Annotated in this window: 51 protein-coding genes and 1 pseudogene (2 of these 52 only partly in view); 30 read left to right on the top strand and 22 right to left on the bottom strand. The window is 69.5% G+C overall.

The window, feature by feature from the left end; translation table 11 throughout:
- Window positions 1-80, bottom strand: partial view of a LysR family transcriptional regulator gene (locus FHS42_RS08770; protein WP_184570535.1) — the 5' end (the start) only. Its footprint begins 829 nt before the window's first position; the window shows 80 of its 909 coding nt (coding positions 1-80); it begins with the start codon at window positions 78-80; its stop codon lies off the left edge, out of view.
- Between the two features lie 70 nt (window positions 81-150).
- On the opposite strand from FHS42_RS08770, the gene FHS42_RS08775 reads away from it, so the two are divergent.
- The gene (locus FHS42_RS08775) at window positions 151-1,092 is read left to right on the top strand and encodes an NAD-dependent epimerase/dehydratase family protein (protein WP_184570537.1); all 942 of its coding nucleotides are present in this window, start codon (window positions 151-153) and stop codon (window positions 1,090-1,092) included.
- A gap of 79 nt (window positions 1,093-1,171) precedes the next feature.
- Entirely contained in the window at window positions 1,172-2,113 is a 942-nt protein-coding gene (locus FHS42_RS08780; RefSeq protein ID WP_184570539.1) for an aldo/keto reductase, read from the top strand.
- A 116-nt stretch (window positions 2,114-2,229) separates the two neighbouring features.
- Here FHS42_RS08780 and FHS42_RS08785 read toward each other — a convergent pair whose 3' ends face one another.
- Window positions 2,230-3,015, bottom strand: coding sequence for an alpha/beta fold hydrolase (locus FHS42_RS08785; protein ID WP_376772550.1), 786 nt, complete (start codon window positions 3,013-3,015; stop codon window positions 2,230-2,232).
- Window positions 3,016-3,218: 203 nt separating this feature from the next.
- On the opposite strand from FHS42_RS08785, the gene FHS42_RS08790 reads away from it, so the two are divergent.
- On the top strand, window positions 3,219-3,662 hold the full coding sequence (locus FHS42_RS08790; RefSeq protein ID WP_184570541.1) for a MerR family transcriptional regulator: 444 nt from the start codon (window positions 3,219-3,221) through the stop codon (window positions 3,660-3,662).
- Between the two features lie 53 nt (window positions 3,663-3,715).
- Entirely contained in the window at window positions 3,716-3,913 is a 198-nt protein-coding gene (locus FHS42_RS08795) for a hypothetical protein (RefSeq protein WP_184570543.1), read from the top strand.
- A 125-nt stretch (window positions 3,914-4,038) separates the two neighbouring features.
- On the opposite strand, the gene FHS42_RS08800 is transcribed toward FHS42_RS08795, so the two are convergent.
- The 5 genes from FHS42_RS08800 to FHS42_RS36765 form a co-directional block, all read right to left on the bottom strand.
- Entirely contained in the window at window positions 4,039-4,812 is a 774-nt protein-coding gene (locus FHS42_RS08800; RefSeq protein ID WP_184570544.1) for a succinate dehydrogenase iron-sulfur subunit, read from the bottom strand.
- The gene (gene sdhA / locus FHS42_RS08805) at window positions 4,812-6,566 is read right to left on the bottom strand and encodes a succinate dehydrogenase flavoprotein subunit (protein ID WP_184570546.1); all 1,755 of its coding nucleotides are present in this window, start codon (window positions 6,564-6,566) and stop codon (window positions 4,812-4,814) included. The genes FHS42_RS08800 and sdhA overlap by 1 nt, the downstream gene beginning before the upstream one ends.
- 22 nt (window positions 6,567-6,588) lie before the next feature.
- On the bottom strand, window positions 6,589-7,059 hold the full coding sequence (locus tag FHS42_RS08810) for a succinate dehydrogenase hydrophobic membrane anchor subunit (protein WP_184570548.1): 471 nt from the start codon (window positions 7,057-7,059) through the stop codon (window positions 6,589-6,591).
- A gap of 2 nt (window positions 7,060-7,061) precedes the next feature.
- Window positions 7,062-7,442: a succinate dehydrogenase, cytochrome b556 subunit gene (gene sdhC, locus FHS42_RS08815; RefSeq protein WP_184570550.1), complete on the bottom strand. Its 381-nt coding sequence runs from the start codon at window positions 7,440-7,442 to the stop codon at window positions 7,062-7,064.
- A gap of 204 nt (window positions 7,443-7,646) precedes the next feature.
- Window positions 7,647-8,126, bottom strand: coding sequence for a 2-oxo-4-hydroxy-4-carboxy-5-ureidoimidazoline decarboxylase (locus tag FHS42_RS36765; RefSeq protein WP_246494428.1), 480 nt, complete (start codon window positions 8,124-8,126; stop codon window positions 7,647-7,649).
- Between the two features lie 603 nt (window positions 8,127-8,729).
- On the opposite strand from FHS42_RS36765, the gene FHS42_RS08825 reads away from it, so the two are divergent.
- From FHS42_RS08825 to FHS42_RS08840, 4 genes are all read left to right on the top strand, one after another.
- Window positions 8,730-10,535: a family 20 glycosylhydrolase gene (locus FHS42_RS08825; protein ID WP_246494381.1), complete on the top strand. Its 1,806-nt coding sequence runs from the start codon at window positions 8,730-8,732 to the stop codon at window positions 10,533-10,535.
- A gap of 955 nt (window positions 10,536-11,490) precedes the next feature.
- Window positions 11,491-12,426, top strand: a complete 936-nt coding sequence (locus tag FHS42_RS08830; protein WP_246494382.1) for a DUF4328 domain-containing protein — start codon at window positions 11,491-11,493, stop codon at window positions 12,424-12,426.
- A gap of 78 nt (window positions 12,427-12,504) precedes the next feature.
- The gene (locus tag FHS42_RS08835) at window positions 12,505-13,350 is read left to right on the top strand and encodes an RNA polymerase sigma factor (protein WP_184570788.1); all 846 of its coding nucleotides are present in this window, start codon (window positions 12,505-12,507) and stop codon (window positions 13,348-13,350) included.
- Between the two features lie 476 nt (window positions 13,351-13,826).
- Complete coding sequence (locus FHS42_RS08840; protein ID WP_184570556.1) at window positions 13,827-15,374, top strand: hypothetical protein; 1,548 nt, start codon at window positions 13,827-13,829, stop codon at window positions 15,372-15,374.
- Between the two features lie 475 nt (window positions 15,375-15,849).
- On the opposite strand, the gene FHS42_RS08845 is transcribed toward FHS42_RS08840, so the two are convergent.
- Window positions 15,850-16,770 (bottom strand): L,D-transpeptidase family protein, encoded by a 921-nt coding sequence (locus FHS42_RS08845; protein WP_184570558.1) that lies wholly within the window; start codon window positions 16,768-16,770, stop codon window positions 15,850-15,852.
- 222 nt (window positions 16,771-16,992) lie between these two features.
- On the opposite strand from FHS42_RS08845, the gene FHS42_RS08850 reads away from it, so the two are divergent.
- The 3 genes from FHS42_RS08850 (at window position 16,993) to FHS42_RS08860 (ending at window position 19,798) form a co-directional block, all read left to right on the top strand.
- Window positions 16,993-17,214, top strand: coding sequence for a hypothetical protein (locus FHS42_RS08850; protein ID WP_184570560.1), 222 nt, complete (start codon window positions 16,993-16,995; stop codon window positions 17,212-17,214).
- Between the two features lie 219 nt (window positions 17,215-17,433).
- Window positions 17,434-18,084, top strand: a complete 651-nt coding sequence (locus FHS42_RS08855; protein ID WP_184570563.1) for a GNAT family N-acetyltransferase — start codon at window positions 17,434-17,436, stop codon at window positions 18,082-18,084.
- A gap of 262 nt (window positions 18,085-18,346) precedes the next feature.
- Window positions 18,347-19,798: an erythromycin esterase family protein gene (locus FHS42_RS08860; protein ID WP_184570564.1), complete on the top strand. Its 1,452-nt coding sequence runs from the start codon at window positions 18,347-18,349 to the stop codon at window positions 19,796-19,798.
- A 57-nt stretch (window positions 19,799-19,855) separates the two neighbouring features.
- Here FHS42_RS08860 and FHS42_RS08865 read toward each other — a convergent pair whose 3' ends face one another.
- From FHS42_RS08865 to FHS42_RS08875, 3 genes and pseudogenes are all read right to left on the bottom strand, one after another.
- Window positions 19,856-20,740: an SAM-dependent methyltransferase gene (locus FHS42_RS08865; protein WP_184570566.1), complete on the bottom strand. Its 885-nt coding sequence runs from the start codon at window positions 20,738-20,740 to the stop codon at window positions 19,856-19,858.
- Between the two features lie 94 nt (window positions 20,741-20,834).
- Window positions 20,835-20,996 (bottom strand): annotated as a pseudogene (locus tag FHS42_RS08870) (DUF397 domain-containing protein); the annotation flags it as partial.
- A gap of 253 nt (window positions 20,997-21,249) precedes the next feature.
- On the bottom strand, window positions 21,250-21,951 hold the full coding sequence (locus FHS42_RS08875) for a FadR/GntR family transcriptional regulator (protein WP_184570569.1): 702 nt from the start codon (window positions 21,949-21,951) through the stop codon (window positions 21,250-21,252).
- A gap of 131 nt (window positions 21,952-22,082) precedes the next feature.
- Here FHS42_RS08875 and FHS42_RS08880 point away from each other — a divergent pair, with 131 nt between their 5' ends.
- The 3 genes from FHS42_RS08880 to FHS42_RS08890 all read left to right on the top strand — a co-directional run bounded on the left by FHS42_RS08880 (window position 22,083) and on the right by FHS42_RS08890 (window position 25,787).
- Window positions 22,083-22,604, top strand: a complete 522-nt coding sequence (locus FHS42_RS08880) for a gluconokinase (RefSeq protein ID WP_184570571.1) — start codon at window positions 22,083-22,085, stop codon at window positions 22,602-22,604.
- 448 nt (window positions 22,605-23,052) lie between these two features.
- Window positions 23,053-24,450 carry a GntT/GntP/DsdX family permease gene (locus FHS42_RS08885; RefSeq protein ID WP_184570572.1) on the top strand — a complete coding sequence of 466 codons (1,398 nt, stop codon included), beginning with the start codon at window positions 23,053-23,055 and terminating at the stop codon, window positions 24,448-24,450.
- Between the two features lie 215 nt (window positions 24,451-24,665).
- Window positions 24,666-25,787, top strand: coding sequence for a GNAT family N-acetyltransferase (locus FHS42_RS08890; RefSeq protein ID WP_184570574.1), 1,122 nt, complete (start codon window positions 24,666-24,668; stop codon window positions 25,785-25,787).
- A gap of 85 nt (window positions 25,788-25,872) precedes the next feature.
- On the opposite strand, the gene FHS42_RS08895 is transcribed toward FHS42_RS08890, so the two are convergent.
- Complete coding sequence (locus tag FHS42_RS08895; protein ID WP_446696874.1) at window positions 25,873-27,951, bottom strand: FAD-dependent monooxygenase; 2,079 nt, start codon at window positions 27,949-27,951, stop codon at window positions 25,873-25,875.
- 276 nt (window positions 27,952-28,227) lie between these two features.
- Between FHS42_RS08895 and FHS42_RS08900 the strand changes: the two genes are divergently transcribed.
- Window positions 28,228-28,923: a TetR/AcrR family transcriptional regulator C-terminal domain-containing protein gene (locus FHS42_RS08900; protein WP_184570576.1), complete on the top strand. Its 696-nt coding sequence runs from the start codon at window positions 28,228-28,230 to the stop codon at window positions 28,921-28,923.
- A gap of 285 nt (window positions 28,924-29,208) precedes the next feature.
- On the opposite strand, the gene FHS42_RS08905 is transcribed toward FHS42_RS08900, so the two are convergent.
- The 3 genes from FHS42_RS08905 to FHS42_RS08915 are packed head-to-tail and all read right to left on the bottom strand — an operon-like array spanning window position 29,209 to window position 32,755.
- Window positions 29,209-30,393, bottom strand: coding sequence for an acyltransferase family protein (locus FHS42_RS08905; protein ID WP_184570578.1), 1,185 nt, complete (start codon window positions 30,391-30,393; stop codon window positions 29,209-29,211).
- Window positions 30,390-31,778, bottom strand: coding sequence for an alpha-2,8-polysialyltransferase family protein (locus FHS42_RS08910; RefSeq protein ID WP_184570580.1), 1,389 nt, complete (start codon window positions 31,776-31,778; stop codon window positions 30,390-30,392). Before FHS42_RS08910 ends, FHS42_RS08905 begins: the two co-directional genes overlap by 4 nt.
- On the bottom strand, window positions 31,778-32,755 hold the full coding sequence (locus tag FHS42_RS08915) for a glycosyltransferase family 2 protein (protein ID WP_184570582.1): 978 nt from the start codon (window positions 32,753-32,755) through the stop codon (window positions 31,778-31,780). Before FHS42_RS08915 ends, FHS42_RS08910 begins: the two co-directional genes overlap by 1 nt.
- Before the next feature lie 187 nt (window positions 32,756-32,942).
- On the opposite strand from FHS42_RS08915, the gene FHS42_RS08920 reads away from it, so the two are divergent.
- The 12 genes from FHS42_RS08920 to FHS42_RS08975 all read left to right on the top strand — a co-directional run bounded on the left by FHS42_RS08920 (window position 32,943) and on the right by FHS42_RS08975 (window position 47,752).
- On the top strand, window positions 32,943-34,289 hold the full coding sequence (locus FHS42_RS08920) for a DUF6716 putative glycosyltransferase (RefSeq protein ID WP_376772551.1): 1,347 nt from the start codon (window positions 32,943-32,945) through the stop codon (window positions 34,287-34,289).
- Between the two features lie 209 nt (window positions 34,290-34,498).
- Window positions 34,499-35,878, top strand: a complete 1,380-nt coding sequence (locus FHS42_RS08925; protein WP_184570583.1) for an acylneuraminate cytidylyltransferase — start codon at window positions 34,499-34,501, stop codon at window positions 35,876-35,878.
- Window positions 35,875-36,798, top strand: coding sequence for an N-acetylneuraminate synthase family protein (locus FHS42_RS08930; RefSeq protein WP_184570585.1), 924 nt, complete (start codon window positions 35,875-35,877; stop codon window positions 36,796-36,798). Before FHS42_RS08925 ends, FHS42_RS08930 begins: the two co-directional genes overlap by 4 nt.
- Before the next feature lie 207 nt (window positions 36,799-37,005).
- Complete coding sequence (locus tag FHS42_RS08935; RefSeq protein ID WP_221476292.1) at window positions 37,006-38,361, top strand: hypothetical protein; 1,356 nt, start codon at window positions 37,006-37,008, stop codon at window positions 38,359-38,361.
- A gap of 179 nt (window positions 38,362-38,540) precedes the next feature.
- Complete coding sequence (locus FHS42_RS08940; RefSeq protein ID WP_376772552.1) at window positions 38,541-39,911, top strand: amidohydrolase; 1,371 nt, start codon at window positions 38,541-38,543, stop codon at window positions 39,909-39,911.
- A gap of 130 nt (window positions 39,912-40,041) precedes the next feature.
- Entirely contained in the window at window positions 40,042-41,076 is a 1,035-nt protein-coding gene (locus tag FHS42_RS08945) for a BMP family lipoprotein (RefSeq protein WP_184570587.1), read from the top strand.
- Between the two features lie 141 nt (window positions 41,077-41,217).
- Window positions 41,218-42,819 carry an ABC transporter ATP-binding protein gene (locus tag FHS42_RS08950; RefSeq protein WP_184570796.1) on the top strand — a complete coding sequence of 534 codons (1,602 nt, stop codon included), beginning with the start codon at window positions 41,218-41,220 and terminating at the stop codon, window positions 42,817-42,819.
- Entirely contained in the window at window positions 42,816-43,934 is a 1,119-nt protein-coding gene (locus tag FHS42_RS08955) for an ABC transporter permease (RefSeq protein WP_184570589.1), read from the top strand. The genes FHS42_RS08950 and FHS42_RS08955 overlap by 4 nt, the downstream gene beginning before the upstream one ends.
- Window positions 43,931-45,238 (top strand): ABC transporter permease, encoded by a 1,308-nt coding sequence (locus FHS42_RS08960; RefSeq protein WP_184570591.1) that lies wholly within the window; start codon window positions 43,931-43,933, stop codon window positions 45,236-45,238. The genes FHS42_RS08955 and FHS42_RS08960 overlap by 4 nt, the downstream gene beginning before the upstream one ends.
- Window positions 45,235-45,657 carry a cytidine deaminase gene (locus FHS42_RS08965; RefSeq protein ID WP_184570593.1) on the top strand — a complete coding sequence of 141 codons (423 nt, stop codon included), beginning with the start codon at window positions 45,235-45,237 and terminating at the stop codon, window positions 45,655-45,657. The genes FHS42_RS08960 and FHS42_RS08965 overlap by 4 nt, the downstream gene beginning before the upstream one ends.
- A gap of 116 nt (window positions 45,658-45,773) precedes the next feature.
- Window positions 45,774-47,051, top strand: a complete 1,278-nt coding sequence (locus FHS42_RS08970) for a thymidine phosphorylase (protein ID WP_184570595.1) — start codon at window positions 45,774-45,776, stop codon at window positions 47,049-47,051.
- 110 nt (window positions 47,052-47,161) lie between these two features.
- The gene (locus FHS42_RS08975) at window positions 47,162-47,752 is read left to right on the top strand and encodes a Uma2 family endonuclease (RefSeq protein ID WP_184570597.1); all 591 of its coding nucleotides are present in this window, start codon (window positions 47,162-47,164) and stop codon (window positions 47,750-47,752) included.
- A 52-nt stretch (window positions 47,753-47,804) separates the two neighbouring features.
- On the opposite strand, the gene FHS42_RS08980 is transcribed toward FHS42_RS08975, so the two are convergent.
- On the bottom strand, window positions 47,805-48,977 hold the full coding sequence (locus FHS42_RS08980) for an MFS transporter (protein ID WP_184570798.1): 1,173 nt from the start codon (window positions 48,975-48,977) through the stop codon (window positions 47,805-47,807).
- Between the two features lie 567 nt (window positions 48,978-49,544).
- Between FHS42_RS08980 and FHS42_RS08985 the strand changes: the two genes are divergently transcribed.
- Window positions 49,545-50,477: a LysR family transcriptional regulator gene (locus FHS42_RS08985; RefSeq protein WP_312866781.1), complete on the top strand. Its 933-nt coding sequence runs from the start codon at window positions 49,545-49,547 to the stop codon at window positions 50,475-50,477.
- Between the two features lie 45 nt (window positions 50,478-50,522).
- Here FHS42_RS08985 and FHS42_RS08990 read toward each other — a convergent pair whose 3' ends face one another.
- Together FHS42_RS08990 and FHS42_RS08995 are read right to left on the bottom strand one after the other, a co-directional pair.
- The gene (locus FHS42_RS08990; protein WP_184570599.1) at window positions 50,523-51,149 is read right to left on the bottom strand and encodes a TlpA family protein disulfide reductase; all 627 of its coding nucleotides are present in this window, start codon (window positions 51,147-51,149) and stop codon (window positions 50,523-50,525) included.
- A gap of 55 nt (window positions 51,150-51,204) precedes the next feature.
- Window positions 51,205-51,978 (bottom strand): alpha/beta hydrolase, encoded by a 774-nt coding sequence (locus tag FHS42_RS08995; protein WP_184570601.1) that lies wholly within the window; start codon window positions 51,976-51,978, stop codon window positions 51,205-51,207.
- A 115-nt stretch (window positions 51,979-52,093) separates the two neighbouring features.
- Here FHS42_RS08995 and FHS42_RS09000 point away from each other — a divergent pair, with 115 nt between their 5' ends.
- Entirely contained in the window at window positions 52,094-53,260 is a 1,167-nt protein-coding gene (locus FHS42_RS09000; RefSeq protein ID WP_184570603.1) for an adenosine deaminase, read from the top strand.
- Window positions 53,261-53,398: 138 nt separating this feature from the next.
- Window positions 53,399-53,635: a hypothetical protein gene (locus FHS42_RS09005; protein ID WP_184570816.1), complete on the top strand. Its 237-nt coding sequence runs from the start codon at window positions 53,399-53,401 to the stop codon at window positions 53,633-53,635.
- A 152-nt stretch (window positions 53,636-53,787) separates the two neighbouring features.
- On the opposite strand, the gene FHS42_RS09010 is transcribed toward FHS42_RS09005, so the two are convergent.
- From FHS42_RS09010 to FHS42_RS09025, 4 genes are all read right to left on the bottom strand, one after another.
- On the bottom strand, window positions 53,788-53,994 hold the full coding sequence (locus FHS42_RS09010; RefSeq protein ID WP_184570605.1) for a PspC domain-containing protein: 207 nt from the start codon (window positions 53,992-53,994) through the stop codon (window positions 53,788-53,790).
- A 125-nt stretch (window positions 53,995-54,119) separates the two neighbouring features.
- Window positions 54,120-54,668, bottom strand: a complete 549-nt coding sequence (locus tag FHS42_RS09015) for a VanZ family protein (protein ID WP_312866782.1) — start codon at window positions 54,666-54,668, stop codon at window positions 54,120-54,122.
- Window positions 54,669-54,914: 246 nt separating this feature from the next.
- Window positions 54,915-55,664: a hypothetical protein gene (locus tag FHS42_RS09020; protein WP_246494383.1), complete on the bottom strand. Its 750-nt coding sequence runs from the start codon at window positions 55,662-55,664 to the stop codon at window positions 54,915-54,917.
- Window positions 55,661-56,819: the 3' portion of an ATP-binding protein gene (locus tag FHS42_RS09025; protein ID WP_184570610.1), read on the bottom strand. The gene runs 341 nt beyond the window's last position; the window shows 1,159 of its 1,500 coding nt (coding positions 342-1,500); its start codon lies beyond the right edge, outside the window — the gene reads right to left on this strand; it ends in the stop codon at window positions 55,661-55,663. Before FHS42_RS09025 ends, FHS42_RS09020 begins: the two co-directional genes overlap by 4 nt.

Genomic DNA, 56,819 nt, shown 5'->3' on the forward strand with positions numbered 1-56,819 from the left:
CGCAGGGCGGTCGCCGCCTGAGTGAAACTGCCGTGCTCCGCCACCGCACGCAGGACGCGAAGCCGCTGCACATCAATCAACAGTTTTCCTTAAGGCGTCTCCAGCAAGCAAGCACTTCTGCTGGCGACTGTAGATGTCCAGGATGGGGGCATGCAAAGCATCTGCGTCATCGGCGGCAACCGGTACTTCGGCAAGACCCTGGTCCAGCGCCTACAGGCCGCGGGACACCACGTCACTGTGCTCAACCGCGGCTCGACCTCGCCGCCTGACGGTGTTGAGCACCTTGTCGTCGATCGCGACGACGAGGCGGCCCTCACCGCCGCCCTCGTGCCCTGCACCTTCGATGTGGTCATCGACCAGGTTTGTTACACCCCGGTACAGGCCGCGATCGCCGCCCGCGCTTTCCAGGGCCGCACCCGCCGGTACGTCATGACGTCCACCATCGAGGTCTACGACCCATCGACCGCCGTGTTGCGTTCCCTCCCGCAGGGCACACCGGTGCCAGAAGAGGCCGTGGACCCCGCTACGTGGCAGGTGCGTACGGATCTGCCCTGGCACGATGACGCCTACCTGGAAGCGCACTACGCCGAGGGCAAGCGTCAGGCGGAGGCCGTCTTCACTCAGCAGGGCGGGTTCGCGTTCGCCGCTGTGCGCAGCGCCCACGTACTTGGCGGCGGCGCGCAGGAGTTCACCGGCCGGCTGGCGCACTACGTCGAGCACATCACCCAGGGCAGGCCGCTTACCGTGCATCCCGCGGAGCTGCCCACCGTCTTCATTCACCATGAGGAGCTGGCCGACCTGCTGCGGTGGGCAGCCACGGACACCTCCTTCACTGGTCCGGTGAACGCCTGCTCGGACGGCCAGTTCGATGTACGCGAGCTCTGCTCCGTGATCGCTACCCGAATCGGCCGCGAGCCGGTGTACCGCACCGCAGCCCCGGGCGAGCCGGCTTCGCCGTTCTCCTTCGACCGCCACTACGCCATGAGCAACGCCCGCGCGAAGCAACTGGGCTTCACCTTCTCCCACACCGCCGACTGGCTGCCCGACGCCGTGTCCGAAGCCATCACCGCAGCCGCCACCCCGGCACCCTGAACACCCCGGCACTTTGCGCACCCCCGGCACCTGAGCACCCGGCACCCTGAGCACCACGAACACGGGAGAACAGACGCATATGAAGTACCGCACCTTGGGGAGCACCACGGTCAGCGCGATCGGTTTGGGCGCCATGCCCCTGTCCATCGAGCACCGCCCGGACGAGGAACGAGCGGTGGCGACCATTCACGCTGCCCTCGATGCCGGCGTCACGCTCATCGACACCGCCGACAGCTACCACTGGCACGCCGACGAGCGCGGCCACAACGAACTCCTCATCGCCCGCGCCCTGGCCCGTTACGGCGGCGACACCTCCCATGTCCTCGTCGCCACCAAGGGAGGCCGGGGCCGCCCCGGCGACGGTAGCTGGACCGTCACCGGCACCCCCGCCCATCTCAAGGACGCCGCTGAAGCTTCCCGCAAGCGCCTGGGAGTGGAGGCCATCGGCCTGTACCAGGTGCACAAGCCCGACCCTGACGTGCCGTGGGCGGAATCGGTTGGGGCGCTGCGCGATCTGCTCGACGCCGGCACCATCCGCGCCGCCGGGGTCTCCAATGTGACCACCGGCCAGATCAGCGAGGCCCACGCCATCCTCGGCGTTTCGCTCGTGTCCGTGCAGAACGAGTTCTCCCCCGCCACTCGCGACGCCGAGCCCGCGCTGGAGCTGAGCACCCGACTCGGCCTGGCCTTCTTGCCCTGGAGCCCGCTGGGCGGCATCTCGCGCAGTTCCCTGGACGGCCCGTCCGGCACCACCTCCGCGGGCACCACCTCCGCGGGCACCGCCTCCGCGGGCACCGCCTTTCACCACATCGCGGCCGAACACGGCGTCAGCCCGCAACAGATCGCCCTGGCATGGCTGCTGGCCCGCTCCCCGGCGGTCATCCCGATACCGGGGTCCAGTCGCCCGGCCTCGATCCAGGACTCGGCCGGGGCCACGGAGATCGAGCTCAAGGCGGCGGAACTGGCACAACTGGATGCCGCATTGCCGAAGTGCCACATTGACGCGCCGTCACCGCGGTGACCTGTGCCAATGCTGCGGTGACGCGCGCCGACGCGCCGGCGCCGGGGGCGAGGGTGGGGGAAATCGGGTCCGGGGCCGGGCTCGGAATCGGGGTGCGACAGGAACCACGGCCGAACTCATAGCTCGTGCTTGGCCAGGAACTCCGTGATCAGCTCCGTCCACTCCGCCGGCCGCTCCGCCATCGGCAGATGCCCGGTTGCCAACTCCGCGTAGGCGGCGCCCGGGATGGCGTCGGCCAGCACGCGCGAGTTGGCGGGGGAGACCAGCAGGTCCTCGGTGGTGGCGATGACGAGCGTGGGAACGGTGATGCGGGGAAGGTCGGCCGTGGTGTCCACCGTCAGCGCCAGGGCCGCCTGCTCGGGGGCGCCGGGCGGGACCGAGGCGGCGATGTCTTCGAGCAGCGGATCGAGTTCGGTGGCGGTGAAGCTCTCGTACATCGCGGGCGCGAACGCCGTCAGTGCCACGAACTCGGCGAACGCCCGCCGATCGTCCTGGGCCAGCAGCCGCAGCCAGAGGTGGAGCGAGGTCCGCAACCGGTTGTCGGCCCTGGCGAGGCCGGCCGTCAGGACCAGGCCGCGTACGCGTTCCGGGTGTCGGGCGGCGGCCCGTACGGCGACGGCCGTGCCCAGCGAATAGCCGATCAGAGTGAAGGTCTCCACGCCGGCCGTGACCGCCTCCGCGACCAACGCGTCGCGAGCCCGTCCAGCATCAGCGGCCCGGTGGCGCGCGGCGTGGCACCGGAGCCCGGGTAGTCGGGCGCGACGACGGTGTGGCCGGCGGCGAGTGCCGGGATGAGCGGAACGAAGTTGCCCTCGATGCTGCCGCTGGCCCCATGCGCGAGCAGCAGCCCCGGGCCCGAACCGGTGACCTGCGTCGAGAGCGGCCCGACCGGCGCGGGCCACGGCAGTCCAGAACCGGCCCCCGAACCCGAACCGGAATGCGAACCGGAAGCAGCGTCGGAACGCGAGACGGAGGCGGCATCGGTGGGGGAGCCGGGGCGTACAACGGAGGCGGTGGAGGCCGCGGGAATCTGTGTCATGGCCGAAAGGTTGGCAATTGACATCAGTGTGAAGGTCAAGTCGGTACGGAAGGACGGCCGGGTGTGATGCGGATCGGCGAACTGGCGCGTCGTACGGGGGTCAGCACCAGGCTCCTGCGCTACTACGAGGAGCAGGGCCTGCTGGCGGCCGAGCGGGACAGCAACGACTACCGCCGCTACGCGCCGGACGTCGTGCACACCGTCCAGCGAGTGCGCGAACTGCTGGCCACCGGGCTGAACACGCAGGCCATCCGCGAGGTACTGCCCTGCACCCAGAGCGCTGGCCCTGGCGTACGGGAGTGCGCGCACTTCACGGAGATCGTGGACGGCCAGCTGTCCAAGCTGGACGGCGAGATCGCCGAACTCCAGCGCCGCCGCGCCGCACTGACCGACTACGCGGCCCTCTCAGACGCCCCTGCCAGCCCTGTCACCGCTCCCGCCCCTGCCCCCGCCTCAGCATCAGGGCCGGTCTCCGTCGCGGGCCCGGCCTTGACTTTTGGCCAGCCTTGAAGGCTGGCCGTATGGGATCGCGCGTAAAAAGGCGTGTTCGGCACAATGAGCCTGTGACGAACAACGAGGACGCCGAAGCACCGTCCATCAGCACAGGATTCGTTGCAGGCATGCTGATCGGCATCGCAGTCGGGCTCGTGCTCGGGCTGACGGTCTTCAACAACACGGCGATCGGTTTGGTGCTCGGCAGCGGCGCGGGCGGAGTCCTCGGTATCACATTCGCCGCAGTACGGCGCGGCCAGTCCCCATGAGCACGTCCAAGGCTGCTCAGCTTGTTCATGCGAAAGGGCCCCGCCCGGCCGAAGCCGGAGTGGGGCCCTGTACACGCCATGGCGTCGGTGCGTAAGACGCCCGTACGAACAGCCAAGCCGTTAGCTCAGAAGCGGCGGGTGATCAGCGCTCGCTTCACTTCCTGGATCGCCTTGGTGATCTCGATGCCACGCGGGCACGCCTCCGTGCAGTTGAACGTCGTGCGGCAGCGCCACACGCCGTCCCGGTCGTTGAGGATCTCCAGTCGCTGCTCGCCGCCCTCGTCACGCGAGTCGAAGATGAAGCGGTGGGCGCCCACGATCGCCGCCGGGCCGAAGTATTGCCCGTCATTCCAGAACACCGGGCACGAGGAGGTGCACGCGGCACACAGGATGCACTTGGTCGTGTCATCGAAGCGCTTGCGGTCCTCGGCGGACTGCTGGCGCTCGCGTGTCGGCTCGTTGCCCGTGGTGATCAGGAAGGGCATCACGTCGCGGTACGCCTGGAAGAACGGCTCCATGTCCACCACGAGGTCCTTGAGGACCGTCAGGCCCTTGATGGGCTCGACCGTGATCGGCTTGTGCGGGTTGATGTCCTTGATCAGCGTCTTGCACGCCAGCCGGTTGCGGCCGTTGATCCGCATCGCATCCGAGCCGCAGATGCCGTGCGCGCACGAACGCCGGAAGGTCAGGGTGCCGTCGAGGTCCCACTTGATCTTGTGGAGGGCGTCCAGGACGCGCTCCTTGGGATCGATCTGGAACTGGAAGTCTTCCCAGATCGCCTGGTCCGAGATCTCCGGGTTGAACCGGCGAATGCGGAAGGTGACCGTGACCAGGTGCGCGGCGGATGACTCGGCGTCCGCCAGCGCCGATGAGTTCTTCTCAAGGGTCGCGCTGCTCATCAGTATTTACGCTCCATCGGCTCGTAGCGGGTCTGCACGACCGGCTTGTAGTCGAGCCGGATCGACTCGACGCCGTCTGCACCCACCTCGCGGTACGCCATGGTGTGCCGCATGAAATTGACGTCGTCGCGGCTCGGGTAGTCCTCGCGGTAGTGACCGCCGCGCGACTCCTTGCGGGCCAGCGCGGAGACGGCCATCACCTCGGCCAGATCGAGCAGGTTGCCCAGCTCGATGGCCTCCAGGAGGTCGGTGTTGAACCGCTTGCCCTTGTCCTGCACGGACACGTTGAGGTAGCGCTCGCGCAGCGCGCCGATCGCCTCGACCGCCGTCTTGATGGTCTGCTCGGTGCGGAACACCATCACGTTGGCGTCCATCGTCTCCTGGAGCGCCTTGCGGATCTCGGTGACCCGCTCGGTGCCGGTCGAGTCCCGCAGCCGCTCGACCTGCTCGACCACGAGCGACGCCGGGTCGTCGGGCAGCTCGACGTACTCGGCCTTGGTGGCGTACTCGGCGGCGGCGATGCCCGCGCGACGGCCGAAGACATTGATGTCGAGCAGCGAGTTGGTGCCGAGTCGGTTCGCTCCGTGCACCGAGACGCAGGCGACCTCGCCGGCGGCGTACAGGCCGGGTACGACGGTGTCGTTGTCGGCCAGCACCTCGCCTTGGACGTTGGTCGGGATGCCACCCATCGCGTAGTGCGCGGTGGGCTGGATCGGAATCGGGTCGGTGTACGGCTCGATGCCCAGGTAGGTCCGCGCGAACTCGGTGATGTCCGGCAGCTTGGCGTCGAGCTGCTCCGGCGGCAGGTGCGTCAGGTCCAGGAAGACGTGGTCGCCCTCGGGTCCGCAGCCGCGGCCCTCGCGGATCTCGGTGTAGATCGAGCGGGAGACGACGTCACGCGAGGCGAGGTCCTTCATGACGGGTGCGTACTTCTCCATGAAGCGCTCACCGTCCTTGTTCCGCAGGATGCCGCCCTCACCACGGGCGCCCTCGGTGAGCAGGATGCCCATGCGCCAGATGCCCGTCGGGTGGAACTGGAAGAACTCCATGTCCTCTAGCGGCAGCCCGCGCCGGTACACGGCCGCCTGGCCGTCGCCGGTGAGGGTGTGCGCGTTGGAGGTCACCTTGAAGAACTTGCCGCAGCCGCCGGACGCGTAGATGACGGCCTTCGCCTGGAAGACGTGGATCTCGCCGGTGGCCAGCTCGTACGCGACCACACCGGCCGACCTCTTGACGCCGTCCACCTCGGTGATGAGCTGGTCAAGGACGTAGAACTCGTTGAAGAACTCCACGCCCTCCTTGATGCAGTTCTGGTACAGCGTTTGGAGGATCATGTGGCCGGTACGGTCCGCGGCGTAGCAGGACCGGCGGACCGGGGCCTCACCGTGGTTGCGTGAGTGGCCACCGAACCGGCGCTGATCGATGGTGCCATCTGGGGTGCGGTTGAACGGCAGGCCCATCTTCTCCAGGTCGAGGACCGAGTCGATGGCCTCCTTCGCCAAAATCTCGGCGGCGTCCTGGTCAACCAGGTAGTCGCCGCCCTTGATCGTGTCGAAGGTGTGCCACTCCCAGTTGTCTTCCTCGACGTTGGCCAGGGCGGCGGCCATGCCGCCCTGCGCCGCGCCGGTGTGGGAGCGGGTGGGGTAGAGCTTCGTCAGGACGGCGGTCCGGCTGCGCTTGGTCGACTCGATGGCCGCGCGCATCCCGGCGCCACCGGCGCCGACGATGACGGTGTCGTACTTGTGGATCTTCATCGGTATGCGTCAGCCCCGGGCTCTAGCGGATGTTCGGGTCGAAGGTGAAGATCACCAGCGTGCCCAGCAGGATGGTCCACACGGTGGCGCAGTAGAGCACCGTCTTCAGCCAGAAGCGGGTCTGGTCGCGCTCCGCGTAGTCGTTGATGATGGTGCGCAGCCCGTTGGCGCCGTGCAGCATCGCCAACCACAGCATCACCAGGTCCCACGCCTGCCAAAACGGCGAGGCCCAGCGACCGGCGACGAAGGCGAAGCCGAGCCGGGAGACACCGCCGTCGATCACCAGCTGGATCAGCAGGTGGCCAAGGACCAGGACCGTGAGCACGATGCCGGACAGCCGCATGAACAGCCAGCCGTACAGCTCGAAGTTGGTCCGGCTGCCCTTCGGCGTCTTTGAGGTGCGCGCCCGGGGCGGCTCGATGAGCGGGGCGGGGTGCTCGACGTCGTACGCCGGGACCGCGTCGTTGATCGCAGGGGTCGTGTCAGTCGCCATCATCAGCTCCCGAAGAGGTCGCGCAGGGAGTGCTCCATGATCGGGTAGAAGGCGCCGGCCATCAGGACGACCCAAAGACCCACCGAGACCCAGAGCATCTGCTTTTGGTACCGCGGACCCTTCGACCAGAAGTCCACGGCGATGACCCGCAGGCCATTGAGCGCGTGGAAGAGAACGGCCGCGGCGAGGCCGTACTCCATCAGGTTCACTACGGGATTCTTGTAAATCGCGATCGTTTCGTCGTACGCCTCGGGTGAGACACGGACGAGTGCGGTGTCCAGAACATGGACGAGCAGGAAGAAGAAAATGGTCACGCCGGTGACTCGATGAGCCACCCAGGACCACATGCCTTCCCGGCCGCGGTACAGCGTTCCAGCCGGCACGGAAAACCCTCCGGGAGCGGGGATTGGGGCCACCGGCTTCACTGTCGGTCGGGCCCGGCCGGGTATGGTCCACCGGCCCTGGCCATCGTAGCGACGTGTTGTCGGTTCCCCGCGCCGGGGTCCGGTGGTGTGATCAATCAGCCACGTACGGCGTAGGCCAGGGCTGGTCAGGTGCACCGCGTGCGGCCTGGCGACCGCGGAGCGTCAGCTTCCACGGGGGGTAGTCGCCGCGAGGTGGGCGAGCCGTCCTTGTGCCACGCGGCGCAACTCGTCCGCGGCCACCTCCCGCTCCTTCTCGTCCTGGTGACCTAGCCGGGTACGGATCGAGGCCAGTACCTGGCCGAGTACCTCCTCTTGCGGGACGCCGTCCAGGCACAGCACGAAGACGTGTCCGAACTTGCTCTCGTACGCGGCATGCGCCGCCCGCAGCGCGGTATGCGCGGCGAGCGTGCCCGGTCCCTGCGAGCCGGAGGGCGGGTGTTGGACGACGGATTCGTCGGCCAGCGCCTCCGTGAGGTCGGTCGAGGTGAGGTCGTAGCTCGCCTCGGCGGCGGCGGCGAGCAGCGCAGCCAGATCGGGATAGGGGCGGTGCCCGGCGATCCGGCGCGCCCAGCGGCGGCTGCCGCAACAGGCCAGCAGCGCGGCCTCGGCGGCCCCGTCCGGGGCAGCGTTGAACCGATCCAGCGCGCAGGCGGCGGGCGCGAGAGCCGGCGACGGGGCCGAGTCCGGCTGTACGTCGGATACCTCGGATACCTCGGATACGTCGGTCGGGGTGGGCGTGTCGGCCGGGGCGGGTGAGGCCCGTAGGGCGGACGCAGCGGACGGGGCGTGGGTGTGCAGGGTATGGGCGTGCGGTTCGTGTTGCGCCGGGGCGGTCGGCGGGCCGGGCAGCACGTCCGGGGCGTCGCTGGACAGCGTGGCCTCCTCGGGATTGGCAGGCCAAAAGGAAAAAGCAGCGAACAGGAAGGGAACGGAAGTACGGGCAGAGCGACGGGCCATGAGAGCAGGGTGGGGCAGTAGGTGACGGATAGGTGACAGAAGAGAGGCGATGAGGGAAAGGGAATGGGAAGAAGAGGTGTCGGGGTGCGGAGGCGAAGAAGGCCGAGAGGAGAGGGTGGGGAGAGGGGTGCAAGGGGAGGGGGAGGCGGAGGTCACCGTAGCGACACCCCCGCGGTGTGGACCTAGTGCGGCGTGTTTTTCACTCGAACGAGAGAGTTTTCGTGCGAGTGATGGACGCTACGCCTTGGCTGTTCGCCCTATTTAACGCCTTAGTGGGAGATTTGCGCCATGAGGATGCCTCGCTCAGTGCCCAAGGCCGCCGTCATCGCCGGTGCCCTCGTGATCGTGGCCGCCTTGGCGATCACGCTGGCCGTACTGGGATGGCCAGGCGACGACGATTCGGGGCCCGCGCACCGGTCAGGTTCCGATTCGGCCTCGCCGACCGGCCCGGATGGCCAGCCGCCCCTCGACGGCCGGTCGCCGCGCCCCCTCGGCTCGGCGAAGGCGCCGCCCGCGCCGCGGGTGGTGCCGGCAGTACGTTCGTATGCTCCCGAGGGCGGCCCAGGTTGGCGGCCGGGCCCGGACTCCCGCATCGTTGCCGACCCCAAGGGCCCGCTCGCCGACGAGGCCAAGCGGCTCGCCCACGAACTCAAGCTCTCCTCCTCCGCTGGCCCACCCCGCCGAGGCGACCTCGCTCTCGCCCTGCGCAACGAAAAGACAGGAAATACAAAGAAGGATGACGAAAAGGGGCGCGAGGTAGCGGCGGAAACCAGGAGCAGGCAGCAGATCAGGAGTGAGCGGGGGAAGGGGAAGGCGCCGGACGCGCGGAGCGCCGCGGCCCGGGAGGTGGCGGCGCGGCTGGCCCGTGAGGCGTACGTCCTGACGGTGCGGGACGGGCAGGCGTTGATCACCGGTTCCGATGACGCGGGCGTCTTCTACGGCACCCGCACCGTCCGACAGGCACTGCGCTCCGGCGACGGGCGGTTGCCCGCCGGTGTCGTACGGGATCGCCCGGACCGCCCACAGCGCGGGCTCATGATCGACACGTCGCGCAAGCACTTCCCGGCGAGTTGGCTCGAAGCCCGGGTGCGGGAGGCGGCCGACCTCAAGCTCAACCAGATCGGGCTGCACTTCTCGGACGACCAGGGCTTCCGGATCGAGAGCAGCTCACATCCGGAGATCGTCTCCGATCCGCATCTGACCAAGGCGCAGGTGCGGCGAATCGTGCGGTTGGCCGACCAACTGCACATCGCGGTGATTCCGGAGATCGACTCGCCCGGCCATCTCGGCACGGTGATCCGCGCCCACCCGTCTCTGCAACTGCGCGGCACGGACGGTCACGCGCCGCGCGGCACGATCGACATCTCCGCACCGGGCGCGGCCCGCATCCTGGACGATCTGCTCCGCGAGTTCGCCCCGCTGTTCGCGACCAAGAGCGGCGGCGGCCCGTACTGGCATCTCGGCGGGGACGAGTACCAGGCCCTGACCGTGCGCGACCCGGAAGGCACCTTCCCGGAGTTGGCTGAGCGGGCCGAGAAGAAGTATGGGTCCGGAGCGCGGGTGCAGGACCTGGCCACCGGCTGGCTCAACGACCGCGCAAAGGTCGCCCGGCGGGCCGGGGCCAGGGTCAAGGCGTGGAACGACGGCTTCTTCCGGGGCGGTGTGGTGCACGCCGACAACGATCGGGAGGTGGAGTATTGGACGGGCAAGGAGATCGGCGCCCGACAGCCCGAGGAGTATCTGCGGCAGGGCCGTCCAGTGATCAACGCGAACGACGAGTACCTCTACTACGTACTCGGTGAGCCGAACGACTTCCCGTACCCGACGGGCCGGCGGATCTACGAGCAGTGGTCGCCTCGGGTCCTGCGGGGCAGCCAGCCGGTACCGGCCGAACTCGCCGGTCCGGAGAGGGTGTTGGGTGGACGGTTTGCGATCTGGTGCGATATCTCCGGCGCGCAAACAACAGAACAGGTAGCGCGCGGCATCCGCGCGCCCCTGCGCGCCCTGGCGCAACGCGTATGGGACCCGCGTCAACCGTCGCTGCCGTGGGCGCAATTCGCGGCGCTGGGGGATGAGGTGGCGGCGCCGCGGTGAGTGGTGGCCGACACCCCAGGGCCTTTCCTGATGACCCGCCCTCGCCGTGAAGAGAGCGGGCCGCCGCGCGTGCGTGGGCTGGGCCTGGACATAGATCCTGGGCCCCAGGTCGGCTAGATCGGCATCACCCATGGTGCTGCCTGATGCTCAGAAGGTGCGTAGCCGGTAGGCACGACTCGCGGCCCTCCTCCATCCCTTGGAAGAGGGCCGCAAGCGCAGCGGATCGCCGCCAGAAGGCAGGGGCGTACGCGGAGGCAGCAGAGACGAGGCTGCGCTTCCCCGAAGCGCTGCGCCTGCACGACTGGCGCCACAGCAAGGTCACTGAAGGGTGTGGAGGCCGGAAGAAACCCCGTGGAAGTCTCCGCGAACGCCCGGCACCACTCCCCGAGACACATCGTGACTCGTACGGTCAGCGGCGGGCCGAAGGGGCCCGCAAGCTGGCGGCTGGGACGGCGCGGCGCATCGGTCTGAGTGAGCCTGAGTGAATCGGCAAACGCGTTGGTCACGCCGTTGGTCACGCGGGGGTCTGGCCGCCACATCGCCGCAGGTCAGAGCCCTAAAAAGCCTCAAGACGGTCGGGGCCGCCACCCCCCACAGGAGAGGCCCCGACCGCCGTACGAGACGGGCCCGTTTACGAGCCCGTATCACCTACAGCGCCACGCACCCCGAATGCGTCACACCGGGCCCTCGATGCCGGTCTGGACGCGGCCTAGCGGATGCCCGTAACGTGCTGGTCCGCGCCGCTGGGCGCGGCGATTGCTTATCTCTTCGCGGCCTGGACGATCGGCCGTGTGCCAGGGGGACTGAAATGTATCCGTGCGGGAATTGCCGCGCTGTCGCCGTCGGCGCTGATGGGCGCTGCGCTGCGTGCGGCTCCTACCAGCAGCAACAGCAGCAGCCACTGCCAAGCGCCCCTCCCCTTGGCTATCCGGCCCCCGGCCCGTACGGCATGGGCATGACCGCCCCAGCCGATCTGCGGCGCGGGCTGTCCACGGCGCTCATGGTGTTGTTCGGGGTGGCGATCGCGGCGCTGGTGCTCGCTTTGATCGCACGTGGCGGCCAGTACAGCCAACTCGGCGACCAACTCGACGGAAAGCACGTCACCCGGGACGAGATCGAGGATGCCGACGCCTTCTACCTCGGCATGTTTGTCCTGAGCAGCCTGGTCATGGTGGCCATCGCTGTCGTGTGGGCCATCTGGTTCCGGCGGCTGCGGTTGAACGCCGAGACATTTGCGCCGGGGCAGCACCGGTTCACCTCCGGTTGGGCGGCGGGCGCCTGGTTCACGCCGGTGGTGAACCTCTGGTTCCCCAAGCAGATCGCCAACGACATCTGGCGGGCCAGCTCCCCGCAGGGCCCACACAGCGTGCCGCGGGGCCTGCTCAATGCCTGGTGGGTGACGTGGATCTCGGGCGGCGTGATCTTCGGGTTGGCAGCGACCAGGTACAGCAACGCGAAGAACGAGGCGGAAGAGAGCTTCCACTTCATCACCAGGAACGCCGCGGAGGACGCCCATTCGGCCCTCGCCCTCCATATGTTCGGGTACGTGGTGACCATCGCCTCCGCGATCCTCGCCATCCTCGTCGTCCGGCAGATCACCGGCATGCAGCAGCAGCGCGCCCTGCTGCCGCCGCAGAGCGGCGCCGGCTCGGACCCGTTCGGTGGCATGGGCGGCGCCCAGCCGTACGGGGTCCAGGGTGCCCAGCCGTACGGAGTGCAGGGCGGGCAGCCCTACGGGACGACCCAGCCCTACGGGGGTGCCGCGCCCTACGGCGGCCAGCAGTACGGTGGACAGCAGTTCGGCGGTGACCCTGGCACGCCGCCGGGGTCCGGGCAGCAGCAGGCGCCGGGGCAGCAGAACCCGTATGGCTCCGGTCCCGCCGGATACTGACACTGACGGGCGGCCCGGACGACGACCACGTACGGCGCCGCTGAGCAGCGGATACTCCAAGTGGAGCAGGTTGAGGGCGTGCAGGGGGACGACGGGGAACTGACCGCCGCGGTGTGCGCGGCGCAGGACGGGGACGAGGCCGCATTCCGGACCGTCTATCGGTCCGTGCATCCGCGGCTGCTCGGGTACGTCCGGACGCTGGTTGGTGAGTCGGATGCGGAAGACGTCACCTCGGAGTCCTGGCTGCAAATAGCGCGAGACCTCGGCAGGTTCGACGGGGACGCGGATCGATTTCGGGGTTGGGCGGCGCGTATCGCCCGCAACCGGGCGCTCGATCACATCCGCATGCGCGGGCGGCGCCCGGCCATTGGCGGGGATGAGACCGAACTCGCGGACCGGGCAGCCGACGCCGACACCGCACGCGAGGCCCTGGAGTCGCTTGGCACCGGGCGCACCCTTGCGCTCATCGCCCAGTTGCCCAGGGACCAGGCCGAGGCTGTGGTGCTACGGGTCGTCGTCGGCCTTGACGCGAAGAGCGCGGCCGGGGTGCTCGGCAAGCGGCCCGGTGCCGTACGCACCTCGGCACACCGCGGATTGCGGCGGCTCGCCGATCTCATCGAGGGGCCTGTGGATGAGCCGGTGGCCAGCGCTGTTATGGGTGGCGCCGCCGCCGGGTCGCCGCCGGGAGCGGGTCGTGTGGAGGGCACGGTGGCGACGGAATCCGGCCCGCTGCCGCGCCGCGGAACGGGATCTTCCGTACGGCCGGGAGCAGCGGCGTTCGCTGGCCGAGACGGCACACCAACCGAGGTGGTGGGAGCGGATGCCACGGGGGAGGCGCTCTCGGCGCAGCGCCTGGGGCGCAGTGGCGCGGCGGCGTCCGCGAGTGTGACGGATTCGTGCCCGCGGACGCAGAGGGACATGTGATGGCCGACAAGCACCAGTACGGCTGGCTGGATGATGATGCCGTGGAGCGTTTGCTACGCGGCGCTCCGGTGGATGGCCCGGGCGGGTTCGGCGCGACGGACAGCGAAGACCCTGCGGATGCCGCGGATGCCGCGGATGCCGCGGATGCCACGGACGTTGCGGACGTTGCGGATGTTGCGGTACGGACTGGGCGGGGGCCGTCCGAGGCCGTACGAATCGCCAGAGTGCGGACCGCGTCCAATGGCGGCCGGGACACGGGGCGTCCGTCGACGTTCGCTGGCCGTGCCTCCGATGGGTGTGCCTCCACTGGACGTGCCACAGCCGGCGGTCCGGCGGAAGGTGTTCCAACTGGGGACGCTCTGACGGGAGATGTCCCGGCCGGATCGGGTGCCGCGACGAGAACGGGTGCTCCAGTTGGGGCCGGTGACCGGGCGGGCAAAGCGGCGTCGGCCTCGGCCGACGCCGAAACACCCGCTGTGGGGGCGGTTGCGGGCCGGTCCACGCCGGTTCAGGACGGGGCGGACCACCTCGCGGCGAAGCGCCTCGCGGGCGTGCTCGCGGCGGTGGCCGACGAGGCGATGGGCCCGTTGGCCCACGCGGTGCGCCTGGACCGCCCGATGCCCGGCGAGGAGGCCGCGGTCGCGGCGTTCCGCGCGGCGCGGGCCGCCGCCGCGCTGTCAGGGCCCGGCGCGCTACCAGCCGAGGCGCCCGGGGCCGGGCCGCGCGGAGCGGGCGCGACATCGCAGATCACCGAACGCCGCGCGCCCGGCGAACCGGGTCGGCCGGCACCACAGATCACCGGCCCGGTGCTGGGCGGGCCCGCAACGGGCGGGGTCCCAGGCGTTCGCGGGGCCGGCACCGGTGGCCCAACGGCGCACGGGCCCGCCCGGGGGGCTAGCGCTCGCGGAACTGGCGTTCCTGGCCCCGATGTTCCAGGCACCGATGCCCCAGGCGCCGACGTCCGGGGCCTCGATACCCAAGGCGCCGATACCCAAGGCGCCGATGCTCAGGGCTACGGTGCTCGCGGCGCGTCCCCGCAGGGGCGCGGCACGTTGGTCGGTGCGCGCGCCAGGCGCAACGCCTTCGGACCGGCGGCAACCGGCGTCGTCGGCCGGGCGGACACCGGCCCGGGCCGCAGGGGAAAGACCACCCCGGGGAGGCCATCATCAGTGGGTCGCCCGCTGCGCGCTGGCTTCGCCGCAGCCCTGGTGGGTTGCGCCCTCGGCGGTGTTGCCGTCGCGACCGGTACGGGAATGCTGCCGACGCCGTTTCGCAGCGGCCCGCAGCCCGCACCGGCCTCCAGCGTGACCGCGGCCGAAAGCCCTCATGGCCAGTTGCCGCAACCGAAGATCAGCGAAGCGAGCGAGGCGTCGTCTGTCGGGCCGAGCGGGTCCGCGCCGGCGTACGAGGACGGCGTCGGCTCCACCGGTCCCGCATCCGCGCCCCCGGGCGATGGCAGCCCGGACCCCGGCATGCATCCCAGCCCCGGTGTCGGCGATACGGACGACCCCGGCGGCGACCACGGCCAGGAAGGCGCCGACACTGGGAGCGATGGTCGTCCCAGTCAGCAGCCCCCGCGGTGGACGCCCGACCCGAACAAGAAGCGTTGGGTCGTGGCGATGTGTCGGGAGTACGTCGCGACGAAGAACGGCGAGGACACCGCCCTCGACTCGCACACGCTACTCAAGCTGGAACGCGCGGCGGGTGGCGCTGACGCGGTACGCACATTCTGCAAGGGCGTTCTGAGCGGTGGGAGCGGCGAAGGCGGCTCACGCCCCGGCGGTGGTGGCGGTGGTGGTCATCAAGATGGTGGTCCCGCCGGTGACCACGGTGGCGATCACGATGGGGAGCACGGCGGGGGCCCGGGTGATGGTGACCATGACGGCGGCCACAGCGACGGTGGCGGCGATGCTGGAAAGCCTCCGGGAAACGGTGGCAGCCCCTCACCCACACCCACGCCGTCACACACGTCATCGTCCAGCCCCACGGTGACCGAAACGGTAATTCCCGCCACCAACCACTGAATGCCCCCGTCCGCACGCGCGGCGAACGGGTCATGTCGGCCGATCTTCCGCTCGGATAAAGGGGACTAACAGGTAAGAAATGCCCGCTGTGGGGCAACGTGTGCCGGTCAGAACCGATTAGGTGTGACGTTTTCTTCGGCGACGGCGCAGAATGGAACGGGCCGACTGGTCATCGGCCGCGCGCAAGCCGGGGTTCCCCCCGTACCTACGGCTGCGCGCAACTGGCGCGGGTGGGGCACGTTCCCCCGGCCCTGCCCGCGCCCCCTCACCGCACCGCTGCCCTTGGGCGCGGCAGCACAGGCAACCACAGTCAGCCCGTACCGCTTAGCCGCGCCTCCCGGTGCGTACGCACCGGCTTCGAGTCACCTGCTTCGAATCACCGGCTTCGGGCAAAAGCTCCGGCCCGGTGCGTTCCGCGTCCACGGAGCACCACGCACACCTCAACTCGCCTCTGCGCGTAACCACCCGTGGTCATCTACCGGTAGACGACCACCTTGTCACCCGCCTTCACCTGGGCGAAGACTGCGGCGATCTTCTTCTCGTCGCGGACGTTGACGCAGCCGTGGGAGGCACCGCTGTAGCCACGGGCGGCGAAGTCCGACGAGTAGTGGATCGCCTGACCGCCGCTGAAGAACAGGGCGTACGGCATCGGGGAGTCATAGATCGTCGAAACGTGGTCACGGCTCTTGAAGTCCACCTTGAAGGTGCCCTCGCGCGTCGGCGTGTACTGCGAGCCGAACCGAACGTCCATCGCGGCGACGACCTTGCCGTTCACCATCCACGCCAGCGTCCTGCTGGACTTGCTGATGCACAGTGTCCGCCCCGTCAGACAGCGTGCGTCCGGCTTGGCCATCGGATGAGACGTCGGCGGATACATCGCATCGCGATTCGGCCGCTCCGTCAGGTCGCGCAACTTGGACCAGGTCTTGGCGTCGAGGCTGCCGGAGACCGGGCGGCCGTGGCCGCGCTGGAAGGCGGAGACGGCCGCGCTGGTGACCGAGCCGTAGTAACCGGTCGGCTGGCGGGTGAAGAGGCCGAGTTGGTGCAGCCGGGCCTGGAGTTCCCGTACCGTCTCGCTCCGCGCCCCGGCCGCGAGCACCGGCGGCGGCAGTGGCTTCGCGGTACGTGTCGGCCAGGTGCGCTTGGGCGGCGCGGGCCGGTGTGTGGAGGGCTTCGGCTTCGGGCGGTGCGTACGCGGGGTGGTGCGCGCGGGCTCGGGGGCCTCACGCGTGCGCTGTTGCGGCGTACTGCGCTTGTGCTGTTCGGTGGCGGACGCGCTCCGCGACGCACTGCCTTGCACGGTGTCGGGCTCGCACCCCGTGGCGGCCGTCGTCACGGCCGCCGCTGCTACCGCGGCGAGCGTGGCGCGTACGACGGACACGGATATCTGGCGCATCTACTGCCCCCCACATCACGGATGTTTCCCCCTCCACGTATTCCCGGGGCCGCCGCGTGTCGAACCTCGGGCCGTGCCGAAGCGAGGCGAGCGGCGTGAACAGGACGCGAGGCGGAAGGAAACCGTATCTGGTGACGAGTCGGTCCGACAGCGCGAGCCAGCCGAAGAGGAGGGGAGTGGTGGTGGCGGAAGCGACAGCCGCGCCGTGAGCGACACTGAGGTATGTCCTCTCCACGCCGCACCTGTCCGGTCTGTACGCGCGAGATCGCGGTGGTCGGCGGGCGCTTCGCACGGCACGACCCGCCCGGTCGGCGCGCCACGTACGAGCTGACGTCCTGCCCCGGCTCGCGCCGTATCGCGCCCCTGCTCACCACGGAACCGCCGGCGAAGCTGTTCGGCGGCGCGGACGGCCCGGCGTTGCCGGGGCAGCAGGCGCTGTTTTGAGCAGCTGCTGGGGCGGGCCGTTGGACGGGCGCCTTGTTGGCGCCCGTCTTGTCGATGCCCCGGCAGCCGGGTGCTCTGGCGCCTCGGCGAACCGGGGCTGGCGGCCGGGTGGGCTGATGATCCGGTGGCTTGGTGGCTTGGTGGCTCGGGGGCTCGGGGGCCCGGGGGCCCGGGGGAAAACCGTATGACGGTCGGTGTGCGTCCCGCCGACAATGAGTCATGCTGACCGACCATTGGCCGCTGGCCGGGCTGCGCGTCGCCACGCCACGCCTGGAACTGCGGCTTCCCGATGACGATGAACTCGCCGCCCTGGCCGACGTCGCCGCCGAAGGCGTGCACCAACCTGGCCAGATGCCGTTCTCCGTTCCCTGGACCGACGCTCCAGGGCCCGAGCGGGCGCGCTCGGTGGTCCAATACCACTGGCTGCTGCGTGGCAACTGGACTCCGGCCGACTGGTCGCTGAACCTGGTCGTCTTCCAGAACGGCGACCCCCTCGGCGTACAGGAGCTGGCGGCCCGGGACTTCGCCGTGTTGCACGCGGTGAGCACCGGTTCTTGGCTGGGTCTGAAACACCAGGGCCGGGGCATCGGCACCGAGATGCGTACCGCCATCCTGCACCTCGCCTTCGCCGGGCTCGGCGCCCGGGAGGCGGTCACGTCCGCGTTCGAGGACAACGCGCGCTCGTACGGGGTGTCGCGCAAGCTCGGCTACGCACCGGACGGCGTGCAGCGCGTCGTGTCCCAGGGCCGGCCAGCGACGCTGCGCAGGCTGCGGCTACTGCGTGCGCACTGGCGGCCGAGCGACGGCGTTCCGGTGACCATCACCGGCCTCGACCCATGCCGGCCGCTGTTCGGCCTGGACGCGGCGTAGCCGCCTGGGGGAGGTGGGCATGTGACGTGCGTGATGTGTGGTGCGAGTGGGGCCGGATGTGGCGCATCGCGCCGCAGCCCTTGACCTGAACAGAGGTTGAGGACAGAGGGTGGGAGTTGTCCGCACAACCGTCTTCCCTCCATACCCCCAGCAGCATCCACTAGGCAGTCCACGGAGCATAGGCAGTCCATGGAACAGCCCGTCCCGATATCTGCCCCACCGTCCTGGCCCCGGCCCGGGCGCCACGACCGAGGAGCACGCCATGCACGCGCCCACCAGCCCGCCATCCGAACCCGTCCCCGAACCCGGCCCAGGCCCCGAACCCGAACCTGACCCCGCGACCACGCCCCCGGCCAAGCCTCCCACCGCGTCGGTGCTCGGCTCCGAGCGGAGCGGGGGCGAGGACGGCGGGGCGGCAGCGGCAACCGTGCGGCACTGGATCGCGGCCCACGCGCACCCGCTCCCGGACCTCGGCGCCCGCGCCCCCCTCAACCAACTCGCGCCGCTACGCACCATGATCGGCGAGGCGCGCATCGTCGGCCTCGGCGAGGCGACCCGGGGCGCGGCCGAACTGACCACCCTCAAGCACCAGTTATTCCGCTACCTCGTGGAGGAGTTGGGATTTCGCTCGCTGGCCCTGGACGAGGACTGGTCGAAGGGGCTCCAGTACGACGCGTACGTGCGCGGCGCCGTGGTGCCCGGCTACGGCGGCGACGGACCGGTGGGCCCGCGTGAACTGCTCGCCGACGCGTGGAAGCCACACCGCAGCGCGGAGTTCCTGGCCGTACTGCACTGGATACGCGCCTTCAACCAGCGCCACCCCGATGACCAGGTACGCATCGTCGGCCTCGACTACGGCGCGGTGCAGGCGCACTCCTACGACGCGGTAACCGACCACGTCCGCACTTCGGCCCCGAAACGGCTGCCCGAACTCACAGACCTGTACGCGGAGCTGCGCCCGTCCCAGTCGATGGCAGAGCACGGCCGCTGGTACGTCGAACTGCCCGACCAGCGCCCCATCCGCGACCGCGCGCGACAGGCCCGCGCACTCGTGGCGAGCCTGCCACCGAGCGACGCCCAGGCGCTCGCGCTGCGCCATACGCGGGTGATCGAGGGCTACTACGCGCATCACGCCAGCGGCGCCCCGGGCGGAGCGCTGGCCAGCAGCGACGAAGGTGCCGCTGGCGGCATCGACGGCGCTTTCTCGGGTATCGACGACACCCCCTCGCTGATGGCCGAGAACGCGATCTGGTGGCACGAGCACACCGGCCACAAGATCGCCTTCTGGAGCGGGCTGGGCCACACCGCGAACGGCGCCCCACTCACCGTCTCCTTCCCGCCCGCACCCGCGTCCCCCGCCACGCGGTGGAATGAGGGCGGGGCGCTACGGCGACACTTCGGCGCCGGCTATGTCTCGGCGGCCCTGATGTTCGGCACCGGCGAGGCGATCCACTCCATTGCGCCACCGTCCCCCGAACTCGCCGACGCCGTCCTCAGCGCCGCACGCCCCGACCCCTACCTCCTCGACCTACGCGCCCCCCAACCAGTCGCCGCCCACGCCTGGTTCGCCGCCCCGGCCAAGGTACGGGTGATCGGTCCGCTCTACGAGGCGGAGCGAGACGCGGACCACCACATCGCGGGCGGCCGACTCACCGAGTGGTTCGACGTGGTGGCGTGGGTGCCGAGGGTGAGCCCGCTGGACTGGCTTCCCTGACGGGGAGGGGGAGGGAGGCGGCGGTGGGCCGGGAGGACTGGGCGCAGGTGGGGTGGTTTATCGCGTGGGCGCGTCGTCGTGGGCGTTCCCGGCTGACTGCTCGACTGCCTTCCCGGCTACGTGCTCGGTTATCTTCGCGGCTGCGTGCTCGGTTGTCTTCGCGGCTGCCTTTTCGCCTGTCTTCTTGCGAGCGGTCACCAGCGCGAAGCCGAGGTATTCGCCGCCGTCAGCGGTCAGCATGTCAATGACCTGCTGATTCAACCGACGCATTTCCGGCGACTGTTCGACCCCTGCTCGCGCCCACAACAACCAGTCTCGCCAGCCATCCTCTTGGAGCCGAGCGGAGGTGACCTCGACCAGTTCGGTGATCTCCCACTGGAAGCGCCACCACTCGGGTGAGTGCCAAGTGATGGCCTCCCAGCCGACGACGGCCTTGATGTGAGCGGGGACCGTTCCGATCTCACGCACCTCGCGCGTCATCCCGGGTGTCGCGATGCCCAGTTGGCCACCGGGCCGCAGAAAGCGTGCGAGATACGGGAGGTAGCTGTCGGCCGTTCCGAAATACTCGAACGCGTCGATGCTGACGATCGCGTCGAAGCTCTCTTCCTCGAACGGCAGCGCGTGCGCCTCCGCCTGCACGGCCTCCACCCGGTCCCCGACCCCCGCCTCGGCGAAGACGGCCGCAGCCTCGTCCGCCCCGATCCACCAATCGGCGGCGACGACCCGTACCCCGTACTCGCGGGCCAGGAACACGGACGTCGCCCCCTTCCCCGACCCGAGATCCAGCACCCGCATCCCCGGCCGCAGATCGAGATTCCGGGCGAGATCTTCGAGGAGCCACAGCGGATGCGGCCCCATGTCGAGGCCGAGCAGCCAAGCGGGGTCATACCGCGAAGAGCGGGGATAGCGGTCGGGGCGCACGAGATCGTCTATGGCAGTCACGGCCCCCGACTGAAGCCGATGCTCGCGTGTGACGCAACGGGGTTAACCGATCCGCGTGGACCGCTGGGCCGGTTGCGGGCTGCCCGGTCGGGCTTCAGCAGTCGAACGTGCCCCTCTTGATCGTACGAAGGAGGCTCGCGAGCCCGTTCGGGGTGACGGTGAGAATGTCGCCCGGGCGGTCGCTTTCGCGGAGGTGGATGGCGGTTTCGGTAGCGCCTAGTTCGACGCAGTTCTCCTCAACCCCGCCTCCGGAATAGGACGTCTTGCGTCAGGAGATGAGCATAGGCGGCGTGCCTATCTCGACACTTTCGTCGGTCGCGCCACCGCTTGAGAAGGATGACTTGCGCCCTTCGGTTGAAGAGTTCACGCGGGGTCCCTTCGCATGTCTTGCAGGATGCGGTGGATGAAGTTCCGCGAAGCCTCGGCGCGCCGGGCCGCCGCGAACGGCGAACTGTGAGGCTCCGCGTTCCTCGGTGCCGGGCCGGTGGCGGCCGGGACGGCAACCGGCGTTAGGGAGCCAGCACGTCCAGTTCGGCCATCGCGCCCACGGTGATCTCGCGGGTCAGGGACTCCGCACGGGCCGCGTCCCGCTCTCGTATCGCCTCCGCGACGCGGACGTGCAAAGTGACTGCTGCGGGGTCCGGGTCGGAGAACATGACGTGGTGCTCGGTCCGCCCGGTCAGCACCTCGGCCACCACGTCGCCGAGCCGCGCGAACATCTCGTTGCCCGACGCGTTCAGCACCGTTCGGTGAAAGGCCATGTCGTGGACCAAATACGTATCGAGTTGCTGGCCGCGTGAGGTGGCCACCATGCCCAGGGCGTGCCTGGTCAGCTCCGTGCACTGGTCCGGTGTGGCCAGTCCGGCCGCGAGCCCGGCCGCGACCGGCTCGACCGCGGACCGCAGCACCGTGAGCGAGCGGAGTTGGCGCGGCCGGTCGGCGCCCGCCAGGCGCCAGCGGATGACCTGCGGGTCGAAGACGTTCCACTCGTCGGTAGGGCGGACCGTCACGCCGACGCGGCGCCGGGACGCCACCAGATACATGGATTCCAGTACCCGCACGGCCTCGCGTATCACCGTGCGGGACACCTCGAAGCGCCGCTCCAGCTCGTCCGTGCGCAATACGGTCCCGGGCGGGTACTCGCCTGCCGTGATCGCCGGTCCGAGAGACGCCAGTACCCGAGCGTGCAGCCCCTGCCCCTGGATTTCCATGATGGCCAGCCTACGGCGAAGCCCCTCATGCAATTAAGTATGACTTTTACGTCACAGTCTCTTGAATACGTCGTACCTATACGTGAAGGTGTGGGGCGTCGTCGAGGTCGATGAAGACAGCGAGGTTGTTCATGCAAGCCCCCCACGTCGTGGTCGTCATGGGCGTGTCCGGTACGGGCAAGTCCACGATCGGCCAGTCGCTCGCCGCGCTCCTCGGCGTCCCGTACGCCGAGGCCGACGACTTCCATCCGCCGGAGAACATCACCAAGATGTCGGCCGGCATGCCGCTGGACGACGCGGACCGTGTGCCGTGGCTCGATGCCATCGGCGCTTGGGCCCATGACCGGACAGGCCTGGGCGGCGTCGTGAGTTGCTCGGCGCTCAAACGGGCCTACCGGGACCGGCTGCGCGCCGCCGCACCCGACGTCGTCTTTCTGCATCTGACCGGCGACCGTGCGCTGATCGCCGACCGGCTGCGGGACCGCAAGGGCCACTTCATGCCCGAGGCGCTGCTCGACTCCCAATTCGCCGACCTTCAGCCACTCCAGGACGATGAGCGCGGGGTGGAGGTGGACGTCACGCCGCAACCCTCGGTCATCACCCAGCGCGCCGTGGAGGAACTGGCCCGGTTGGACGCCGACCGTCCGGCCTAGCCCATCCGCCCGCTCGCGGCTCCTCCGGCCCTCCCGTCTGGTGTTTCCAGCCGCCGGGATCGGCTCCCCGGCGTACGCGACGCGGTGGCGCAGCGGCGCGGCTGCGTTTCGCTTTCGGTCCGGACACCACCCGTGCGCCCGTACCCGGTTGCGGGCCTCGACCGGGTACGGGCCCCGTTGGACCGGACCGACAGCAGTCCGGCTGCGTTCCGCAGTCAGGCCGCATGGGCCGGGGCCACTCGGCCCAGGCCGCTGGGCCAGCGATTCAGGCGGCCAGCCGCTGGGCCGCCGACCCTCAGACCTAGGCGGGGCCGTCCCCACGCCGGCCCCGCCTAGCCCCCATACCCGTCCCGCTCGCCCTTCCCGTCCCGGTCAGGACCCTCGCCTCACTCGCCCCGTCTATCCCACCCGCCTCGTACCCGTACGCGTACACGTAAGGAACCGTCCCGTGAGCAGTCTCAGCGTCGAGATGCTGGCAGCGGATACCGCCGAGCCCATCACCTCGGCAGGTCACGCGCAGCTGGGCATCGCCGTACTCGTCGGCATCGCCGTCATCGTTCTTCTGATCACCAAGTTCAAGCTGCATGCGTTCCTGTCGCTGACCATCGGCTCGCTGGCGCTCGGCGCTGCCGCGGCGGCACCGTTGGACAAGGCCATCGCGAGCTTCACGGCCGGGCTTGGGTCCACGGTCGGTGGCGTGGGCGTACTGATCGCACTCGGCGCGATCCTCGGCAAGCTACTCGCGGACTCGGGCGGCGCGGACCAGATCGTGGACACGATCTTGGCCAAGGCCAATCAGCGCACCATGCCCTGGGCGATGGCCTTGATCGCGGGCATCATCGGGCTGCCGCTCTTCTTCGAGGTCGGCATCGTGCTGCTGATCCCGGTCGTGTTGCTGGTCGCCAAGCGCGGCAACTACTCGCTGATGCGCATCGGCATCCCGGCCCTGGCGGGCCTGTCCGTGATGCACGGCCTCGTACCGCCCCACCCGGGTCCGCTCGCCGCCATCGACGCGATCGACGCCAACCTCGGCGTCACGCTGGCCCTCGGTGTCCTCGTCGCCCTTCCGACCGCCATCATTGCCGGCCCCGTCTTCGCCCGCTACGCCGCGCGCTGGGTGGACATCGCCCCGCCCGAGGGGCTGATTCCGCAACGGCCTTCGGAGGAGCTTGAGCGACGGCCCAGCTTCGCCGTCACGGTCGGCACGGTGCTGCTTCCGGTCGTGCTCATGCTGAGCAAGGCGCTGGTGGAGATCGTCGTGGACGATCCGGAGAACCACGTCCAGCGCGTCACCGACGTGGTCGGCTCGCCGCTGATCGCGCTGTTGGCCGCCGTCCTGGTGGCGATGTTCACGCTCGGCCGGGCCGCGGGCTTCGCCAGGGAGCGGCTGTCAACGATCGTGGACAAGTCGCTGATCCCGATCGCGGGCATCCTGCTCATCGTCGGCGCGGGTGGCGGCTTCAAGCAGACGCTGATCGACATCGGCGTCGGCCAAATGATTTTGGACTTCTCCAACGACTGGAACGTCTCGCCCCTGCTGCTCGCCTGGCTGATCGCGGTCGGCATCCGGCTCGCTACGGGCTCCGCCACGGTGGCCACCATTTCGGCGGCCGGCCTGGTCGCGCCGCTCGCGGCCGACATGTCCACCACCCATCAGGCGCTACTCGTGCTCGCCGTGGGCGCCGGCTCGCTGTTCTTCAGCCACGTCAACGACGCGGGTTTTTGGATGGTGAAGGAGTATTTCGGGATGAACGTCGGCCAGACGATCAAGACCTGGTCACTGATGGAAACGATCATTTCGGTCGTCGCGGGTGGCCTCATCCTGCTGCTCTCCCTCATCATCTAGCGCCGTTTCCGTACGGCCTGTCCGGTGCGCTGGGCTGGGCTGGGCTGGGCTGGCGCACTGTGCTGGGCCGGTGCGCCGCCGTCCGGCGTGCGGTGCGGGCCGTGAGTCAACCCGCGCCCGCGCCGCGGCCTGACTTCCAGTCGGACGGGTGGGGTTTCCGCGCGGTGGAGTGACGATTCTTGGTGCGGCAACAGCCACTGCGCCACGCTCGCCGGATGGATGTACAGCAAGCGCAATGGGACCCGGACCGAGACCACACACCGGACCGAGGCGGGGATCGAGACCCGCAGCACGGGTGGGGCTGGGACCGAGCTCCGGAGCGTGGCCAAGTCCGAGACCCGCAGCACGGGTGGAGCTGGGACTGGGATCGAGCCCCGCACCGTAACCGGGTACGGGACTGGGACCGAGCCTCGGAGCGCGGCCGGGGCTCAGACGGGAGCCGAGGTCTGGGCTACCAGCGTGACCGGGAGCCCGACCTGGAGCGCGCTGCGCAACGCGGTCGGGGGCGCGATGCGCGGCCCGACCCGGAGCACGGTCGCCCCCGGAGTACGGAACCGGAGGCAGCCCGCAGCCCGCAGTTCGGCGCGGCCATGGACGTACGGCCCGGCGCGGCCATGGACGTACGGCGAGCGAGGGCGTCCGACCCACAGCACGACGCGGTTCCCGACGCGACATGCGGGGCGCCGCCCCTGCCCCAGCAGGCAGCGGCACCCTGGCCGACGCAGACCCCGGGGGCGCCGGTGCCGCCCAAGGAACGAACCGGGGTAGTGGAGGGCAGCAGGCTCCGCCTACGCGAGTTACTGCCGGCAGACGTGGACGCCGTATTGGCGATCTTCGGCGACCCGAGAACTACGCGAGTGCTCGGCATGCGGCCCTTCCAGCGTTGCGACGCGGCCGAACTGGTCGAGCAAGCCATGGCCACCGCGCGACAGCAGCCGCGCACGCGCTACCGGCTCGGCGTCAGCCGGGCAGGGTCACAGGAGTTGATCGGCTCGGTGCAGCTGATCGTGCAACGGCCGTCCGGGAGCGAGGCCGTTCGTATCGGCTACCGCAGTGCCGAGGTCGGCATCGCCCTCCGTGCCGATGAGGTCAGCATTGGCCATAGCGTTGAAATTGGCTACCTCCTCGGGGTGTTGGGCTTCGATCGGCTCCATCTGCACCGCATGTGGGCGAGCTTCATGTCCCATAACGAGACTGCCCAGCGCGCCGCCGAAGAGTCGGGGATGGTCCGCGAGGGCGTGCTGCGGCACCACGGATACGCGGACGGCACCTGGCACGACATCGTCCAATACTCGATCCTCGAAGAGGACTGGGCCGCCCTGCTGGGCCGTCGCTGAACCACCGCGTTCACGGTGAACCACGCCACCCCTGCGCCGCGTTTCGACAGCATCGCCGCTGCGTGCTGGCCGCACCGCCCAGCCATCACCTGCTCGCGGGTATGCGGGGCCCCGCTCCGGAGAGAGGAGCGGCGTCCGGTCGTCTAACGCGCCAGGTGGTGAAGTAGGCCGCCACATCCGCAAAGTTGTGGGTGATGAGGCCGACGTAACCGTCGGGCCGGATCAGGAACAAGGCTCTGCCGTACTCCCGTTGGGCACGTGGTGTGGCCTCTCGTATCCGGACACGGCGCACCATACCCAGACCGTCAACGCTGCCTGGGGCTCCGACGACCGTTGCTATAGCGCCTGGTTGCCCGGCGTCATCGACGGCCGCAGTCTGGTCCGGAGTCGCCTTCACGGCTTCATCCCCGTTCCCTGGCTCACCACCGGTCTCACTTGCGCCCCTGACCCAGGCACTGGCCCCAGCCCCGGTCACCGCTGTGGAATCGGCCGTGCCGCCTTGCTCGTCTGTGGGCCTGCCGATGAGGCCCGTTGCCTCGCTGCCCGGGTGCTGGCCGTCTCCGCACTCGGGGCTTCCCATGCCGCTGAAGTCCAGCAGGGTGAAGTGCGGGCCGCGGAAGGCGTCGAAGAGGGTGAACTCGGCACCGGAAGCGTCCACACAGCGCGCGTTCGGCGCACGGTCCCCCGCACACAGGGTGCCGCCGGCCCCCGCGCCGCCGGCCCCCGCGCTGTGCACCTCCGTGCCGCTGGGCAGTGCCTCATCGGGCAGCCCACCGCTGTCCGATATGTCATCGGGCCATGCCCGATCGCGATCGGGCAGTGTGTGATCGGGCAGTGTGTGATCGGGCAGTGTGTGATCGAGATGTGTGTGATCGAGGTGTGCGCTGTCGGGTCGGTGCTCGGGGCGATGATCCACCGACAGGCGGGATGCGGCATATGACACGGCCAGTTGGTGAGTCTCGGCGCCCTGTCGCGTGGCACGGGAGATGCGCACGAGGCTGGTGCGGTGCAGCCGGGTGCTGAGGCCGAGCACATTGGCCGCTATCGGTGCCCGCTCTTCCTCGTAGGTGTCCAGCAAGGTGTCATCGGCGCCGTGCCGCAGCACGTGGCTCAGCTTCCAGCCGAGGTTATAGGCGTCTTGCACGCTGGTGTTGAGGCCCTGGCCACCCGCCGGGGGATGCACATGGGCGGCATCACCGGCGAGAAAAACCCGGCCGATTCGGAACCGCTCGGCCATCGCCGCGCGCGGCCGGAAGTCGGAGGCCCACAACACTTCGCGGACAGCCGATGCGGGCAAGGGGATGCGTTCGGCGAGTAACTGCCGTACCGCCTCCGGCGTGGTGTCGGGCTTGGCGCTCTTGTCCTCGTACTGGGCGATGAATTGAAAGGTCTTTGTCCCGGCGAGCGGGAACAGGACTACTCCGCCGCCCTTGGCCTCCGGCCATACGTGACCGTGGTCCCGGTCGATCTCCACGCCGATCTGGTCCGCGCCCATCTGTTTCGCGTCCATCTGTTCTGCACCTTCGCCAGTTGCTGTCGCCTCACCTGGCGAGAGCTCCAGCCGAACATCCGCCACCAGCATCGGGGCCGGGTCCACCGCCTGGCCGTTCATCGCGACACCCACCAGCCGGCGCACCGTGCTGCGCCCGCCGTCGGCCGCTACCAGATATGCCGCCCGTATGACCTCGGTGTGACCCGCGCTGTGGGTCACCGTCGCCGTCACGCCCTCGGCGTCCTGGGCCAGCTCCGTCAGCGTCGTGCCGAACTCGACGGCGCCGCCGAGCTCGCGCAAGCGCTCGTACAACACCTCTTGCGTTCGCCACTGCGGCACCATCCACACCCGCCAGTACGGCGTGCCCTCGTCGGGCTCGGACTCCTCCACGAGGTCCCACTCACCTCGTCGTTGCCGTCCGCTCCAGGTCAGCATCCGGGGAAAGGGGCCCCCGGCTTGGCCGATGGCCGGGCCGATCCCCAGATCGTCGAAGACCTCCAAGGTGCGCGGCTGGATGCTCTTGCCCCGCGAGCCGGGGAAGAGCGTCGCCGACCGCTCCACCGTGCGCGCGAGCATCCCGCGCCGGGCCAGGTCGCAGGCCAGCGTGAGCCCGGCCGGCCCCGCGCCGACGATGAGCACCGCGGCGGTGGTGGCCTCCCGCATATCCCGCATATCCCGCATATCCCGCATATCCCGCATGCTCCACACATCCCGCGCGGCCTCGCCCGGTGGTGTCGTCGGGATGCTGGGAGGTGCGCTGGATAAGAAGCGGGATGGTGCGCTAGGTGGGGCGCTTGAGTGCTGCCCCGCCAGTCCGCCGTCCCGTGCTGTGGGTGCCATGATCGAGCTCCTTAACGTCGTTAAGCGCCTGATTCGAGGATGCATTTAACGGCGTTAAATTGTCAAGGGGGTGCGAGGGTGAGAGGTAGCGGAGGGGAGAATGGCCGCATGGCGACGACGCGACTAGACCGGGGCCAGGTGGTGGATACCGCCCTGCGGCTGTTGAACGAGGTGGGCCTCGAAGGGCTCACGCTGCGCCGGATCGCCAAGGAGCTGAACGTCCAGGCGCCCGCTCTGTACTGGCACTTCACGAACAAGCAGGAATTGCTCGACGAGATGGCGACCACCATCTACCGTCGGATGAACGACGGTGAGCAGCGCGTCGCGGACACCTGGCAGCAGCAACTCACCGACACGTGCCGGCTGTTGAGGCGCACGCTGCTCGGGCTGCGCGATGGCGCGAAGGTCTTCAGCGGCACACACTTCACGGATGCCGGGCATGCGCAGACGCTGGAGGCGCAACTGCGGGTGTTCGTCGATGCCGGTCATCCGGCTGGCGTGGCCGCCCGCGCCATCTTCATCGCGTTCACCTTCACCCTCGGCTTCGTGATCGAGGAGCAGACGGTGCAGCCCATGCCGGGGGAGCGGATGCCGGGCTATGACGTGGCGAAGCGGGCCGAGTTCATCGGGTCGGAGTTTCCGCTGGCGATCGAGGTGGGCCCGGACCTCTTCCATGACTATGGAGACCGGTTCGAAGAGGGGCTGCGGGCGATCGTCGCCGGTGTCGAGGCGACGTTGCTCGTACGGCCCGAGCACCGCCCGCCCCGGGACGCGACCGAATCACGGCACACGCCGGCCTCGTAGCGACGCGTCGCGTCCAAGGCGCCCGAGCCACCTAAGCCGCCCAGGCCGCCCGAGCCACCTAAGCCACCCGAGCCGTCCAAGACCGGCCGCCACCCAAGCCACTCAAGCCACCCAAGCCGCCCGAGACCTCAAGCCCCCCGAGCCACTTAAGCCGCCCAAGACCTCAAGCCACCCAAGGCCGCCGCAGGCCCGCAGCTCACCGAAGCCGCCGGCGGTGCACAAACGCGGACGGCCCGGTTCGCGTACGTCCGTACGCCTGCCGGGCCGTCCCGCTCGGGGGTCTCGTTACCGCTTGTGCTGTCCCGTGATCGACCGTTTCATTATCGGTGTCAGGGGGGTTTCGACCAGCTTGTGCAGCAGCCAGGCGAAGGCCAACATGATCGCGATGGTGAGGGCGAACGTCGCGTGTGAGGGGATGTCGAGTTCCCGGTGGAGCGCCTGCACGGTGACCCAGCCCAGATGTTCGTGTACCAGGTAAAAGGGGTAGGTCAGGGCGCCGGCGACGGTCAGCCAGCGCCAGTTGGCCCAGTTCAACTTGCCGAGGGCGACCAGTGCGACCGCGAGGTAGCCGATGGCCACGATGGCGATGATCACGGAGGTGTGGCGGTACGAGAAGAAGGCCGGGTTCTGCGCGTGCCAGAGCACGTCTACCGCGTACCGCTGGCCTATCAGGAAGCTGACGCCGACGATGCCCCAGGAGAGCGCGTCACTGCCGAAACGATGCACCAGATAGAGGCCGATGCCGCCGATGAAGTACGAGGCGTACTCCGGCATCAGCGCGACGTCCAAAAGCGGCTGGTTTGCCGCGTCCGCCATCGCTGCGGCCAGTGTCCATACCGCGCAGAACAGCACCACCCGGTGCTTGCTCGCTCCGGGGAGCACCACGAACAGCGCGAACAACGCGTAGAAACGCAGCTCTGCCCAAAGGGTCCAGCACACGCCCAACACCCGGTCGGCGCCGAGCGGCTGTTGGAGCATGGTGAAGTTGACCAGCGTGTCACTGGGCGAGACGCTCGCGTACGCCACCGCAGGCAGCGCGAAGATCGCCGTGACCAGGATGATCGCTGCCCAGTAGGCGGGGAAGAGCCGGGAGGCGCGGGAGGCGAAGAACGCCTTGAGCGGGCGCCCCCAGCCGCTCATGCAGATGACGAAACCGCTGATGATGAAGAAGATCTGCACGCCGAGACAGCCGTAGGCGAACCACTCGGAGGTACTGGGGAACTGGTCGGCGGGGGAAGATCCCCACGCCTTGGAGATCTCGCCGCCGCGACCGCCGTAGTGGTAGCAGGCGACCATGAGCGCCGCGACCAGCCGCAACCCGTCCAGGGCGCGCAACCGCGAAGGCGGGCGTTGGCCCGGCGACTTGCCCTCAAGGCCCGGCGAGGAGTCGGGCTTCCCCGGCGCGTCGGCCAGGGGAATGACGGTCACAGTGTCGGGGAACGCCCCCCGTGCGGTCCTCGGCGCCGTCATCCGAAGGCTGCCCGCTTTTTGAGCTGTCGCTGGACGGCGCGGGCTCTGCGCGCCACCTTGCGCACGGTCGGGTTGCGCGGCAGGAACGAGAGGTGTGAGGGCACAGCGCCGGGCAGCCCCAGCGCGGTGAGCCGGCGCCGCTTGAAGTAGCGCCAGGTGTGGGAGTTGAGCTTGGTGGAGAGGTAGCGCTCGGCGGCGGGCCGCAGCGACGGGTAGATCTGCGACTGCATCGCGAACCCCACCGCTGTGACCAGGCCCGACAACTCCTTGCCCGCACGGTCTCCGGTCGGCGCCGTCCAGTTGCGGACCGCCGTAGGGTCGTTGAGGTTGGGCAACAGCGCGTCCACGATCGTCACTGGCACCCGGTTGCTGTTCTGGTACGGGGTCAGCCGCTCCAACAGGACATCGGTGCCGGTGCGTGCGACCGGCAGGCCGTACAGCGCGCTCGCGGTGATCAGCGCGGTGGAGAAGCAGCCGACGACCAGGGCGGGCCGGGTGCGCTGGTACAGCACCTCGGCCAAAACCGGGGAGTCCACCACGGTCAGCTCGGCGCCCAGCACACTCGCTTCCTTCTCCAGCAGGCGTGACCAGCGGGCTGGGGCCGTGGGGTGGGGCTTGAAGACGACCTCGCGATGGCCGAGTCCGACCACGCCGCGCAGCATCCGTACGTGCAGTTCCTCTTCCTCTTGCGGGGTGAGGATGTCAAGGGCCGATAGATACTGCCCGAGCAGGAGTGCCGGGCCCTTGGTGCCGGGGGCCGCGTCCGGGACGGTGACCTCGGGGGAGACCCCGGCGATCTCGGCGAGCACCTTCGTGAAGTGGTCGGTGGGCACGATCTCCGGCTTGACGCCGAACTCGGTGAGCAGCAGCGGCCGAAGCCCCGGCACCAGGTCCAGGTGGAGCAGCCTGCGCACCCGGGTGCCGACCAGCGGATTGAGCTTGTTGCGAGTCGGCCCGTAGCTCATCAGCCCATCGGCGTAGACATCCAGCGGCGCATCGGGGAACAGCCGGGCGAGCGCGAGCGCCGGGTTGACCTGGATGGACTCCAGGGCGATTTCCACGTCGTCGTCGCCCAGGCCCCACAGCAGTCGCAGGTGTCGCTCCCATAGCGGGGCGTCGTCGCCGCGCGGGGACCAGCCGCCGGGGTGGAACGGGGCGATCGTCTCGTTCCAGGACAGTACGTCGTCGAATCGGGAGCGCAGCACGGAGAAGCCGGGCATCTCGTCCAGCGCCGGGGTGGTCTCCGGGATGGCCGCGTTATTGCTCACCAGCAAGATTCTGCGGTCGGCTGCTTCGAAGCAGCCGGCGTCGATGGCGGCGGCCAGCGTCGCGGTGCCGTAGAGCGTGGACGCGAAGAAGATCTGGGTGCGGTGACGGGCGTTCATCAGGCCGCGACCTCCGGGCCGACGGGGCGGCGGCGTAGTTTGCGTAGCCGCGCGGCGCGGTCGTAGTCCATGGCGTCCAGCGCCTCGTTCAGCACCTGCTGCGGCATTCGCTTCATCGCCGCCGCGCTCATGGTGCGCAACTTACGTGCCACAGCCGGTTCGAACCTTTCAATGCCACCAAGGTGATGGGAAATAATCGCACAATATGTGCGCACGGCCTTTGGGAGGAGGCGCGCGGCGTCTTTGTCTCGTGCTGTTTCCTCGATGACTTGGTCGAATGCGCGAATGAAATCGAGCTGCCGTACGTCCCCGATTTGGGTGAGTGACGAGGCGACCCCTCGCCGATAGAAGACGCCGAGCATGCCGAGCACCGCGAACGACGAGGCTTCGCGGTGCAGCTTCCAGATCCACGGCCGGTCCTCGGCGGTCCGCAACCCGTGCCGGAAGTGCAGCAGCCCGTCATCGAGGAGCCGCCGGTGGTACATGCCGGCCCAAGCGAAGGCGTAGTCAACGGAGGTGGACCGGTCGGACGGCAGGATGGCGTCCCGCGGGTTGAGCACGACGTTGCGGCGGCCGACCGGCACCCGGTGAATGGAGCGCGCCCGGTTGGTGCACTGCACATGGTCGGTGCGTACGAAGTCGCAGCCCAGCCCCTCGATGGCGGCCAAGACTTGTTCGTAGTAGCCGGGGGCGAGCCAGTCGTCGCCGTCGAGGAAGGTCAGGTACTCGCCGCGCGCCGCGTCCAGACCTGTGTTGCGCGCGGTGGCGAGCCCGCCGTTCTGCTCGTGCCGTACGAGGACCGCTCCGGGCAGATCGCGCTCGGCGCGCTCCAGGAGTTCTGGGGTCCCGTCTTTGGAACAGTCGTCGACGAGGATGAATTCGAAGTCCTCTCGCGCGTTGGCGCGCAGACTTCTCAGTGTGTCTGGTGCGTAGGTCTGCACGTTATAGAACGGCACGATGACGGAGAGCTTAACCACCCGGGTGACGGTAGGTGTCTGCCCGGCATTCGTCTTGACCTGTAGCCTACGGGAAGGTGAACGAAGGAAGGCGGAATGGTTAACCCGCTGCTCTAACGGCCGGGTTCGCCAACAGTCGATGTGCTGTTAACCGTTTGTTGAGCCTGTGTTGGGCCGTGACTCGCAAACCCTTCCTAGCGTCAGCGTCGTGCCCACCCGTACCAATTCCCAGCCGCGAGTGGCCGTGCTCGCAGATTCCGATACTCGGTGGAAGTGGGGCGCGCTCACCGCACACCGCGTCGCACCGGATCACCGTCTTGACGGATATCTGCTGCGTGGACGCGCGACCCCCACTGCTCGCCAACTCTCCGAGGTCGGAGTGCGTGCGGACGCGATGCGCGAGGTCACGGGCATCGAATTCCTCCACGCCATCGAGCGTGAGCACCACGACCCCTACGACGCCGTGATCCTGTCCTGTGTCGGCGGTGGCGTCCAGGCCATGCTGCACGGACTCGGCCACGCGCTGCGCGACGCCGCTCACCGTCCGGTCCTGATCACCGGCTATGTAGGTGTCGTCTACGAGAAGCTCGCCGATGGCCTGCTGCTGCGCAACGGCGCCGACATAGTCCTGGCCAACAGCCGTTACGACGCCGAACGGTTCCGCGAGGTTTACCAGGGCGTCGGCGCCGACCCCGATGTGGTCGTCGAATGCGCGCTGCCCTTCCTCGGCGGCGACGCGTACGACGAAACCGCGCGCACCAGGCGCCCCTACCCCGGCGGAACCGTCGTCTTCGCCGTCCAGCCCTCTGTCCCCGACAACCGCGCCGACCGCTCCTACCTGCTACGCCGCGCCATCGAACACGCCCGCAAGCACCCCGACCGCGAGGTGCTGATCAAGCTGCGCAGCAAGCCGGGCGAGCACACCACGCACATCGAAGAGTTGCCGTACCAAAAGCTGGCCGACAAGTACGCCGGCACGCTGCCTTCGAACTGCCGCCTCGTGTACGGGCACATGGGCGAGGTTTTGGACAGCGCCGATCTGTTGGTGACCGTCAGCTCCACGGCGGCCCTCGAATCGCTGCACCGGGGCATTCCCACCGCCATCCTCACCGACCTCGGGGTGCGCGAGGGACTCGGAAACCACCACTTCCTCGGCTCGGGCTGCCTCGCCTCCTGGGACCAGCTCGACACGGGCTATCGGCCCACGGCCGACCCACAGTGGGTCGCCCGCCAGGGGGTGGCTGCCGACGGTGCGTACGAGCGCGCCTTCGACGCCGTACGCGAGCGGCTCGAAGACCTGCTCACCGGGGCGCCGCTGCCGCCGGTCACCCCCTACTACACGGCGGTCACCGCGCCCGGCTACCTGCCGCGCATCTTGGCCCGCTACGGCTTCCAGACCGATGGCAGCCCCCGCCCCGGCGTCACGGTCGAGCCCGAGGACACCTCGGGGCTGCGGCGGGCGATGCGCAACACGATGCGGGACGCGGCGCGCGGCGCGTACCGGCACGGCGTGCAGCGAGTGGCACCCGTCATCCGCCGAATGGGGGACCTGTGACCCCCGCGGGGGGCCAACACGCCTCCGCGGGACGCGAGAACCCCCCCACCGGGCCCACGTCCCCCACCGGGCGCGCCCACCCCACCACCGACGCCGTCTCGACTCGGCCGCCGCGGGACCGGCAGGCCGCGCCCGAGACGCCCGCCACCCACTCAGGCGCCCAGCGCCACGGATCACCAGGCGCCCAGCGCCACGAGTCAGGAGCCGCCATGTCCACCTCGGAGCCCGTAGGACGCGTCAGCGCGCCGGGCACAAGTACGACGGCCGAGGGCCGCGACGCAGGCCGACCCGGTGGCGGCCGGGTGCTTGCGGTGATCCCCGCACGGGGCGGCTCAAAGGGCGTGCCCGCCAAGAACCTCGCCGCGGTCGGCGGGGTGCCCCTGGTGGCCCGCGCGATCCGTGAGTGCCGGGCAAGCCGCTTGGTCACCGACGTCGTGGTCTCCACCGATGACCCGAGCATCGCCGCCGCCGCCCGCGGCGCCGGCGCCGACGTCGTCCAGCGGCCCACCGCCATCGCGGGCGACACCGCCACCAGCGAGGCGGCCGTCCTGCACGCCATGGACGCGCACGAGACGGCGCACGACGGCGCAGGGAGCGTCGGTGTGGTGCTTCTCGTGCAGTGCACGAGCCCCTTCATCACCCGCGAAGACATCGACGGCGTCGTCGGCGCCATCCTCACGGACGGCGCCGACACCGCGCTGACCGTCGCGCCTTTTCACGGCTTCGTCTGGCGCGATGCCGACGATGACGCGCCTCTGGTCAACGCTGCGAACGCTGCCCGCGGTGCCGATGGCACAGTGGGCGCGCCGAGTGCGGTGGGTGGCGGTGTCAGCGGCGGCTTCGGCGTCAACCACGACAAGTCGTTCCGGCCGCGCCGCCAGGACCGGCCGCAGGACCTGCTGGAGACCGGCGCCGCGTACGCCATGCGCGCCGATGGCTTCCGCGACCACCAGCACCGCTTCTTCGGCCACACCGCGCTGGTACGCACCGACGCCGCGCGGGTCCTGGAGATCGACGACCCGCACGACCTGGAGCGTGCCCGCGTTCTCGCGCCGCTCCTGGACGGCCCCGCGCCGCAGGCCGGTACCGGTTACGTCCAAACCCACCTGCCCACCCGCGAGGACATCGACGCGGTGGTCATCGACTTCGACGGCACCCAGACGGACGACAAGGTGCTGATCGACTCCGAAGGACGCGAACTCGTCGCCGTACACCGCGGCGACGGTCTTGGCATCGCAGCGATGCGCCGCTCCGGCATCCCGCTGCTGATCCTGTCCACGGAGCAGAACCCGGTCGTCGCCGCACGGGCCCGCAAGTTGCAGGTCCCCGTGCTGCATGGCATCGACCGTAAGGACCTCGCACTGAAGCAGTGGTGCGAGGAGCAGGGCATCGCGCCTGAGCGCGTGCTCTATGTCGGCAACGACGTCAACGACCTCCCGTGCTTTGGCCTAGTCGGCTGGCCCGTGGCGGTCGCAGGTGCGCACGACGTCGTACGTGGCGCCGCACGCGCGGTCACCTCCACCCCCGGAGGAGACGGCGCGATCCGCGAGATCGCCTCGTGGATTCTTGGAAAGGAACTGTCTTCATGAGCTCCACCCGCCTCCGCACCCTCGGCGCCAAGACCGCGGGGCCCGGCCAGCCGGTTTACATCACCGGTGAAATCGGCATCAACCACAACGGTGACCTGGAAAACGCGTTCAAGCTGATCGACGCCGCCGCCGACGCGGGCTGCGACGCGGTCAAGTTCCAAAAGCGCACCCCGGAGATCTGCACCCCGCGCGACCAGTGGGACATCGAGCGCGACACCCCCTGGGGCCGGATGACGTACATCGACTACCGGCACCGCGTCGAGTTCGGCGAGGACGACTACCGCAAGATCGCTGAGCACTGCAAGAAGCGCAGCATCGACTGGTTCGCGTCCCCGTGGGACACCGAGGCCGTCGCCTTCCTGGAGAAGTTCGACGTCCCGGCGCACAAGGTGGCCTCCGCGTCGCTGACCGATGATGAGCTGCTGCGTGCGCTGCGCGCCACAGGGCGCACGGTCATCCTGTCTACGGGCATGTCCACGCCGCGGCAGATCCGGCACGCGGTCGAGGTGCTGGGCAGCGACAACATCCTGCTGTGCCACGCCACCTCCACCTACCCGGCCAAGGCCGAGGAGTTGAACCTGCGGGTCATCAACACCCTTCAGGCCGAGTACCCGAACGTGCCGATCGGCTACTCCGGCCACGAGACCGGTCTCCAGACCACCCTCGCGGCCGTCGCGCTCGGTGCCGCCTTCGTCGAGCGTCACATCACCTTGGACCGCGCCATGTGGGGCTCCGACCAGGCCGCCTCCGTGGAGCCGCAGGGCCTACAGCGCCTGGTCCGCGACATCCGCACCATCGAGGACTCGCTCGGTGACGGCGTCAAGAAGGTGTACGAGAGCGAGCTCGGCCCGATGAAGAAGCTTCGTCGGGTGGCGGGCGTCGTTGCTGAGGGCGGGGACCGCGAGCCCGCGGCTGTCTGACCCGTGTCCGCGGGCCGTGGGCACGCCGCGCCGCCTTCCGGGCCAGGCACCCGGCAACTCCCGTCGGCTGTGCGGCCTTGTCGCGAGGATGAGACCGCCGAGAGCGTGAGGTAGACCTCAGTGAGCTCAACCACAGGGCCGGTTGGCCCTGTCCCGGACGCGGCCTCCACCTCCGGTGGGGCCGGGTCCGAACGCCGCGTCCGGGCGCTGCCCCGGCGCGGCGTGTCCAGCCAGGACAACCACCAGGGCGGCACGCTCGCCTTTGTGGAGAGCCCGGTGCAGTTGCTGAATGTGCTGGAGTGGGCTTACGCCGACGCGCTTTGTGCGTCGGAGGGCACAGGCGCGCTTTGTGCGTCGGAGGGCACAGGCGCGCCTCGCGTATCGGGCGGCCCGCCCGCGCTTCCCGCATCGGAGAGTGCAGCCGCGTTCGGCGCGTCGGAAGGTGTCGTCGCGCGCCACGCGTCGCTCGACACGGTGTCGCTGCGCGCGGCGGGGGGCGTGGCCGACATCGGCGCTGCGCCCGTATCCAGTGGTACGGCAGGGCCCGGCGGCTCGGCGGGCGCCGGCGGTGTGGAGGGTACCGGCGTTGGGGCGTCGGACGATCTCACCGTGATCGTGCTCTCGCCGCATGACCCCATGACCCGTGGCCAGCTCCGCCGTATGGCGGAGCTGGCCAGGGAAGAGGGGGTAACCGTGCGCTGGGAGGAGGCGCGGGGTGGCGCGAGTGCGCCGCTGCGTACCATCGGGGGCCTTGCGTCGATGTTGCGCGCCGCGCGGCGGATCGTCATCGGCGATCCGTTCTCCCGTTACGTACAACTGTTGTTGGCCATGGCCAAGGCCCGCGACCTGATCGTGGTGGACGATGGCACCGCCACGATGGAGTTCATTTCCCAACTGGCGCGGGGCGAACGGTTGGTGCGCTGGCATCGGCGTGGCAGCCGTGGCCCGCGTGACCTGATCTTCGCGCCGGTGTCGGCGAATGCGCGGCGTCGGTTGACCCCGGGGGAGGGGCGGCGCGTTGAGGTCTTCAGCTCGATGCCGGTGGAGCCGCCGCCCGGTGTCACCGTGACGGCCAACACGTTCGCCTGGACTCGGGCCCGCTTCGGTCCGCCTCGGCTGACGGGCGGCACCGACCTGGTGGGCACCTCGTTGGTGGAAACCGGTGTGGTGGATCTGGAGCGGTATCTGGAAGCGGTCACGGGGCTGACCCGTGAGCATGGGGCGACCCGCTACTTCGCGCATCGTAAGGAGAGCCCCGACAAGCTGCACCGGATCAGTACCGAAGTGGGCCTGGAGATCGTGCGGCCCGACCTGCCGCTTGAGTTGATCGCGCGGCGCGGTCCCATAGGGCGGACGATCTTGAGTTTTCCCTCTACGGTCGTGCACACGCTGCCGCTTGCCCTCGTCGGTACCGGCATCAAGGTTGCAGTGTGTGACGTCGATCCGGCGTGGCTCACCTCCCACGCCTCACCGAACGCCCAGGGGTTTTTGTCCGGCGTCACGGGCACCGCCCGCGACGTGCAGCGACTTCCGTACGCGCCGACTTCGCCCGGCCGACCATAGGTACCCGGTCCGCTCACCGTCGGTGAGCGGACTCCCCTCGGTGCGGCAGGTATAAATGTCCCCCCTACCCGTTTGGGGCGCTGCTCATGCGGCGAGCGGCCCGTTTTTCTTCCCCTAACGGGCTGAACTTTTGTTGATCGACGCGCAGTTGCCCCAGGTGGCGTTTTACGCTTCACAGCGTGAACTCTGTGACGTCCCGCGATTACGAGCCCGAAGCCACCGCCGACGTGGAGCTGCCCGGTGTCACCGCCGAGGCTGAGCTGCCCGGCAGGCTGCCCGCCGAACTGCGCAGTGAACTCATCGCGTTCCGGCGGGATTTGCACATGCATCCCGAGCTCGGCAACCGTGAGTTTCGTACCACCGCGGCCATCAAGGCCAGACTGGAGCGGGCCGGGCTCGCGCCACGCGTCCTCGCCACCGGCACCGGACTCGTCTGCGACATCGGTAGGCAACAGCCCGCCGATCGGGGCGAGCCGGGCGGCCGGGACGCGCGCGCCGCGTACGGCGATGGTTACCCCGGCAACGGCAACGGCAGCAGCGCCGATGGCGCAGGGGTACGCAGGGACGACGGGCGACCCTTCCTCGCCCTGCGGGCCGATATCGACGGGCTGCCGATCCCGGACACCAAGACCGCCGCGTACCGCTCGACCATCCCGGATCGCGCGCACGCCTGCGGCCACGATGTGCACACCACCGTCGTACTCGGCGCCGGCCTGGTGCTCGCGGAGTTGGCCCGGGCGGGCAAGCTGCCGCACCCGGTGCGGCTGATCTTCCAGCCCGCCGAGGAGGTGCTGCCCGGTGGGGCTGCCGACGCCATCGAAGACGGCGTGCTCGACGGGGTCGGGCGGATCATCGCCGTGCACTGCGACCCGCGCGTGGACGTGGGGCGGCTGGGGTTGCGGGTAGGGCCCATCACCTCCGCCTGTGACCGCCTTGAGGTCACCTTGAACGGTGCCGGTGGGCACACTGCCCGGCCGCATCTGACCACCGACCTGGTCACCGCCGTGGCCAAGGTCGCCACCGAGGTGCCCGCGCTGCTCGGCCGCCGGATGGACGCCCGCTCCGGGCTCGCCCTGACCTGGGGCCGGATCACCTCGGGCCACGCCTGCAACGTCATCCCGCAGCAGGCCGAGCTGTCCGGCACCGTGCGCTGCCTCGACCTGCCCGGCTGGCGCTCCGCACCGGACCTGGTGCACGCCGCGATCGAGGAGGTCGCCGCGCTGCACCGGGCGAAGTTCGAGATCAACTACATCCGCGGGGTGCCGCCGGTCGTCAATGAGTCGGACGCCACCGAGCTGCTGCGGAGCGCGATGGCGGCCCGCCGCGGCCCGCAGTCCATCGAGGACACCGAACAAAGCCTTGGCGGCGAGGACTTCTCGTGGTACTTGGAACAGGTGCCGGGCGCGATGGCCAGGCTCGGGGTGCGCCAGGTCGGCGACACCGCCCGACGCGATCTGCACTGCGGGGACTTCGATGTGGACGAAGAGGCCATTGAGGTGGGGGTGGAACTCTTCACGGCTGCCGCTTTGCTCGATCGCAATCTTCCGTAGACACAACCGTCACAGCACGTTCGCGACGATCCGATAACGTCTCGCCGGCACCCCTTTTCCGTGGTTCTACGCGCGTTACGATGCGGCGGAATCAGCGCCGTACGTGGCGCTTCGAGTGAAGGGGACCCTCGTGCGCCGGGTATCCAAGATCGCCGTCGCGGGCATCGCTACCGCGGCTCTCGCGTTCTCCGCCACCGCGTGTGGCAGCAGTTCGGGTGAAGGAGACAAGGACAAGGGCATCGGCCTGGCCTACGACGTGGGCGGCCGGGGCGACCACTCCTTCAACGACTCGGCCGCCAAGGGCCTCGACAAGGCCAAGAAGGACCTCAAGGTGGGCGGCAAGGAGATGACCGCCAAGAACACCGACACCGAGGCCGACCGCTACCAAAAGCTCGCCGACCTCGCGGATGCCGGCTACAACCCGGTCGTCGGCGTCGGCTACGCGTACACCCCCTCGCTCGCCAAGGCCGCCAAGAAGTACAAGGACACCGACTTCGCCATCGTGGACTCGGTGGTCGAGGCGAAGAACGTCACCAGCCTGGTCTCCGCCGAACACGAGGGCTCCTACCTGGCCGGCGTCGCCGCCGCGCTGAAGAGCAAGTCCGGCAAGGTCGGCTTCATCGGCGGCACCAACAGCGCGCTGATCAAGAAGTTCGCCGCCGGCTACGTCCAGGGCGTCAAGGCCACCAAGCCGAAGGCCACCGTGGACGTCCAGTGGGTCACCCCGGGCAGCACCGATGGCTTCGCCCTGCCCGACCGCGGCAAGGACATCGCCGAGGGCATGCTCGACAAGAACATCGACGTCATCTACTCGGCGGCGGGCGGCTCCGGCGCGGGCGCGATCGAGGCGACCGCCAAGAAGAAGGGCACCTGGTCGATCGGCGTCGATGGCGACCAGTATTACGAGCAGGGCCTGGCCAACTACAAGAACTCCATCTTGACCTCGGTGGTGAAGAACGTGGACGGCTCGGTCTACGACTTCATCACGAGCGTCCTGAAGGACAAGAAGCCGATGACCGGGGTCCAGACGTACGACCTCAAGCAGGGCGGGGTCTCGCTCTCGTACTCCGGCGGCTTCCTCGACGACATCAAGCCGAAGATCGAAGAGGCCAAGAAGAAGATCATCGCCGGCGACATCAAGGTGACGTCCACCTACTCGGGCTGACCCACGCGCTGGCCGCGAGGCCGCTGCACCGGGCCCGGAGGCAGCCGCGCCGGCTGCCTGCGGGCCCTCTCGCTGGGGCTGGGGCGTCTGACCCGGCACCTCCGGGCCCCCGTCACCACCCCACCTCTTCCAGGAGTCCCCATCAAAGCCGCCAGCGCCCCCACGGGCGAGCCACCCGCAGGAGACGGGCCCCCCGTCGCCGTTGAACTCAAGGGGATCACCAAACGGTTCCCCGGAGTCGTCGCCAACCACGACATCGACATCTCGGTCCGTCGTGGCACCGTGCACGCGCTCGTTGGCGAGAACGGCGCGGGCAAGTCAACGCTGATGAAGATCCTCTACGGGATGCTGCGCCCCGACGAAGGCACCATCGCGATCGAGGGCCACCCGGCGGCGCTGCACTCCCCGGGCGACGCCATCGCACGCGGCGTGGGCATGGTGCACCAACACTTCATGCTCGCCGACTACCTGACCGTCCTGGAGAACATCGTCCTGGGCGCGGAGAAGCTGCACGGCATCGGGGCCAAGGCGCGGGCGAGAGTACGGGAGATCTCCGACGCGTACGGGCTCAGGGTGCGGCCCGATGTGCTGGTCGAGGACCTCGGCGTAGCCGACCGGCAGCGGGTGGAGATCCTCAAGGTGCTCTACCGGGGCGCCCGCATCCTCATCCTCGACGAGCCGACCGCGGTCCTGGTGCCGCAGGAGGTCGAGGCGCTCTTCGACAACCTGCGCGACCTCAAGGCCGAGGGCCTGACCGTCATCTTCATCTCGCACAAGCTGGGCGAAGTGCTCTCCGTCGCCGACGACATCACCGTCATCCGGCGTGGCACGACCGTCGCATCCGTCGTCCCCGCCGAAACCACCGCCAGGCACCTCGCGGAGCTGATGGTCGGCAGCGAACTGCCCTCACCCCAGACCCGCGAGTCCACCGTGACGGACATCGAGATGCTGCGCGTACGGTCGCTGCGGCTGACCGCCACCGACGTGGACGGCGTGGACCGTGCCGTACTCGACGGCATCGACCTCACCATCCACAAGGGTGAGATCCTGGGCATCGCCGGCGTCGAGGGCAACGGTCAGGCCGAACTGGTCGAGGCCATCATGGGCATGCGCGACCCCGACAGCGGCCAGCTCACCCTGGGCGGGCAGGACATCTCGCACGCCCCCACCCGCGCCCGCCGCGAAAGCGGCATCGGCTACATTCCCGAGGACCGGCACCGGCACGCGCTCCTCCTGGACGCGCCGCTGTGGGAGAACCGCATCCTCGGGCACGTCACCGAGCCGCCCAACAGCCGCGGGCACTTCCTCGACCCGGGCGCCGCGCGGCGCGACACCGAACGCATCGTCACCGAGTACGACGTGCGCACCCCCGGCATCGAGGTGACGGCGGCCTCGCTGTCCGGTGGCAACCAGCAAAAACTCATCGTCGGCCGGGAGATGAGCCATCTGCCCCGGCTGCTGATCGCCGCCCACCCCACGCGCGGCGTGGACGTCGGCGCGCAGGCCCAGATCTGGGACCAGATCCGCACGGCCCGCAGCGAAGGGCTCGCGGTGCTGCTGATCTCGGCCGACTTGGACGAGCTGATCGGCCTGTCCGACACGCTGCGGGTGATGTACCGGGGGCGGCTCGTCGCCGACGCCGACCCCGCGACCATCACTCCGCAGGAACTGGGCTCGGCGATGACCGGTGCGGCCACCGGCCACCTGGAGCACCCCACCGACGCGCCGGGAGAGGGCCGATGAAGAAGTTCGACAAGGAACGGGTGCTGCTGGCGATCGCCGCGCCCGTGCTCGCGTTGATCGCCGCGTTCGCGCTGACCGCGCTGGTCCTGCTGGCCACCGGCAAGGAGCCGTTCAGCGCCTTCGGCGTGATGTTCGAGTACGGAGCCAAGTCCGACAGCCAGGTCTACATCCTTAACAAGGCCACCACGTACTACCTCGCCGGCCTCGCCGTCGCCATCGGCTTTCGGATGAACCTCTTCAACATCGGCGTGGACGGCCAGTACCGGCTCTCCGCCTTCTTCGCCGCTGCCGCAGGCGGCGCGATGGACCTGCCGGGCCTGGTGCAGATCCCGCTGATCATCCTGGTCGCCATGCTGGTGGGCGCCATGTGGGCCTCCATCGCCGGCCTGCTCAAGGTCTACCGCGGCGTCAGCGAGGTGATCAGCACCATCATGCTGAACTCGCTGGCCACCGCCTTCATCAGCTATCTGCTCGTGGACGGCAAGCTCGGGGTGCTCGACCCGGACACCAACATCGTGTCCACCGAGCCGCTGCCCGCCTCCAGCCACTTCTTCACCATCCCCACCGGCGGCGACCTCGACCCGGTCTGGGGCTTCATCGTGGTGGCCGTCCTCGCCGGGCTCGCCTTCTGGTTCGTCCTCGGCCGCACCCGGTTCGGCTTCGACCTGCGCTCGGTGGGCCGCTCCGAGCCCGCCGCACAGGCCAGCGGCGTCAACGTCAAGCGCATGGTGGTCACCAGCATGGTGCTCTCCGGTGCGATGGCCGGGCTCGTGGGCATGCCGACCGTACTCAACGACACCCACCAGTTCACCGCCGACTTCCCCCTCGGCGTCGGCTTCACCGGCATCGCCGTCGCGCTGCTCGGCCGCAACAACCCGGTCGGCATCGCGCTCGGCGCGCTGCTGTGGGGCTTCCTCGAACGAGGCGCCAACCGCCTGGAGTTCGAGGGCTACGACAAGGAGATCGTCGGCGTGATGCAGGGCGTCATCGTGCTGTGCGTCGTCATCGCGTACGAACTGGTACGCCGCTACGGCACCAAGCGCCAGCAGCAACGGGTAGGCGCCGAACTCGCCGCCCAAACCGTCAACCTCACCAAGCGGGAGGTGGCCAAGTGAGCGGCACCCCGGTTCTCACCAAGACTCCGGCAGACCCCGAAGGCTCCGGCGGCGCCTCGCGCGGACGGCTGTCCTTCGCCAAGGTGCTGCTGATCATCGCGGGCGCACTGCTCACGCTGTCAGTGGTACGCGAGATCGTCGACCAGGTCGCCTCCGGGCAGGCCCCCGCCTTCCGCGACATCACCTCATCCGGGCAGATCGCCGCGGGCCTGTCGATGGCCGTGCCGATCGGCCTCGCCGGGCTCGGCGGGCTGTGGGCGGAGCGGGCCGGGGTGGTCAACATCGGCCTTGAGGGGATGATGATCCTCGGCACGTTCTTCGGCGCCTGGGCCGGCTACCAGTCCAACCCCTGGCTCGGGGTGCTCGCCGGAGCGCTCGGCGGCGCGGCCGGCGGCCTGGTGCACGCGGTGGCGACCGTCACCTTCGGCGTGGACCACATCATCTCCGGTGTGGCCATCAACATCCTGGCCCTGGGCGCGACCACCTATCTGGCCAAGCGCTGGTTCGAGCCGCTGTCCGACCAGGGCGGCAGCCCCAAGCAGTCGCCGCAGGTCGATGACATCCAGCAGTTCACCGTGCCGGGCCTGGCCGATTGGCTGCTGGACCTGGAAAAGCACCACTGGTTCCTCGTCTCGGACCTCGCGGGCATCCTCGGCGGCCTGGTCACCGACATCTCGGCGCTGACCATCGTGGCCGTCGTCCTGTTCGTCGGCACCTTCTTCGTCTTGTGGAAGACCTCGTTCGGGCTACGGCTGCGCTCCTGCGGTGAGAACCCCGTCGCCGCCGAGTCGCTCGGCGTCAACGTCTACCTCTACAAGTACGTGGCCGTCGTCACCTCCGGCGCGCTGGCCGGGCTCGGCGGCGTCTTCCTCGCCCTGGTCCGCTCGCACATCTACAACGAGGGCCAAACCGGCGGCCGGGGCTACATCGGCCTCGCCGCGATGCTGTTCGGCAACTGGCGCCCCGGCGGGCTGGCCATGGGCGCCGGCCTGTTCGGCTACTCCGACGCGCTCCAACTACGCAGCGGCGGCGCCACCGTGCACGCCCTGATACTGCTGGTCGCGCTCGGCCTGCTCGCACTGGCGGTATGGCGACTGACCCGTAAGCAGCACATCGCGGCCACGCTGAGCGGCCTCGCCGCTGCGCTGCTGATCGTCTGGTACGCCATGACCGACTCGGTGCCGAACGAACTGGTCGGCGCCACGCCGTACATCGTGACCCTGCTGGTGATGGCCCTGGCAGCGCAGCGACTTCGCATGCCCAAGGCCAACAACAAGCCCTACCGAAGAGGCCAAGGCACATGAGCGAACCCCGCGACGCCCCTGCTCCGCTCGACGCGAGCGGCTGGCGGGAGCTGCGGGAACGGGCCCGGGACGCGATGTCCCGGGCCTACGCCCCTTACTCCAGCTTCCCGGTCGGCGCAGCCGCCCTCGTGGACGACGGCCGCACCGTTGTTGGCTGCAATGTGGAAAACGCCGCGTACGGGGTGGCGCTATGCGCCGAATGTGGCCTGGTCTCCGCCCTGTTCGCCAGCGGCGGCGGTCGGCTGACCGCCTTCACGTGCTGCGACCGCAAGGGACGGGTACTCATGCCCTGCGGCCGGTGCCGTCAGCTCCTGTGGGAGCACGGCGGCCCGGAACTCCGCGTGGACACCGCCTCCGGCATCCGCCCACTCGCCGAACTGCTCCCGGACGCCTTCGGCGCCGCCGACCTCGAACGGTAGTTTTCTCACCGGCGGCACGAAGAGTGCCCGACGCACGGACGTGCTGGGGTACCCCACAGGTGCCGACGCACCCCGGGTGCCGACGCACGCGAACGTACAGAAAGGCCCGCACGCCCATGGACGCCATCTCCGTCATCCGCGCCAAGCGCGACAACGGCCGTCTCACCGACGCCCAGATCGACTGGATCATCGACGCGTACACCCGCGGCGAGGTCGCCCACGAGCAGATGTCCGCGCTGGCCATGGCGATCTACCTGAACGGCATGGACCGCGCCGAGATCGCCCGTTGGACCGCGGCGATGATCGCGTCGGGTGAGCGGATGGACTTCTCCGCGCTGCCCCGCGTGACCACCGACAAGCACTCGACCGGCGGCGTCGGCGACAAGATCACGCTGCCCCTCGCCCCGCTCGTCGCCGCCTGCGGCGCCGCCGTACCGCAGCTCTCCGGCCGCGGCCTCGGCCACACCGGCGGCACCCTGGACAAGCTGGAGTCCATCCCCGGCTGGCGGGCCGCGCTGAGCAACGGCGAGATGATGGCCGTGCTCGCCGACGTCGGCTCCGTCATCTGCGCGGCGGGCGACGGGCTCGCGCCCGCTGACAAGAAGCTGTACGCGCTGCGCGATGTGACCGGCACCGTCGAGTCCATCCCGCTGATCGCCTCATCGATCATGTCCAAGAAGATCGCCGAGGGCACGAGCGCGCTGGTCCTGGACGTCAAGGTCGGCTCCGGCGCCTTCATGAAGGACATCGCCGCCGCCCGCGAGCTGGCCACCACCATGGTGGGCCTTGGCACCGATCACGGGGTGAACACCGTCGCGCTGCTGACCGACATGTCCACCCCGCTCGGCCTGACCGCGGGCAACGCACTGGAAGTGCGCGAGTCCGTGGAGGTGCTGGCCGGCGGCGGCCCGGCCGACGTGGTGGAGCTGACGCTGGCCCTGGCCCGGGAGATGCTGGCGGCGGCGGGGCTGCCCGACGCCGACCCGGCCAAGGCCCTGGCGGACGGCTCGGCCATGGACCACTGGCGGCGGATGATCCTCGCCCAGGGCGGCGACCCCGACGCGGACCTGCCCGTCGCCCGCGAACAGCACGTCGTCAACGCGTCATCCGCTGGTGTCCTGACCACCTTGGACGCGTACGCGGTCGGCGTCGCGGCCTGGCGTCTGGGCGCCGGCCGCGCCCGCCGCGAGGACCCGGTCCAGGCGGGCGCAGGCATCGAACTGCACGCCAAGCCCGGCGACCAACTCGTCGCCGGCCAACCACTACTGACCCTGCACACCGACACCCCGGAGAAGTTCCCGTACGCCCTGGAGGCATTGAACGGCGGCGTACTGATCGCCCCCAAGGGCACGGAGTTCGAGCCGAACGCGGTGGTGCTGGACCGGATCGGGTAGTGCGGGGGTGCGTCGCACGCTCGCACGTTCGAGTGGCGGGTTGCGGTGGACCGGCCCCGGACCGGTTGGGCATGCTGGGATCGGTGACGTAACCAATGGAGGAGACCGCCATGAGCGCACTCACCGTCGATCACTCGTCGGCTGCTGGTCAGGAGTGGGATGACCTGGTCCGCATCTGGGAGCAGACGGACGCACCCGAGGGCTGCAAGGTGGAGATCATCGAGGGGATCGTCACCGTGGCACCACCGCCGGCCTGGGAACACAACGACGCCGCTGACGAGGTGCAGCGAGTGCTGTACGGGGTTATCCCCAGGGACTGGGCGATCTATCAAAACCTTGGGCTCACCGTGCCGGAACGCAAGGGGGCCTTCGTACCCGATCTTGTCGTAATTCCCAAGGCGGCGCCGAGGGGGGAGAAGGGCTACTCGTCAGCGGGCGAGGCACGGCTCGTTGTCGAGATCACCTCGCGCAGCAACGCCAATCACGACAGAGTCGAGAAGCTTCGCGCGTACGCCACGGCAGCCGTGCCCCTCTACCTCCTGTTGGACGCCTGGCACTCGGGCAAACCCACGGCCACGCTTTACGGGCAGCCGAAAAACGGGTTGTACCGGGTTCTCGACACGGTGGCCTACGACAATGAGCTCCCATTGCCGGAGCCGTTCAACATCACGCTGGACACCTCGCTCTTCCCCGTGGCGTGACTCGGGCGTACGGGGGCCCTGAGCACACAGGCCCCCCGTACAGCAAGCCCTGCTACCGCGCCGCCACCAGCGCCCGCCGCTGCACCAGCGCCTTGCGTGTCGCGTACAGGGTGATGCCCGCCGCCCCCACCATCGCCGCCAGGCCGAGCACGACCGTGCCCTCCCAGCCGGCCGCGTGGAAGGCGACGGCGCCGAGCGTGCCGCCCGCGCTGCTGCCCAGGTAGTACGCCGACTGGTAGAGCGCTGACGCCTGCGCGCGGCCCGTCGTGGCGGTTCGGCTGACCGACGAGGAGGCCACCGCGTGCCCTGCGAAGAAGCCCGCGGTGATCAGCACCAGGCCGAGCAGCACCGCGACCAGCGACGCGGTCAACGACAGCAGCAGGCCGAAGGTGGTGGTGCCCACCGCCAGATACAGCGCGCCGCGCCGACCGAGGCGCCCGACGAGCCGGCCCGCCGCCGCAGAGGAGGCCGTGCCCACCAGGTACACCAGGAAGATTGAGCCGACGATGCCCTGCGGCAGGTTGAACGGCTCATCGATCAGCCGATAGCCGATGACCGTGTAGACCGCGCCGAACACGGTCATGAACAGTGCCCCGATCGCGTACAGGCGGCGCAGCAGCGGGTCGGCCAGATGGCCTTTCACGGTGCGGGCCAGATCGCGCGGCCCGACCGGGCGCGAGGTGAAGTGCCGGGCCGGCGGCACGAGCAGGCGGAAGACCACCGCGCACACCACGGCCAGCACCCCCACCGCGGCCAGCGCGGCCCGCCAGCCCCATGCCTGGGCCACCCAACCGGTCACGATGCGGCCCGACATGCCGCCGATGCTGTTCCCGGCGACGAACAGGCCGATCGCGCCGACCAGCGCCTTGGCCCGTATCTCTTCGGCCAGATACGCCATCGCGGACGCGGGCACTCCGGCCAGCGCCGCGCCCTGCACCGCGCGTAGCGCGATCAACCAGCCCAGGTTCGGCGCGAACGGGGTGAGCAGTGCGACGACCGCGGCGATGCTCAGCGACGCTGTCATCAAGGTGCGCCGCCCGAAGCGTTCGGACAGCGCGCTCAAGGGCAGCACGGCGAGTGCGAGGGCGCCGGTGGCGGCCGACACGGTCCAACTGGCCTGGCCGGGTGTGACGCCCAGGTCGCCCGAGATGGCGGGCAGCAGCGCCTGCGTGGAGTACAGCAGCGCGAAGGTGGAGATGCCGGCCGCGAGGAGCGCGAAGCTCATCCGGCGATATCCGGGCCCGCCGGGGCGCAGCTTGCTGCCCTCGGAGTTGGCCCCGGGGCCGTCGCCTCCACCACCGTTGCCCCCGCCGGAGGCGAGGTGCGCACCGCGGGAACCGCCGCCACGTGGGACGGGGTCGGCGGTCGCTGGCCTGGTCGCTGGCCTAGCCGCCGACGCGGCTGGAGGCGCGGTCGCTGACATGGCTGGCAGGGCGGCGGAAGAGGAGGCGGGGAACGGCGCGGCGGAGGCGCCCACACGGAGTTCGGTGGACGCCTCGATATCGGCAGGAGGCATGCCAACGACAGTAAGCAGCCCCCTTTCATGCGTCCAATGCACAACCTGGCGATAATCAATCCCATGGTGCATCAACACAGGTCAGAGCGTTCCCTGTCACGTCAGGGCAAGGAGAAAGTCACGTCGGACACACCACAGTCCCCCGCACCCCGGCCCCTCGCACCGCAGCCCCCCGCACCCCAGTCCCCCGCAAGGCCGTCCGCCCCGCCCCCCACCCAGGCGCCGAGAACCGGCGCGCCAGCGGCCCGCTCCCCGGGCGCGCTGCCGCCCGGCGGTGTGCCGAACGACGGCCCTGGCACCGCCGCCGCCTCCTGGGCGGCGGCACTCGCGCCGCGGCTCGTGCAGTTCGCCGCCGTTGCCCGGTACGAGCACGTCACCCGGGCCGCCCAGCAGCTCGGAGTGCCGCAGTCCACCCTGAGCCGGGCCATGGCCAGGCTCGAACAGGACCTGGGCGTCGCCCTATTCGCCCGGCATGGGCGGACCGTATCGCTCACCCCGGCCGGCCGTACCTTCCTCGCTTCCACCCAGCGGGCGTTGGCCGAGGTGGAGCGAGCCGCCGAGTCCGTACGCGCCGACGCCGACCCGGCCGCGGGCAAGGTCGCCTTCGGCTTCTTGCACACGCTGGGCTCGGAAACCGTCCCCGGGCTGCTGCGGACCTTCCGCGCTGACCATCCGCGGGTACGGTTCCAACTCGTCCAAAACTATGGCGAGGCGATGATCGAACGCCTTCGCGCCGGCGACCTGGACCTGTGTTTGACCTCGCCGGTCCCCGACGCGCCCGATTTGGTCGCACGCCGCCTTGACGAGCAGAAACTACGGCTGGTCGTCCCCGATGACCATCGGCTAGCCAGTCGCAAACGCGTCCGCCTCGCCGAGGCGTCCACCGAACTCTTCGTCACCCTGGAACCTGGCTACGGGCTGCGCCGGATCACCGACGCGGTGTGTGCCGAGGCCGGGTTCTCGCCGAAGGTGGCCTTCGAGGGCGAGGAGGCGGAGACGCTACGCGGCCTGGTCGCGGCCGGCCTCGGGGTGGCCCTGCTGCCGCCGCCGGCGGTGCCGCGGCCCGGCGTGGTGGAGCTGACGGTCACGGCGCCGCGCGCGGTCCGCGAAATCGGCGTGGCCTGGCTCGGCGGACACCCGGATACCCCGCCGGTCGCCGCGTTCAAGCGCTTCCTCCTCAGCCGCCGCGGCCAACTCCTGCCCCGCTGAAGGTGCCGCGGGGCCTTGCGATAGCACCGCCGTGCGGCCCAGCGGTCAGGGCTGCTCCGCGATCAACGGGTCCAGGGCCTCGTGCAGGTCCTCCTCGCCGATCGGGCTCAGCGCGCGGGCGGCGATCTTGCCTTCGCGGTCGATGAAGAGGGTGGAGGGGATGCCCTGGGGGTTGAAGCTGCCCTTGGGGAAGCGCAGCGCGAGTTTGCTCGTCGGGTCGTGCCAACTCGGGTAGCGCACCCCGAGTTCCTTCTCGAACTTGGTGGCCTGCGTCTTTTCGTGATCGCTGTTGAGACCGACGAACGCGACATCACCCGTGGTCTTCGCGGCGACCTTCACCAGGCTCGGGGTCTCCGCGCGGCACGGTGGGCACCAGGAGGCCCACAGATTGACCGCGACGACCTTGCCCTTGTAGTCGGAGAGCCGGACCGTCTCGCCGTGCAGGGCTGCCCCAACGACGTCGGGCGCGGGCTTACGGTCGGCCTTGGCCACGGTTTCGATGGTGCTGGACCCATGTCGGGTGAAGCTGGCCTTGCCCTTCGCGTCGCCGCTGCCACATCCGGTGAGGGCCACGGTGAGGGCGAGTGCGGTGGCCGAGAGCCCGGCCACGGTGGGGAGCGCGGGGCGGCGGCTGCGGGTACGGATGCGGGAAACCGGCCAGCGGGTAGGCATACGGGCAAGTCTTCCATGGGCCCCGTGGGGCCTTCCGCGCACCCCACGGGCGAGGCTACCGCCGCAGCGACGTGCCAAAGCCCGCTGCCAGCGGCATCCGCAGGCCGATCGGTGGCGGAGCCGCCAGCGCGTCGGTCAGTGGACGCGCGTAGCCATGATCAAACAGTGAACCAAGGGCGAAGTCGGCCGCCAGTGCGTACACCTCGGGACGGTGCTGCTGAAGCCGGTGGCCGTCCGTGTGCACCTCGAAGCGGCACACCTCGTTGTTGATCTTCTTGGCCCGCTCGGCGAGCCGATACGAGAGCTCGGGGTCGGTGTGTGTGTCGTTCGTGCCGTGCACAACGAGAACGCGCCTGCCCGCCAGGTGCTTCACCGGGTCCGGGCTCAGCGCCGCCTCCGAGTCCGGCAGCCAGGGAGCGAGTGCCAGAACCGAGTTGACGGCCGGATGCCCGGCGGCGCGTAGCGCGGCCCGCGCGCCCATCCCCACCCCGATGAGGCAGATCGGCACATCCCCGTAACGCCGGACCACCTCGTCCGCTGCCCACTGCGCATCCTGCGCTGGATGCGCTGCTGAACCGTTCCACCCGCGACATCGATAGCGCACGACATGGGCGGTCAGCCCCTCGGACTGCCCCGCCTTGGCCAGTTGGCGCCCCAGTGGCCACATCGCCGCCACCGAAAGGGGCGAAGGCCGCCGGGTGCCACTGGGCGCGCCACCGGGCAGCAACAGCACCACTCCGCAGACGGTTTCCCCCGCCGCGGCCATCCCCAACGGCCGCCCCAGCCGGGCGCTTCGATCCGGTCGTTCCGGCAACGCTTGCTGAGCCATGTCAGAACGATGGCAGAAGCACGGGTGTACTCCACCACGCAGGCTGGTCACTGTTCCGTATCTATCCGGGTGGCTATCAGAGGCGATCTACGCGCGTAGGGTCTATGGTGCGCAAATGACGAGCGAGAACACCCAGCGACCCAGCCCGGAACAAATCCGGCGTGCCCCCAAGGCGCTGCTGCACGATCACCTCGATGGTGGCCTGCGCCCCGCCACCATCGTCGAACTGGCCGACGAGGTCGGCTACCAGGGCCTTCCCGTCACTGACCCCGCCGCACTCGGCGACTGGTTCCAGGCGGCGGCCGACTCCGGTTCGCTGGAGCGCTACCTGGAAACCTTCGCGCACACCTGTGCCGTCATGCAGACCACGGAGGCGCTGCGCCGGGTGGCTGCCGAGTGCGCCGAGGACCTGGCGGCAGACGGTGTCGTCTACGCCGAGGTGCGGTATGCACCCGAGCAACACCTGGAGCGGGGGCTGACCCTGGAGCAGGTGGTCGAGGCGGTCAACGACGGCTTTCGGGAAGGCGAGCGCAGGGCGCGCGAGGCCGGCCACCGCATCCGGGTGGGCGCGCTGCTCACCGCGATGCGGCACGCCGCCCGAGCCCTGGAGATCGCCGAACTCGCCAACCGCTACCGCGATCTGGGCGTCGTCGGCTTCGACATCGCGGGCGCCGAGGCGGGTTTCCCGCCCACCCGGCACCTCGACGCGTTCGAGTACCTCAAGCGCGAGAACAACCACTTCACCATTCACGCGGGAGAGGCGTTCGGCCTGCCCTCGATCTGGCAGGCGCTTCAGTGGTGCGGTGCCGACCGGCTCGGCCACGGGGTGCGCATCATCGACGACATCGAGGTCGCCGACGACGGCGGCATCAAGCTCGGCCGCCTGGCCAGTTACGTACGCGACAAGCGCATCCCCTTGGAGCTGTGCCCCACATCCAACCTCCAGACCGGCGCCGCCTCCTCGTACGCCGAACACCCCATCGGGTTGCTGCGCAGGCTGCACTTCCGGGCCACCGTCAACACCGATAACCGGCTGATGAGTGGTACGAGCATGAGTCGCGAATTCGAGCACCTGGTATCGACGTTCCGATACACGCTCGATGACATGCAGTGGTTCACGGTCAATGCGATGAAATCCGCGTTCATTCCTTTCGATGAACGTTTGGCGATGATCAACGATGTGATTAAGCCTGGGTACGCCGAACTGAAAGCCGAATGGCTGTTCCGCCAGTCGGCCGCACAGACGGCGATGACCAGCGGCTCTGCCGGCAAGAAGGGCTGATTGCAGAATCTTCCAAGCGGGGGCGCGTCTGCGCCGTAGCACGCGACACCCCGATGGTTTTCCGGTGTTTGCCCGGCGTCGTTGCCGATGACTACGTTGCAGTGCCGCTCAAGAACCCCGTACCAAGGAAGATTTCTCATGAAGCAGGGAATGATCAAGACCCTCACCGTCGCCGCTGTGTGCGTTGCCTTCGCGGCCACCGCCGCGGGGACGGCATCGGCTGCCGAGACCGGCCGCGAGACGATCACCAAGCCCATTGGCGAGGCGACCGCCCTGCTGTCGAAGGCCGCTGCCGCCCAGAAGACGGAGAAGACCGCGCCCCCGGCCAACACGAACGGGCTGCGGAACCTGCTTGGCGGGGCGTCGCGCCGCTGACTCCCCAGCGCCCGGGCGACCGGCCGAGGGCGCACTCGGACAACCTCGGACAACACGGTGGGCCGTACACCCGGCAACGGGGTGCGGCCCATCGCCACGCGCCGGTGCGGTGCCACCGCCGAGCGGTCTGCGCTGCGTGGCGCGCGGGCCGCTTACCAGGCGTTGCGCTGGTACTTGTCCTCGGTGGGCAGCAGCGCCCACAGCGCGAGGTAGAGCAGGAACTGTGGGCCCGGCAGCAGGCACGAGGCCACGAAGATCACACGCATGGTGGTCGCGGACGTCCCAAAGCGTTGGGCGAGGCCCGCACACACACCGGCGATCATCTTGTTGCCCTGGGGGCGAACGAGAGCGGCGGACATATGGCGACTCCTTGTTAGTTGCATCGTTTGCGCCGTTTGCGTGAGCTTCCTCGGATTTTTTCGCTGTCATCCGAGGTGCTGTCGATAACTCCACGCTAGGCGCCCGAGGCGGACGAGGCGTCGCTCTACGGTGCGATCCCGACCCTGGGGATCTTCGGGGTCACCCCCGCAGCCGTCTCCTCCCAAAGAAGGGCGGGCTCGGGCGCCGACTGGTCCCGGCGGCGGAGCCACCCCCGTACGGCGGGCACCACCGCCAGATGCGCCAGCGCCACGCCAAGGGCGTTGATCAGCACCGTATCGACGTCTACGACCTGCCCCGCGATGGTGCTCTGGGCGAGCTCGACGGAGCAGGAGATCAACGCGCTGGCCAGGACCGTACGCAGCAGCGAGCCCAGCCGGTGGGCGTCGATGCGGCCCCCGGCCAGCGGCAGCAGGACCCCCAGCGGCGCGTACAGCAGCAGCTCACGCCCGATGCGCCGGGTGGCCTCGGCGAAGCCGAGTTCCAGATCGCCGCGGATCGAGGCAAGCGGCTCAAGATTGGCGGCCGTCACCCAGGTAGCAGTCAGCGGACGCAAGGACACCCAGGCGATGAAGGCGAGCTGCGTGACGAGAAGAAGGATGCCCGCGACGCGGAATCGGATGTCGGCCGTGCGGCCGGGACCATGACCCTGCACGTCAGTCAGGACGCGCCATGCCCTCGCTGCGGTTCCGCGACCACCATGGGTGACGGGACTCACCATCCGGCGCCCCAGACGGGCCGGGCCATTCCAGCACCCCGCGGGGCCGGCATGACGCCACTCACCCCACCCATCCATGGCATGGACGTACCCCAGGTGCCCGGCTCACCTCAGTGCCTTGGGCGTCGGCCTCGCTCCAGTGCCCCGAGCAGCTGCTTCACACCAGCGTCTCGGGCAACTGGCTCACTCCAGTACCGTGCCCGAGCTCTGCGCACTTTGGGGGCGGGAGCGCAGGTCGCTCCCGCACTCGTAGCGCTTGAGCCCTCCGGCGCCGGTCGCCTCCTCGCCATCGGATGCGGCGGGTCCGCCGAGCACCACCGCTCGTTTGCCGCGCACCGCGGACGTCTCAGCGAAGGTGCACACGAGCTGTGCCAGGGCGTACGAGGGCAACTCGTCGGGCTCCCGATTCAGCCGCAGCGTCCCTGTCGGATCGCCCTCAACGGGGCCCGAGACCTGAATCCGCTTCCCCACCTCGGTGCTGAACCCGGCCTTCAGCTCGGCCGTCGATGGCCACCGCTGGAGCTGGGCGAGCAGCGCCCGCGCAAATTCCTCCGGACGAGGCGCCTCATCCCTCTTCGGTAGCCGCAGCGCCCGTGAGACGGGTAGCAATTGCGAGGTGCACACGAGATGGATGGTGATGGCGATGTCATCGGTGGGCTGGGTGGGCACATCGGCGGCGGGCGCCTTGCACGAGGCACGGGATGGTGCGGCGCCCGCGTCCACCGGAACAGAGGTGGAACGAATGCCGCACCCGGCGACCAGCAGCGCGCCGACCACACCGAAGACGCCAAGAAACGTCGCCCGCCCACGCGCTACCCGCCGGGCCCGCCGCGGTGCGTCGTCGGGCGAAACACCAGCCCTGGAGGAAAAACCCGCGCCGGGTGGGGAATCGGATCGCTCTGCCTCGGGCGGGCCCGCGGTCCGGGGGCTCATTGCTCGCTCCTTTTGTCTTTCTTGTCCCGGTCCCGCTCGCTGTCCTTGCGCTCCGCGTCCTCGACCAACTGCGTGGCGTCCATCGGCAGCCGCAGCGTAAAGATCGCGCCGCCATCGGTGGAGTTGACGGCGGTGATCTCGCCCCCGTGAATGTGCGCGTTCTCCAGGGCGATGGACAGGCCGAGGCCGCTGCCCTCCGAGCGCGGCCGGGAGGCGCTGGCCTTGTAGAAGCGGTCGAAGACGTGCGGCAGCACCTCCTCGGGGATGCCGGGGCCGTGGTCGCGCACCTCGATGAGCAGATCATCGGCGTCGGGCCGCACCGAGACACGTACCGGCGAACCGCCGTGCTTGAGCGCGTTGCCGATCAAGTTGGCGAGGATGACGTCGAGACGTCTGGGGTCGAGCCGGGACACGATGCCGCGCTCCGCGTCGAGGTCCACCGCGTCCAGCCAGGCCCGCGCATCGATGCACGCGGTCACCTGGTCGGCGACGTCCACCTCGTCCACCACGAGCCGGGCGGTGCCCGCGTCGAAGCGGGTCACCTCCATCAAATTCTCGACCAGGTCGTTGAGCCGCCGGGTCTCGCTGATCACGAGTTGGACGGCGGGCGCGATCATCGGGTCGAGCGAGTCGGCCTCCTCCTCCAGCACGTCCGTCACGGCGGTGATGGCGGTCAGCGGCGTCCGAAGCTCGTGCGACATATCGGCGACGAACCGGCGGCTGGACGCCTCCCGCCCGCTCAGCTCATCGACCCGCTTCTCCAGCGATTCGGCCGTGCGATTGAACGTACGGGACAAATCGGCCAGTTCATCCGTGCCCGAGACGCGCAGCCGGGTGTCGAGCTTTCCCTCGCCGAGCTTGCGGGCGGCGTCCGCAAGCCGTTGCACCGGCCGCAACACCGTGGCCGCCGCGGCCTGTGCGAGCAGCGCGGAGCCGATCAACGCGAGCCCGGTGGCGATCCCGAGGGACCACGCCAGCGAGTTGAGGTCTTGCCGCTCGTTCTCCAGCGACTTGAGCATGTACCCGGTGGGCCCGCCCCCGATCACCTTGGCGCCACCCACCAGATACGGCGCGCCGTCCAGCGAGATCCGCTGCCAGTACAGGTGGTACGGGTACGCGTTGGAGCTGTTGACGCGGCGCTGCGTGTTCACCGCC

The sequence above is a fragment of the Streptomyces zagrosensis genome (assembly GCF_014203645.1).
Classification (GTDB): Bacteria; Actinomycetota; Actinomycetes; order Streptomycetales; family Streptomycetaceae; genus Streptomyces; species Streptomyces zagrosensis.

Bases quoted from the DNA above. Each gene is read 5' to 3' on its own strand.
- FHS42_RS08775 (WP_184570537.1), top strand. From the start codon at position 151: ATGCAAAGCATCTGCGTCATCGGCGGCAACCGGTACTTCGGCAAGACC.
- FHS42_RS08780 (WP_184570539.1), top strand. From the start codon at position 1,172: ATGAAGTACCGCACCTTGGGGAGCACCACGGTCAGCGCGATCGGTTTG.
- FHS42_RS08790 (WP_184570541.1), top strand. From the start codon at position 3,219: ATGCGGATCGGCGAACTGGCGCGTCGTACGGGGGTCAGCACCAGGCTC.
- FHS42_RS08800 (WP_184570544.1), bottom strand. From the start codon at position 4,812: ATGAGCAGCGCGACCCTTGAGAAGAACTCATCGGCGCTGGCGGACGCC.
- sdhA (WP_184570546.1), bottom strand. From the start codon at position 6,566: ATGAAGATCCACAAGTACGACACCGTCATCGTCGGCGCCGGTGGCGCC.
- FHS42_RS08810 (WP_184570548.1), bottom strand. From the start codon at position 7,059: ATGGCGACTGACACGACCCCTGCGATCAACGACGCGGTCCCGGCGTAC.
- FHS42_RS08825 (WP_246494381.1), top strand. From the start codon at position 8,730: ATGAGGATGCCTCGCTCAGTGCCCAAGGCCGCCGTCATCGCCGGTGCC.
- FHS42_RS08830 (WP_246494382.1), top strand. From the start codon at position 11,491: ATGACCGCCCCAGCCGATCTGCGGCGCGGGCTGTCCACGGCGCTCATG.
- FHS42_RS08845 (WP_184570558.1), bottom strand. From the start codon at position 16,770: ATGCGCCAGATATCCGTGTCCGTCGTACGCGCCACGCTCGCCGCGGTA.
- FHS42_RS08850 (WP_184570560.1), top strand. From the start codon at position 16,993: ATGTCCTCTCCACGCCGCACCTGTCCGGTCTGTACGCGCGAGATCGCG.
- FHS42_RS08855 (WP_184570563.1), top strand. From the start codon at position 17,434: ATGCTGACCGACCATTGGCCGCTGGCCGGGCTGCGCGTCGCCACGCCA.
- FHS42_RS08860 (WP_184570564.1), top strand. From the start codon at position 18,347: ATGCACGCGCCCACCAGCCCGCCATCCGAACCCGTCCCCGAACCCGGC.
- FHS42_RS08875 (WP_184570569.1), bottom strand. From the start codon at position 21,951: ATGGAAATCCAGGGGCAGGGGCTGCACGCTCGGGTACTGGCGTCTCTC.
- FHS42_RS08880 (WP_184570571.1), top strand. From the start codon at position 22,083: ATGCAAGCCCCCCACGTCGTGGTCGTCATGGGCGTGTCCGGTACGGGC.
- FHS42_RS08890 (WP_184570574.1), top strand. From the start codon at position 24,666: ATGGATGTACAGCAAGCGCAATGGGACCCGGACCGAGACCACACACCG.
- FHS42_RS08895 (WP_446696874.1), bottom strand. From the start codon at position 27,951: ATGCGGGATATGCGGGAGGCCACCACCGCCGCGGTGCTCATCGTCGGC.
- FHS42_RS08900 (WP_184570576.1), top strand. From the start codon at position 28,228: ATGGCGACGACGCGACTAGACCGGGGCCAGGTGGTGGATACCGCCCTG.
- FHS42_RS08905 (WP_184570578.1), bottom strand. From the start codon at position 30,393: ATGACGGCGCCGAGGACCGCACGGGGGGCGTTCCCCGACACTGTGACC.
- FHS42_RS08910 (WP_184570580.1), bottom strand. From the start codon at position 31,778: ATGAACGCCCGTCACCGCACCCAGATCTTCTTCGCGTCCACGCTCTAC.
- FHS42_RS08925 (WP_184570583.1), top strand. From the start codon at position 34,499: ATGTCCACCTCGGAGCCCGTAGGACGCGTCAGCGCGCCGGGCACAAGT.
- FHS42_RS08930 (WP_184570585.1), top strand. From the start codon at position 35,875: ATGAGCTCCACCCGCCTCCGCACCCTCGGCGCCAAGACCGCGGGGCCC.
- FHS42_RS08955 (WP_184570589.1), top strand. From the start codon at position 42,816: ATGAAGAAGTTCGACAAGGAACGGGTGCTGCTGGCGATCGCCGCGCCC.
- FHS42_RS08965 (WP_184570593.1), top strand. From the start codon at position 45,235: ATGAGCGAACCCCGCGACGCCCCTGCTCCGCTCGACGCGAGCGGCTGG.
- FHS42_RS08970 (WP_184570595.1), top strand. From the start codon at position 45,774: ATGGACGCCATCTCCGTCATCCGCGCCAAGCGCGACAACGGCCGTCTC.
- FHS42_RS08975 (WP_184570597.1), top strand. From the start codon at position 47,162: ATGAGCGCACTCACCGTCGATCACTCGTCGGCTGCTGGTCAGGAGTGG.
- FHS42_RS08980 (WP_184570798.1), bottom strand. From the start codon at position 48,977: ATGAGCTTCGCGCTCCTCGCGGCCGGCATCTCCACCTTCGCGCTGCTG.
- FHS42_RS08990 (WP_184570599.1), bottom strand. From the start codon at position 51,149: ATGCCTACCCGCTGGCCGGTTTCCCGCATCCGTACCCGCAGCCGCCGC.
- FHS42_RS08995 (WP_184570601.1), bottom strand. From the start codon at position 51,978: ATGGCTCAGCAAGCGTTGCCGGAACGACCGGATCGAAGCGCCCGGCTG.
- FHS42_RS09000 (WP_184570603.1), top strand. From the start codon at position 52,094: ATGACGAGCGAGAACACCCAGCGACCCAGCCCGGAACAAATCCGGCGT.
- FHS42_RS09005 (WP_184570816.1), top strand. From the start codon at position 53,399: ATGAAGCAGGGAATGATCAAGACCCTCACCGTCGCCGCTGTGTGCGTT.
- FHS42_RS09010 (WP_184570605.1), bottom strand. From the start codon at position 53,994: ATGTCCGCCGCTCTCGTTCGCCCCCAGGGCAACAAGATGATCGCCGGT.
- FHS42_RS09020 (WP_246494383.1), bottom strand. From the start codon at position 55,664: ATGAGCCCCCGGACCGCGGGCCCGCCCGAGGCAGAGCGATCCGATTCC.